Source organism: Streptomyces sp. NPDC054770 (genome assembly GCF_053611985.1).
Window position 1 is genome coordinate 1 of sequence record NZ_JBSHBL010000067.1, and the last position, 56,289, is coordinate 56,289.

The 56,289-nt window shown below is 69.0% G+C and carries 52 protein-coding genes, 1 tRNA gene and 6 pseudogenes; 25 read left to right on the forward strand and 34 right to left on the reverse strand.

All coding sequences use genetic code 11. From position 1 onward, the window contains the following. Positions 1-27: 27 nt before the first annotated feature. On the reverse strand, positions 28-1,959 hold the full coding sequence (locus ACWGKQ_RS39335; protein ID WP_453296900.1) for an AfsR/SARP family transcriptional regulator: 1,932 nt from the start codon (positions 1,957-1,959) through the stop codon (positions 28-30). Between the two features lie 696 nt (positions 1,960-2,655). After that, positions 2,656-3,768: a tyrosine-type recombinase/integrase gene (locus ACWGKQ_RS39340; RefSeq protein WP_453296855.1), complete on the reverse strand. Its 1,113-nt coding sequence runs from the start codon at positions 3,766-3,768 to the stop codon at positions 2,656-2,658. 430 nt (positions 3,769-4,198) lie between these two features. On the opposite strand from ACWGKQ_RS39340, the gene ACWGKQ_RS39345 reads away from it, so the two are divergent. From ACWGKQ_RS39345 to ACWGKQ_RS39355, 3 genes are all read left to right on the forward strand, one after another. Next, positions 4,199-4,462, forward strand: a complete 264-nt coding sequence (locus ACWGKQ_RS39345; RefSeq protein ID WP_453296856.1) for a CopG family transcriptional regulator — start codon at positions 4,199-4,201, stop codon at positions 4,460-4,462. After that, the gene (locus tag ACWGKQ_RS39350) at positions 4,459-4,875 is read left to right on the forward strand and encodes a PIN domain-containing protein (protein ID WP_365804309.1); all 417 of its coding nucleotides are present in this window, start codon (positions 4,459-4,461) and stop codon (positions 4,873-4,875) included. Before ACWGKQ_RS39345 ends, ACWGKQ_RS39350 begins: the two co-directional genes overlap by 4 nt. A 674-nt stretch (positions 4,876-5,549) precedes the next feature. Further along, entirely contained in the window at positions 5,550-6,209 is a 660-nt protein-coding gene (locus tag ACWGKQ_RS39355) for a hypothetical protein (RefSeq protein WP_453296857.1), read from the forward strand. 223 nt (positions 6,210-6,432) lie between these two features. Here the strand turns inward: ACWGKQ_RS39355 and ACWGKQ_RS39360 are convergent, their stop codons facing one another. After that, entirely contained in the window at positions 6,433-8,454 is a 2,022-nt protein-coding gene (locus ACWGKQ_RS39360; RefSeq protein WP_453296858.1) for a hypothetical protein, read from the reverse strand. A gap of 135 nt (positions 8,455-8,589) precedes the next feature. Here ACWGKQ_RS39360 and ACWGKQ_RS39365 point away from each other — a divergent pair, with 135 nt between their 5' ends. Together ACWGKQ_RS39365 and ACWGKQ_RS39370 are read left to right on the forward strand one after the other, a co-directional pair. Then, entirely contained in the window at positions 8,590-9,063 is a 474-nt protein-coding gene (locus tag ACWGKQ_RS39365; RefSeq protein WP_453296859.1) for a hypothetical protein, read from the forward strand. Between the two features lie 53 nt (positions 9,064-9,116). Beyond that, on the forward strand, positions 9,117-10,481 hold the full coding sequence (locus ACWGKQ_RS39370) for a hypothetical protein (protein WP_453296860.1): 1,365 nt from the start codon (positions 9,117-9,119) through the stop codon (positions 10,479-10,481). Here the strand turns inward: ACWGKQ_RS39370 and ACWGKQ_RS39375 are convergent, their stop codons facing one another. From ACWGKQ_RS39375 to ACWGKQ_RS39390, 4 genes are all read right to left on the reverse strand, one after another. Beyond that, positions 10,482-13,766: a hypothetical protein gene (locus ACWGKQ_RS39375; protein ID WP_453296861.1), complete on the reverse strand. Its 3,285-nt coding sequence runs from the start codon at positions 13,764-13,766 to the stop codon at positions 10,482-10,484. Positions 13,767-14,037: 271 nt separating this feature from the next. Further along, the gene (locus tag ACWGKQ_RS39380; protein WP_453296862.1) at positions 14,038-14,274 is read right to left on the reverse strand and encodes a hypothetical protein; all 237 of its coding nucleotides are present in this window, start codon (positions 14,272-14,274) and stop codon (positions 14,038-14,040) included. 77 nt (positions 14,275-14,351) lie between these two features. Further along, positions 14,352-15,311, reverse strand: a complete 960-nt coding sequence (locus tag ACWGKQ_RS39385; protein WP_453296863.1) for a hypothetical protein — start codon at positions 15,309-15,311, stop codon at positions 14,352-14,354. Between the two features lie 129 nt (positions 15,312-15,440). Further along, positions 15,441-16,238, reverse strand: coding sequence for a helix-turn-helix domain-containing protein (locus ACWGKQ_RS39390; RefSeq protein WP_453296864.1), 798 nt, complete (start codon positions 16,236-16,238; stop codon positions 15,441-15,443). Positions 16,239-16,285: 47 nt separating this feature from the next. Between ACWGKQ_RS39390 and ACWGKQ_RS39395 the strand changes: the two genes are divergently transcribed. Next, complete coding sequence (locus tag ACWGKQ_RS39395; protein WP_453296865.1) at positions 16,286-16,699, forward strand: hypothetical protein; 414 nt, start codon at positions 16,286-16,288, stop codon at positions 16,697-16,699. Positions 16,700-16,712: 13 nt separating this feature from the next. Here the strand turns inward: ACWGKQ_RS39395 and ACWGKQ_RS39400 are convergent, their stop codons facing one another. The 5 genes and pseudogenes from ACWGKQ_RS39400 to ACWGKQ_RS39420 all read right to left on the reverse strand — a co-directional run bounded on the left by ACWGKQ_RS39400 (position 16,713) and on the right by ACWGKQ_RS39420 (position 20,618). After that, complete coding sequence (locus ACWGKQ_RS39400) at positions 16,713-17,747, reverse strand: hypothetical protein (protein WP_453296866.1); 1,035 nt, start codon at positions 17,745-17,747, stop codon at positions 16,713-16,715. 690 nt (positions 17,748-18,437) lie between these two features. Continuing rightward, positions 18,438-18,851, reverse strand: a complete 414-nt coding sequence (locus ACWGKQ_RS39405) for a VOC family protein (RefSeq protein ID WP_453296867.1) — start codon at positions 18,849-18,851, stop codon at positions 18,438-18,440. Next, entirely contained in the window at positions 18,848-19,432 is a 585-nt protein-coding gene (locus tag ACWGKQ_RS39410; protein WP_453296901.1) for a dihydrofolate reductase family protein, read from the reverse strand. Before ACWGKQ_RS39410 ends, ACWGKQ_RS39405 begins: the two co-directional genes overlap by 4 nt. 176 nt (positions 19,433-19,608) lie before the next feature. Continuing rightward, positions 19,609-20,006 (reverse strand): annotated as a pseudogene (locus ACWGKQ_RS39415) (transposase); the annotation flags it as partial. 228 nt (positions 20,007-20,234) lie between these two features. Then, positions 20,235-20,618: a hypothetical protein gene (locus ACWGKQ_RS39420; RefSeq protein WP_453296868.1), complete on the reverse strand. Its 384-nt coding sequence runs from the start codon at positions 20,616-20,618 to the stop codon at positions 20,235-20,237. Between the two features lie 716 nt (positions 20,619-21,334). Between ACWGKQ_RS39420 and ACWGKQ_RS39425 the strand changes: the two genes are divergently transcribed. The 7 genes from ACWGKQ_RS39425 (at position 21,335) to ACWGKQ_RS39455 (ending at position 24,168) form a co-directional block, all read left to right on the forward strand. After that, the gene (locus ACWGKQ_RS39425) at positions 21,335-21,646 is read left to right on the forward strand and encodes a hypothetical protein (RefSeq protein ID WP_453296869.1); all 312 of its coding nucleotides are present in this window, start codon (positions 21,335-21,337) and stop codon (positions 21,644-21,646) included. Positions 21,647-21,756: 110 nt separating this feature from the next. Further along, positions 21,757-21,939, forward strand: a complete 183-nt coding sequence (locus ACWGKQ_RS39430; RefSeq protein WP_453296870.1) for a hypothetical protein — start codon at positions 21,757-21,759, stop codon at positions 21,937-21,939. A gap of 5 nt (positions 21,940-21,944) precedes the next feature. Then, positions 21,945-22,283: an ArsR/SmtB family transcription factor gene (locus ACWGKQ_RS39435; protein ID WP_453296871.1), complete on the forward strand. Its 339-nt coding sequence runs from the start codon at positions 21,945-21,947 to the stop codon at positions 22,281-22,283. Positions 22,284-22,342: 59 nt separating this feature from the next. Continuing rightward, a complete protein-coding gene (locus tag ACWGKQ_RS39440; protein WP_453296872.1) occupies positions 22,343-22,759 on the forward strand; it encodes an ATP-binding protein in 417 nt (138 codons plus the stop codon). A 32-nt stretch (positions 22,760-22,791) separates the two neighbouring features. Continuing rightward, positions 22,792-22,977 carry a DUF6126 family protein gene (locus ACWGKQ_RS39445; protein WP_453296873.1) on the forward strand — a complete coding sequence of 62 codons (186 nt, stop codon included), beginning with the start codon at positions 22,792-22,794 and terminating at the stop codon, positions 22,975-22,977. Between the two features lie 256 nt (positions 22,978-23,233). Beyond that, positions 23,234-23,737: a DUF834 domain-containing protein gene (locus tag ACWGKQ_RS39450; RefSeq protein WP_453296874.1), complete on the forward strand. Its 504-nt coding sequence runs from the start codon at positions 23,234-23,236 to the stop codon at positions 23,735-23,737. Beyond that, positions 23,734-24,168 (forward strand): pyridoxamine 5'-phosphate oxidase family protein, encoded by a 435-nt coding sequence (locus ACWGKQ_RS39455; protein WP_453296875.1) that lies wholly within the window; start codon positions 23,734-23,736, stop codon positions 24,166-24,168. Before ACWGKQ_RS39450 ends, ACWGKQ_RS39455 begins: the two co-directional genes overlap by 4 nt. Positions 24,169-24,172: 4 nt before the next feature. Here ACWGKQ_RS39455 and ACWGKQ_RS39460 read toward each other — a convergent pair whose 3' ends face one another. The 7 genes from ACWGKQ_RS39460 to ACWGKQ_RS39490 all read right to left on the reverse strand — a co-directional run bounded on the left by ACWGKQ_RS39460 (position 24,173) and on the right by ACWGKQ_RS39490 (position 31,955). Then, complete coding sequence (locus ACWGKQ_RS39460; RefSeq protein ID WP_453296876.1) at positions 24,173-25,654, reverse strand: hydrogenase large subunit; 1,482 nt, start codon at positions 25,652-25,654, stop codon at positions 24,173-24,175. 4 nt (positions 25,655-25,658) lie between these two features. Next, positions 25,659-27,254 carry a proton-conducting transporter transmembrane domain-containing protein gene (locus ACWGKQ_RS39465; protein ID WP_453296877.1) on the reverse strand — a complete coding sequence of 532 codons (1,596 nt, stop codon included), beginning with the start codon at positions 27,252-27,254 and terminating at the stop codon, positions 25,659-25,661. Continuing rightward, complete coding sequence (locus ACWGKQ_RS39470) at positions 27,254-27,946, reverse strand: hypothetical protein (RefSeq protein WP_453296878.1); 693 nt, start codon at positions 27,944-27,946, stop codon at positions 27,254-27,256. The genes ACWGKQ_RS39465 and ACWGKQ_RS39470 overlap by 1 nt, the downstream gene beginning before the upstream one ends. Next, complete coding sequence (locus ACWGKQ_RS39475; protein WP_453296879.1) at positions 27,943-28,899, reverse strand: respiratory chain complex I subunit 1 family protein; 957 nt, start codon at positions 28,897-28,899, stop codon at positions 27,943-27,945. Before ACWGKQ_RS39475 ends, ACWGKQ_RS39470 begins: the two co-directional genes overlap by 4 nt. Before the next feature lie 10 nt (positions 28,900-28,909). Further along, the gene (locus ACWGKQ_RS39480; RefSeq protein WP_453296880.1) at positions 28,910-30,943 is read right to left on the reverse strand and encodes a proton-conducting transporter transmembrane domain-containing protein; all 2,034 of its coding nucleotides are present in this window, start codon (positions 30,941-30,943) and stop codon (positions 28,910-28,912) included. Then, the gene (locus ACWGKQ_RS39485) at positions 30,940-31,422 is read right to left on the reverse strand and encodes an NADH-quinone oxidoreductase subunit B family protein (RefSeq protein ID WP_453296881.1); all 483 of its coding nucleotides are present in this window, start codon (positions 31,420-31,422) and stop codon (positions 30,940-30,942) included. The genes ACWGKQ_RS39480 and ACWGKQ_RS39485 overlap by 4 nt, the downstream gene beginning before the upstream one ends. Positions 31,423-31,604: 182 nt before the next feature. Then, complete coding sequence (locus tag ACWGKQ_RS39490) at positions 31,605-31,955, reverse strand: ArsR/SmtB family transcription factor (RefSeq protein WP_361305377.1); 351 nt, start codon at positions 31,953-31,955, stop codon at positions 31,605-31,607. A gap of 478 nt (positions 31,956-32,433) precedes the next feature. Between ACWGKQ_RS39490 and ACWGKQ_RS39495 the strand changes: the two genes are divergently transcribed. Further along, a complete protein-coding gene (locus ACWGKQ_RS39495; protein ID WP_453296882.1) occupies positions 32,434-33,171 on the forward strand; it encodes a 2-phosphosulfolactate phosphatase in 738 nt (245 codons plus the stop codon). A gap of 10 nt (positions 33,172-33,181) precedes the next feature. Here the strand turns inward: ACWGKQ_RS39495 and ACWGKQ_RS39500 are convergent, their stop codons facing one another. From ACWGKQ_RS39500 to ACWGKQ_RS39535, 8 genes and pseudogenes are all read right to left on the reverse strand, one after another. After that, complete coding sequence (locus ACWGKQ_RS39500; RefSeq protein WP_453296883.1) at positions 33,182-33,595, reverse strand: STAS domain-containing protein; 414 nt, start codon at positions 33,593-33,595, stop codon at positions 33,182-33,184. A gap of 48 nt (positions 33,596-33,643) precedes the next feature. After that, complete coding sequence (locus ACWGKQ_RS39505) at positions 33,644-34,069, reverse strand: ATP-binding protein (protein ID WP_453296902.1); 426 nt, start codon at positions 34,067-34,069, stop codon at positions 33,644-33,646. Next, positions 34,069-34,476, reverse strand: coding sequence for a pyridoxamine 5'-phosphate oxidase family protein (locus ACWGKQ_RS39510; protein WP_453296884.1), 408 nt, complete (start codon positions 34,474-34,476; stop codon positions 34,069-34,071). The genes ACWGKQ_RS39505 and ACWGKQ_RS39510 overlap by 1 nt, the downstream gene beginning before the upstream one ends. Beyond that, positions 34,473-36,197 (reverse strand): SulP family inorganic anion transporter, encoded by a 1,725-nt coding sequence (locus ACWGKQ_RS39515; RefSeq protein WP_453296885.1) that lies wholly within the window; start codon positions 36,195-36,197, stop codon positions 34,473-34,475. Before ACWGKQ_RS39515 ends, ACWGKQ_RS39510 begins: the two co-directional genes overlap by 4 nt. After that, complete coding sequence (locus tag ACWGKQ_RS39520; protein ID WP_453296886.1) at positions 36,194-36,535, reverse strand: ArsR/SmtB family transcription factor; 342 nt, start codon at positions 36,533-36,535, stop codon at positions 36,194-36,196. Before ACWGKQ_RS39520 ends, ACWGKQ_RS39515 begins: the two co-directional genes overlap by 4 nt. A 154-nt stretch (positions 36,536-36,689) precedes the next feature. Continuing rightward, positions 36,690-36,911, reverse strand: a pseudogene (locus ACWGKQ_RS39525) (PhnA domain-containing protein); the annotation flags it as partial. 499 nt (positions 36,912-37,410) lie between these two features. Continuing rightward, positions 37,411-37,737: pseudogene (locus ACWGKQ_RS39530) on the reverse strand (cupin domain-containing protein); the annotation flags it as partial. A gap of 151 nt (positions 37,738-37,888) precedes the next feature. Continuing rightward, the gene (locus ACWGKQ_RS39535; RefSeq protein WP_406203299.1) at positions 37,889-38,494 is read right to left on the reverse strand and encodes a helix-turn-helix domain-containing protein; all 606 of its coding nucleotides are present in this window, start codon (positions 38,492-38,494) and stop codon (positions 37,889-37,891) included. 144 nt (positions 38,495-38,638) lie between these two features. Between ACWGKQ_RS39535 and ACWGKQ_RS39540 the strand changes: the two genes are divergently transcribed. Then, complete coding sequence (locus tag ACWGKQ_RS39540; RefSeq protein WP_453296887.1) at positions 38,639-39,625, forward strand: alpha/beta fold hydrolase; 987 nt, start codon at positions 38,639-38,641, stop codon at positions 39,623-39,625. A gap of 614 nt (positions 39,626-40,239) precedes the next feature. On the opposite strand, the gene ACWGKQ_RS39545 is transcribed toward ACWGKQ_RS39540, so the two are convergent. From ACWGKQ_RS39545 to ACWGKQ_RS39565, 5 genes and pseudogenes are all read right to left on the reverse strand, one after another. After that, on the reverse strand, positions 40,240-40,578 hold the full coding sequence (locus ACWGKQ_RS39545) for a hypothetical protein (protein ID WP_453296888.1): 339 nt from the start codon (positions 40,576-40,578) through the stop codon (positions 40,240-40,242). Further along, positions 40,575-41,207, reverse strand: a complete 633-nt coding sequence (locus ACWGKQ_RS39550) for a SigE family RNA polymerase sigma factor (RefSeq protein ID WP_453296889.1) — start codon at positions 41,205-41,207, stop codon at positions 40,575-40,577. The genes ACWGKQ_RS39545 and ACWGKQ_RS39550 overlap by 4 nt, the downstream gene beginning before the upstream one ends. Positions 41,208-41,280: 73 nt before the next feature. After that, positions 41,281-41,724, reverse strand: coding sequence for a hypothetical protein (locus ACWGKQ_RS39555; RefSeq protein WP_453296890.1), 444 nt, complete (start codon positions 41,722-41,724; stop codon positions 41,281-41,283). Positions 41,725-42,363: 639 nt separating this feature from the next. After that, positions 42,364-42,816, reverse strand: a pseudogene (locus ACWGKQ_RS39560) (transposase); the annotation flags it as partial. Positions 42,817-43,016: 200 nt separating this feature from the next. Beyond that, the gene (locus ACWGKQ_RS39565; RefSeq protein WP_453296891.1) at positions 43,017-43,715 is read right to left on the reverse strand and encodes an SDR family NAD(P)-dependent oxidoreductase; all 699 of its coding nucleotides are present in this window, start codon (positions 43,713-43,715) and stop codon (positions 43,017-43,019) included. Between the two features lie 105 nt (positions 43,716-43,820). On the opposite strand from ACWGKQ_RS39565, the gene ACWGKQ_RS39570 reads away from it, so the two are divergent. Continuing rightward, a complete protein-coding gene (locus ACWGKQ_RS39570) occupies positions 43,821-44,699 on the forward strand; it encodes a helix-turn-helix transcriptional regulator (RefSeq protein WP_453296892.1) in 879 nt (292 codons plus the stop codon). 119 nt (positions 44,700-44,818) lie between these two features. After that, positions 44,819-45,232, forward strand: a complete 414-nt coding sequence (locus ACWGKQ_RS39575) for a PIN domain-containing protein (RefSeq protein WP_453296893.1) — start codon at positions 44,819-44,821, stop codon at positions 45,230-45,232. A gap of 28 nt (positions 45,233-45,260) precedes the next feature. Here the strand turns inward: ACWGKQ_RS39575 and ACWGKQ_RS39580 are convergent, their stop codons facing one another. After that, entirely contained in the window at positions 45,261-46,655 is a 1,395-nt protein-coding gene (locus tag ACWGKQ_RS39580) for a tyrosine-type recombinase/integrase (RefSeq protein ID WP_453296894.1), read from the reverse strand. A gap of 260 nt (positions 46,656-46,915) precedes the next feature. Between ACWGKQ_RS39580 and ACWGKQ_RS39585 the strand changes: the two genes are divergently transcribed. The 5 genes from ACWGKQ_RS39585 to ACWGKQ_RS39605 all read left to right on the forward strand — a co-directional run bounded on the left by ACWGKQ_RS39585 (position 46,916) and on the right by ACWGKQ_RS39605 (position 52,321). After that, positions 46,916-48,316 carry a hypothetical protein gene (locus tag ACWGKQ_RS39585; protein WP_453296895.1) on the forward strand — a complete coding sequence of 467 codons (1,401 nt, stop codon included), beginning with the start codon at positions 46,916-46,918 and terminating at the stop codon, positions 48,314-48,316. Positions 48,317-49,182: 866 nt separating this feature from the next. Then, positions 49,183-49,246, forward strand: a tRNA-Arg gene (locus ACWGKQ_RS39590). 255 nt (positions 49,247-49,501) lie between these two features. Further along, positions 49,502-49,690, forward strand: a complete 189-nt coding sequence (locus ACWGKQ_RS39595) for a hypothetical protein (protein ID WP_453296896.1) — start codon at positions 49,502-49,504, stop codon at positions 49,688-49,690. Positions 49,691-50,213: 523 nt separating this feature from the next. Beyond that, positions 50,214-50,687 carry a hypothetical protein gene (locus ACWGKQ_RS39600; RefSeq protein ID WP_453296897.1) on the forward strand — a complete coding sequence of 158 codons (474 nt, stop codon included), beginning with the start codon at positions 50,214-50,216 and terminating at the stop codon, positions 50,685-50,687. A gap of 332 nt (positions 50,688-51,019) precedes the next feature. Next, positions 51,020-52,321, forward strand: a complete 1,302-nt coding sequence (locus ACWGKQ_RS39605; RefSeq protein WP_453296898.1) for a cytochrome P450 — start codon at positions 51,020-51,022, stop codon at positions 52,319-52,321. A 45-nt stretch (positions 52,322-52,366) separates the two neighbouring features. Here the strand turns inward: ACWGKQ_RS39605 and ACWGKQ_RS39610 are convergent, their stop codons facing one another. After that, positions 52,367-52,924 (reverse strand): GNAT family N-acetyltransferase, encoded by a 558-nt coding sequence (locus ACWGKQ_RS39610; protein WP_453296899.1) that lies wholly within the window; start codon positions 52,922-52,924, stop codon positions 52,367-52,369. Between the two features lie 287 nt (positions 52,925-53,211). On the opposite strand from ACWGKQ_RS39610, the pseudogene ACWGKQ_RS39615 reads away from it, so the two are divergent. From ACWGKQ_RS39615 to ACWGKQ_RS39625, 3 genes and pseudogenes are all read left to right on the forward strand, one after another. Then, positions 53,212-54,582, forward strand: a pseudogene (locus ACWGKQ_RS39615) (NAD(P)/FAD-dependent oxidoreductase); the annotation flags it as partial. Positions 54,583-54,732: 150 nt separating this feature from the next. Continuing rightward, positions 54,733-55,854: a cytochrome P450 gene (locus ACWGKQ_RS39620; protein ID WP_453296903.1), complete on the forward strand. Its 1,122-nt coding sequence runs from the start codon at positions 54,733-54,735 to the stop codon at positions 55,852-55,854. Between the two features lie 277 nt (positions 55,855-56,131). Then, a pseudogene (locus tag ACWGKQ_RS39625) lies at positions 56,132-56,289 on the forward strand (DNA-directed RNA polymerase subunit alpha); the annotation flags it as partial.

Genomic DNA, 56,289 nt, shown 5'->3' on the forward strand with positions numbered 1-56,289 from the left:
CGGGCCTACTCGATACCAGTCAATCGATCACTCGGGAAGGTACGCCCCTCGGGCGTGCCCTCCCGAGCCGATCCACAGGTAATGAGCATTGCTCGTCGGAGCCACGACTTCGACGTCCCGTGGTTCGCCAATCGGCAGTCGGCGGCCAGGATCCAGCTTCCGGTCACAAACCCAGGCGTTGTGCAGCAGGAAGTGCAGCACTCGCTCCACCACCCGGGCTCGCTCGGCTTCGTCCTGCCGATCCGCCAGTTCGCCGGCATAGACACGGACCAGGTCGTGCAGAAAGTAGCGCTCAAAGGTCGGCTCAGTCACAAGGCTCATCCGCATCAGGTCATCCATGGCGTTACTGACGCCGACGGCGTCGTCCGATTCGAGCGCCCGCAGCGCCGCCCAACTGACCGTCGGCCCCGGGTGAACCGCCATCTGCCAAAGGAGCCTGACCGCCGGCGCCGACAGCAGCCTGTGCGACGCTTCCAGCGACAGGCGAACGCTCAGGTTCTCCGAGCCCATGTCAAGGGAACGCAGTCTGGTGCTCTCCTGTCGCAATTCGCGGACCACGCCTGCGAGCGCCGCAGCTGGGCGTTGCGCAATTCGGGCGGCCATGATCCCGAGCGCCAGCGGCACCCCGCCGCAGTGCTCGACCAGGTCGTCGACGAACGGGATGGCCATGCGCATCCGGTCTTCACCCAGCCGTGTCCTCAACAGTTCGGTCGCTTCCTGCCGATCCAGCGGAGGGAGGTCTACCAGGTCCGCTCCCTCCCGGATCGCCAGCCCATGTAAGTGACGACGACTGGTGACGATCGCCGCGCTCGCCCCGAGTCCGGGAAGCAGCAGGCGGACATGCTCCTCATCACGCGCGTTGTCCAGGATGAGCAGGACTGCGCGGTCCGCAAGGGCGGTCCTGTAAGCGGAGACCATGCCGTCCATCGTCGGGGTCGAGGGCCGCACTCCGAGATCGTTCAGGAGCCTGGCAAGGACGGGGCCATGCCGCTCCGGCTCTCTTGGCGAGAATCCACCGAGGTCGACGTAGAGGATCCCGTCCGGGAAGCTCTGCTCGACCCGGGCGGCCGCCCGCACAGCGAGGAAGGTCTTCCCGACACCGGGCATGCCGGTAAACACGACAACCTTGCTCCGCCCAGCCGTACGTCCCAGGAGAGTCTCCGTTAGTCGGCCGATCTGAGGCTGACGGCCGATCAGTTCGACCGGCTGCGACGGAAGCTGCCGGGGCTTCGGACGGGTCGACGCCGATGGGTTGCCAGCCGCTGCCGACCCTGCTTCTTCTGCCTCGCCAGCGAGCAGCAAGTGAACGGTGGGCCGACCAAACTGGCGCTCCCAGCGGGCGAGCAGCGACTCAATCTGGTCATGCCTGCCGAGCGTACGCAGGGCACGCACCTTGAGTTCAAGTAGTGTCTCGCTCTCCGGCCAGCGGGTCAGCGCGGAGCTGGCCCGGTCGAGCGCGGCAGGCGCCTGACCGCACTCCAATTCGGCGAGGACACATGCCACCGTCGCCTCCTTCAGCTCGGTGATGAGTTCGCCGCGTTTTCGTCCGAATCCTTCTTCCGGCATGTCTTCCAGGGGTGTTCCCCGCCACTCACCGAGAGCTGATCTGAGCGCCTTGAGACGCACAGACGTGCTCCCTGCGGTATCTGCAGCGCGGCAGAATTCATGGAAGCGAACGTAGTCGACACTCAACGGATCAGCCTGAATCTGGCAGTACCCTCGCTCGTTCTGCTGGGTGATATCTGGCAACGATTGCCGCAATTGATGAAAACACTGGCGAATTCGATTAGCGTTCGCCTCCTCACCCGGCCACAGGTGGCGCATAACGCTAACGTGCGAGGCACGATGACCGGGCGCCATGAGTAGAACAGCGAGGAGTTCGAGAGCCTTCGCCGACTTCATCCTGACCGGCAGCCCCGCCCGCAGCGCAACCACCGGTCCCAGTACTCGAAATTCCATGATCGCCAACCCTTGTTTCCCCACGACTCACGCCACCATCGGCCGCATCGGCCGACACGAGAAAGCATGCCACGGAGCATCGGACACACATTAACGTTCAGCTAACGCATACTGCTTGGCGATTACTCGGCCGATCTGCCACGCTGCAGTCATCCTCTCCAGCCATTCCGACGGATCGTCGGAATGCTTCGGGGTTTGTGCAGCAGGACACGATGACGCCCGAATCCCAAAGGCACCTTAAGGGCGCAAACCGACCCATTAGGTAACGGAATCCAAGGAGAAAGCCATGAAGTCCATGCACCGGCCGCACGTCCAGCGCGGCACCAGCCGCCCCCCATCAAGGCGACGGGTCAAAGCAACGGTGCCACCTCGCCGCCGTCGGAGGCCCCGCCCGACGCCACAGCCCGCTCCCGAGCCAACCTCGGCTGCAACGGGCGGTCGACTTTGGAAGCCGGTTCGTCCGACAGCTCAACGGGCCTACGAGGTCGAACTGTTCACCGAAATCGACTAGGTAAATAGCAGGTCAGGGGCCTGATTCACGACGGATGGTCAGGCTCCTGACTGGGGCATGGAACGCCCTGCAGGCTCCAATTCTGCGGCGTGCCGGATGCGTCGGCACCCCACGGTTCGAAGACACATAAGCACTTCGCTACCGCCGACGACATCCGAAATGCCACTCGAAGCAGGCTTGCAGGCTTATTCGTACTCGCACAACAGGTTTGCGATGCGCTGGTTGGCGATCGCCTGGCGTCCATACAGGCACTTGGCGTAGCTGTTCATAAGGACCTCGACGCTGTTGCCTGCGCGTTCGGCGACCTCGGTGGGATCGACGCCGGCGTTGAGCCAGGTGGACAAAGCCGAGTGCCGCAGGTCATAAGGACGGCCTGCGAGCAGTGAGCGCACCAGGTCGGGCGAGAGGGCAAGTTCACGGGCCTCGCGCCAGACGCGATCGTAGGCGCTGGACCCGACGATGCCGCCGCGCTCGTTGAAGAACAGCCGCCCGTCGTCCGCCGTGCCGAAGGTGTCGATGCTCTCCCGCCAGATCGACACCAGCTCGGGCGGCATCGGTACGGGCCGGGTATCGTCAGCCGGGCGGCCCTTGAGACCGCGCTCGTCGTGGGCTCTTCCAGTGTCAGTCCACCGCCTGCCCGCCTGCGGCAGTGTGCGATGCACGGTCACCTGCCCCCAGCCCTCCGCGGGCAGCACGCAGTTGAGCAAAGACACCCCGACCGCTTCGGCGGGGCGCAGCCCGGCGTAGTACATCCCGGCGAACAGTCCGACCAGCCGCCGTCCACGAGCCCGCCGGTAACTGCCGACGTAGGAGACCGCGCGCAGCAGGGAACGCGCCTGACCTGGGTTGGCGACCACCCGTGGGTCGACCTGGTGGACGGTCTCAGCCACGCTCCATTTGATGGGAGCAAGTGGGTCGGCGGGCAACTTGCGCTGCTCGACGGCGTACCGAACCGCATTGACCAGGACCTTGTGCTTGTGCCGCTGCGTCTCGGCCGCCGCCACCGCGCCATCCTGCTTGAGCCGCAGGGCTGTCAACACCGACCGCATCACAGCCGGATCCATCAGATCGGCCAACGGACGTGAGGCTCCCGCCACCCAGCGCAGGGCCAGCCGGACATCCGCCGGCATCTGGCACGGCTCCGGGCATGGGACGACGAACGCCCAGCCCCGCATCGCCCGCCGCAGCAGTTCATCGCTCGGACGGCCCCGCACGTCCCGGAGCATCGCCCGGGTGATCGCGCACAGCGCATCGTTGGTCTCATCCCGGGTCTTCGCCGCGATCAGTGGCCACCTCATCTCGATGTACTCCAGAGCAAAGGCGCACCAGCTGACCCCAGCCGCGCGACCCTGTGGCGAGCCACGGCTGATCCCCGCAGGGGACTCATCCGCAGCGCCTTGCTGAACGGAACGGAGGAGCGCCGCGCCGAGGTCATCGGCCAGCGCCCTGATATCCGTAGCACCCGCTGTGCGGCGAACGGCCACGGCCCTGCTTTCACGTCTCCTGCCGGGGACGCCGCGCGCGTGAGATTTCGAGTTCCTCATGACGTCCACCACCCTTCTGTTCAGGTGAACGTCCTGGATGCCCACATAAAGCCCCGGCAGCAACGACGCCGCTGCGCTCCCCTCTGCGCACCCCAGACAAGGATGGAGCCATCCGCAGCGAGCGACTCGACAGTTCGCTGCGCCACCCCCGCATGCAAGTAGGATCTACGGTAGGATGGGGAGCATGAGTGACCCTACCGGCAAGTACTCAATCACCATGCCCCGCGACATCGCCGAAGCCGCCAAGGCCCGCAGCGGCCCGTCGGGCCTGTCTGCCTATGTCGCCGCCGCCGTCGCGCGACAGATCGAGCGGGACAATCTCAACGAGCTCATCCAGGTCGCCGAGGCCGAGCACGGGCCCGTCACCGACGAAGAGATCCAGGCCCTGCGCGACCAACTCCAGCAGGCCCGCCACCAGCAGACGCGAGGCGGGGCGAACGCCGCGTGACCCGCCCCTCCCCCGCTACCCCCGGCGGCACTCTGGTCCTCGACAGCGAAGGGCTGGCCAAGGCCATCCTTCGCGACCGCACCGTCACCGGCTGGCTCGCCCTCGCTCGCGCCGACGACCTGCGGGTGATCACTTCCGCGGCCACCCTCGTGGAAGTGGTCCACCCCCGCATCAACCGCCCGGCCCTCGAGTGGACCCTCTCCCGCCTCGTCATCGAACCGGTCACCGAACCTATCGCCCGCCACGCCGCCGCCCTCCTCGCCGACGCCGGCCTGCACGGCCACAAATACGCCATCGACGCCATGCTCGGCGCCACCGCCCTCGCCGCCCCCGGTCCGACGACGATTCTCAGCTCAGACCCCGAGGATCTAACCGCCCTGTGCGGCTCTCGCATCACCGTCATCAAGGTCTAATAGGGCACCAACCAAGGAACGAAGGCTCGGCGGCGCGTCCCGAAGGCCGCACTAGCGGGACATTGAGAGCTATTGGGGCATTTCATTTTCGCGGGACATACACGGGACCGCGAGGCTGACTAACTGTCAGTGATGCGCGTGACCTGCATGAACGTCTGGGACCTCCGGAGCCGTGTGCGCAGGTTCGAATCCTGCCGGGGGCACTCCGGGAAAAGCTCCTGACCTGCAGAAATGCAGGTCGGGAGTTTTTGTGTGCATGGCAAAACGCACACGGTCTTTTGACCGTTGCTCCTTTTGGTCCACACGCCACCACACACCCTGTGGATAACCTCACCTGTTGACAGATTTTCGCAGGTCAGGGGCACATGCTTGAGCGTGCGGTGGCCTCGCTCGCCAATGAATGCCGAAACTGTGCGGCACCATGGGATTCCTGGCGCCTATACTCGCAAAACCGCGCGCGACCTGCGCTGATGTGGCCGAGAGCACACGGAAGCGCACACGGTCTGGTGGGTCGTTGCTGGTACCCGTCACGTATTCAGAGGGCGCGGTATTCACCCACACAGCCACAGCTCGGAGTGGGCTCGGCACGCGTATGGGAACGGATGTCCGGGGCAGGCGGATGCCGGATGGAGCGAGGCTCGGCCGGTGCCGCAGCGGGCTGGCACTATGTCGCCATGCCCATGGACCGCGCGGATTACTGGTGGTGTGGCGAGGGCCCCTACCGTCACCATCCGCCCAGCCGCGTCGTCTGCTGCCAGATCGACGGCCTGGAATTCGACCGTGACACGGAGCGTCAGGCTGTAGCCGTCCATGAAGCCGGACACGCTGCCGTCGCGTTCCAACTCGGCCTGCACGTACCGTCGGTATCCATTGCCGAACCGACCGGGACTAGGGCCTGCAGGCATCCGTCCCCGATCGTGGGTGCTGTCGACAACGTGCGGCTGGCGGGCTCCACCGTGCGACAGATGATGACGGTCCTTGCGGCTGGCGAGCGAGCCGAGGAGCGATGGCTGCACGAGACCGGTCAGTGGACGGAAATCCGGGCATTCTTTGTCGAGCGTGCGGGATTCGGCGATCGTGAGACAGCACGAGCCCGCCTAGCCGAGTTCGGTCAGGATCTGCGGTTCGGTACGAGTACCCCGGACGAGCCGGATCCGGCCGACTGGTGGCGGGCGCACGGCCTGGCTGACTCGGTGCTGGACGGTGTCTGGGACAAGGTCCTCGTACTGGCCGAGCGGATAGCTGACAGACAGGTACTTCCCGGTGACGAGGCGGCAGCTGTGTGCGGGGTGACCAACCCACCCACGCCGCCGTCGGCGGACGACGAGGATTGAACGGCCATGTAGCCGGCGGGCTCGGGTCCTTGGTTGTCTGCCATCAGGGCGGTCGTGACCGTAGAATAGGCAGCCGGACCGGAGCACGTCAGGTGCGGCGATTCGCCATCGCACCGGTTCACCTGGGAGAGATCGGGGTTCGAGCCCCCGGCCGTCCACGTGGGCGTGCTCGTTCAATTGGCAGGACGCTCCCAACCTGACCTCCATCACTTGGGGCGCTTGGTCAGGCCCGATCCCATCCCGTGGAGGTCGGACTTGTCAGCCGTGCCACGTTCAACCCCGCGCGCGTGCCGCGCTTGAGTTCCGCAATCACGGACTTCTGGCGCTCGGCAAGGTGCGCGATGACCTCGAACGCGGTCATTCCAGGCTGCGTTGGCGTGGGCGTAGCCGCGTGCCGGTACCAGTTGCCCAGGAACTCCAGTGTCAGGTCGATCAGGGAACGCCCGGTGTGGACGTCCAGCAGATCGGTAGTGGAAGTGAACCGACCGTCGTGCAGCGCGGTGTTGCGCAGCGCGTACAGCCAGTCGAGGCACTTCTCGAAGCGCTTGGCTGTCTCCTCGATCCACTGAGCGAGGGAGCAGGGGTCGGCCAGCAGCGCGCGCCATGCTCGCAGTCGGGTGGCCGTCTCTCCGCCGAGTCGGTCAGTGAGGGCAGCCAAGCCGTCGGCGGCTGCGCGCAGTAGCGGTTCGGCGTCGGCGGGCGGCGTGAACGTGTCGAGCCAACGGTCCGGATCGCGCAGCAGCCCTTCCTCTCCGACGCCGGTCCAGGCGTCTACTGCCGCGCCGTACATCTCTGCTTCCAAGGCCCGCTCCAGCACCGCATGCAGGTCGAGTGCGGCGGCGCGGGCCGTGGCTGCCTGCTCCGCCCGTATCGCCGCACGCTCGCTGTCCGCGGCCCCAGCCGAGGCGCCTTCCAGCATCTCGGCTTTGCGCTGCGCCGCAAGGTGGGCAGTGCGCGCGGCTGCGGCCTCAGCCGCCACCGCCGTACGCGTCCGCCGGTGCAGGTCAACGGTCTGCTGGCGGATGGCTTGGAGACTCAGTGCCCGCGCCAGCACGCCGACCCCTCCGGACTTGACATCCAGTGCCTCCAGCGCGGCCCAGCAGAGCCCGGCAGAGGTCGTGGGCGCCTCAGTGATCCGGGCGATGTGCGCGGTGCGCAGGCTTTCGCGCAGCGCGGGCGGCCATCCCGTGGTCAGCGGCCGTACCGGACCCGATCCCAGGACGGGCACCGCGAGCCGCAGCACTCGGTGCGACCCGGGGACGTGCGCGAGGGTCTCGGGCCGAAGCCGGATCTCCGCGAGGCGTTGGCCCGCCACGTACTGGTCGAGCGACTCCGAGGCGATCCGCCGACCCAGCAGCGCGGCACCGCCCAGATCGCACGCGCGGACGGTGAAGGTCAGCAGCACATGGCCGCCCGCCTGATCTCCCGACCATGCGCGGCGCGCGGCGGACACGGACGAGGCCAGCTCGGCCAGCGCCCGCAAGTCGGCCGTTCCGTGTCCCCAGTCGGCCACGGGCTCTCCAGGCGCGATTGCCACCGCTGCCGCCGCCGGGTCCATCAACCCGGCCAACGATTCCAGCCGGGAGGTGCCCTCGACGACCACGGCCACTCGGAAGTCCCGCTCCGCCGGCAATAGCACGTCCAGCAGGTGCGCACCGTCGAGCGGGCCCCGGCTCAGAGCGGCGCGCACGTCGTCCCTCAGATGCGGATGCCGGCGCCCCTCCAGCACGCACAGCGCTGCCATTTCCAGCGCGAGTCGCTCTCCAGTGTCCGCCGCGGGAATCCCGCGCCATGCTGCCACGAAGCCGTCGGTGATGGCGGCGCGCACGTCGGCCGCCCGGGCGGCCACACGTGTGGCCAACTTTTCGCAGTCCTGCCGATCGCTGAGCCCGGCGGTACCGGCTCCTTCGATGCTTCTCAGTTCGCGTACCGCATCGTCGAGCACGCCTGCCGTCAAGTGGGGTTTCATCGCATCCAGCGCCGCCAGTGCACTGGTGACCAGTTTGATCGTCGCCCGCTCGTACGGCTGTGGTTCATTCCGCCCCTTGCGTGCCCGCGACTCCAGCGCGGAGTGCGCCCGCGCGATCGCGGCTACCGCCGTCTGGGCACCGCTCACGTGCCGGGTCAAGACCGAATCAGGGTCGCACGCTGCCAGCGCGCCCTCCAGCAGCCCTCGTTGATGGTCATCTAGTCCGGCCGTTCTGCATCGTCGGATCCAGTCGGCTTCGGCGCGCACCAGTGACATGTTCCGACCCTAGCGGCACCGCTGTCACCCGATCATGCAGCAGTCCCCCTGCACGGCCACGCCCGCGTGGATAATTGCTTGAGCGGCCACACCACGTCGTGATGTGGCCGCTGGGCATGAAGGAGGGTACTGACCATGACAGGGCTGGAGATCGTCGTAGGTTTCCTGGTGACTTGGGCAGCCCGGAAGGTCCGTAGGGTTGGTACACGGGTTGACGCCGAGGTCGACCAGGCGCTGGACGTCGGTCTCGACCGTCTGCACGAGTTGGTCGAGGGAAAACTCGGTGAGGAGCCCGCCCTGGTCAAGCTGACCGCTGAAGTTGAGCAGTCCGGCGAGGCGTCCTCCCGCACGCAGGAGCGTGTACGGCTGGCGCTGGAGGATGCGGCGGAGACTGACTCCGGCTTCGCGTCCGACTTGGCCGCTGTGGCCCAGAAACTGCAGGACATGCAGCGCCAGGCCGGTGTCGCCTTCACTGGGCAGCAAGGAGTCGCCGTATCGGGCGATGTCCAGGCCGACCGCGGCGCGGTTGCGATCGGCGGTGTCTCTGGCGGCACTGTATCGATCGGAGTCCCGCCGGACCCTTCCGCGCCGGGCGGGAACAAGGGCTGACCACACCCGGCGAGCACACGCCCACCGCGTTCTTTGACACGACCAGCGCGCCGGTGCCCGGCATACAGGCACAGCACAACAGCACAGCCGTCGGCGCCGTCCACGGACCCTTGACAATCTTCTCCGGGGGTTACGCCGCCACCAACACGGCCGCGCGTCCAATCGAGGTCGGAGAAGGCGCTGATCCTCAGACACGGAGCGAATTCGAGCAGGCGTTTCACCGTGCAGGCGGCGAGGCTCGCTTGGGCAACCCGACTGCTCGCATCGCCGAGGACGGGCTGGGCTATGTCCAGCACTTCACCGGAGTCGACGGTGCCCGCGCGGTGATCTGCGCCTTGGGCGGCAAGAACGCCATTGCCGTCACTGGTCCTGTATGGGAGGACATCGCAAACTTGCCGGGACTGCCGCATCGGGGTGTTACGGCTGCCGGCTATCCGCTCGCGCAGACTGGAGCACCCGATTCAGCATTGATCAGCTACATCGCCGATGACACCACCATGGTCGAAGTGGACGGCGGATCGTGGGGCCGCGGTGTGCTGCTCCGTCCTTCGGACGGGAGCCGGGCGCAATGGCAGCCGCACCCAAGAATGACCCTGGAGGCAAGAGAGGCGCTCCGGATGCCAGCAGCCGGGGAGGCCGACCTCACGGTGCGCGCAATTGCGACACTGCCCTGGCAACTCGATGAGGATGCACTCGAAATCACGCGACAGACGCGCCAGCGGCTCGAAATGCTCCTGCCGCGTGCAGAGATCAGCAATGCGATCACGCTCCTGTCTCAATGGCGCGGGGCAACGGTCACATCACCGGCATGGGTGCGCGCGACGGGACCGGATGTACGCCAATCGGGAACGGCCGCCCGGTACGACAGTGTCCTGCGGACTCCCCGCGGCGGCCTCTCCGCACGGATCTCCGCTCGGTTGTTCTTGCCGATCAGCCAGCCAGAAACTGTAAAGGCTCTCATCGAGTTCCAGGCGAACCTCGCACCGTGGCGGTCAACCCTGCTGTCGACAGCTAACAGCACCGTGACTGGAGATTTCAGAGTCACCGCTAACGAGGTTGTGGAACTGTGGATGGCTGCATGGGATGCGGCGACCATGGTGGTGCCGCAGGCACTGGTCGACGATCCGCGGCTCGTGCCTCTGCTAGCTCCTCCCTCGGTAGAACTGCAGGTCAAGGCGAATGACCGCCCGGCCGGGGCACCCGCTGAACTTCAACGGCTGGTGGACGTTTTCGATCTGTCGGTGTTCGGCAAACCGGACAGCGACCCGAGGCCGGAGGGCGCGGCTACCGTGATCGCCCCACTGGGACTCGATCGCAACGGTCGGCGGCGATGGGCAGGCAAGACGTTGACCCGGTTGGCTCGCACCTGGACGTTCGTGGACGCGGACGAGACCGACCTCGACCGGGTCGTCCGGTAGTCACGGCTCATCGTGGTGATGGTGGAGGTCTCGCAAGTCCAGCCCCTGGCGGATAAGCAGGCTGACGATTGTCCGGGTCCGCTCGCGGGTTAGGTCGCTGCTGAGGTGGCGGCTGGCGAGTAGCACTGCCCGAATACTGTCTTCGGTGCGGGTGAGAACCCAAGGCGACGGGTCGGTCCGCGCCCAGGCTTCGAGAGCAGCCAGGCTGGCGGCTGGAAATTGCGGAGCAATCGATGCGAGGTGAGTCAGGACACGGTCGTCGCTCCCCCGCAGCACCGTGTGGATCAGGACGTCCCGCAGTCGTCGCACAGCCCAGTCATCGTCGAACACGCCGGAGGAGAACCACCACCCGAACCCTCGCAGCTCGGTCGCGTCTGCACCTTGCTGGACCGCGGCGAGACGTTGATCGAACAACTCGGCCAGCCGAGCTGCGATGTCCGTCGGCGTATCAAGCAAGCCGCGCCCGATGCGTTCGAGAAGGTCGGCTCGCACAGAAACAGGCGCGCGTTCGTAGTACCGGTGCAAGAGCGAAGCTCGGCTGGTGAGGCCGATGTCGCCGACGCAGTACCGGCGCACCAGATGCCGGCCCAGGCCAGCCGCGAGGTAGAGCGACTCGTCGTCGGCCGCGTCAGGATCGAGACGCTCGACCGCGACTTCATACTGGTCGCCCAACGCCGACCACACGTCAGGCTGAAGGGCTGCGCGGCCGAGGTAGCCGTTCCACGCAGCTCTCCAGAATTCGCGGCTGCCGGCATCGAGCGGGAACAGGCGGACGGCACAGCTGACTGCCCGCTCGCGATCAAGCTCGATCAAGTCCGCGAATCGGCTGCCCAAGACCCACCTGACCGATCTTGAAGGATCAGCCCAGACCTCCAGGTGCTCGTCGACCACCGTGAACACCCCGGACAGGTCCGCATGCGGGTCTTCGCGCTGTGTCCAGATGCCCCAGGTGGTCGCCGTGTTGATCGCCTCGGGGCGCACGGTGTTCATGGAGATTGATTCGGGGTGGCTACCGCCGCTGACCTGCTGTTCCTCGTCAGCTGGGGTGGGATCAGGGTCTGCAACAGCATGGTGGATGAGCGTCCACGCCGTGTCTTGTACGTCGCGGAGAGGATCAGCGGGCAAGGTCATGCCGAAGTGCACCAACCTCATCACCGATTTGCGAGCCTCTTTCCACTTCCGAGGCCCCGCGATCGGCTCGTCGAGTTCGGCAACGGCTTGCTCGTCGGCCCACACCAACAGCGGGACGATGCCCCGCCAATCCAAATCCATACGCTGGCGGGCCGCATTTTCCAGGCCGCCGAGAACTGCGGTCACGTAGTGAGCTGGAAGCCCTACAAATGCCTCGGCATCGGTGGAACGGCGACCGGCGTCCTGCTCGATCGCGGTCCGCAACGGCTCGTCCAGGGATTCGCCAGTCCATCTGAACGGGCCATCAGCCGGTGGCTGCCATGTCCGCACATATTCGACAAGATCGCTGGTCGGGCGGGCCGCGAGGTCGCCGGCCGTGACTGGGGCCGGCGGCGCAAAAGAAAACCTCCACACCCGGTCCTGCGGACGCGGGAGGGTGGGTTCGCCGAACTGGGCGACCAGTGTCTCGTAGCGTAGGGCCCATCGGACGGGCAGCACCTCACGCAGCTCCGCGAGACGGTCACGCTGCCAGCGTCCTCGCCAGCCATCACGGTCCGACTGGGACGGCGGTCCGCCCGTATTACGGGTGTGCGTGGCGATCTGCTTGTCGAGGTCCGGGCCTTCGTCGATCAGCATAAGTAGCCTGCGCAGCTCCGGCTCGGTCAGCAGGTCGGCTCGCCTCTGGGCGAGAGCGCTGTACTCGGCCTCGACCTCGCGGTTGCGCAGCAGGTCCGGATTGAGCAGTCGGGCAGCGACAAGATCGCGTGCCTGGTGCCCGCGCTCAGCCAACACGTGCAGGGCAATGCGCTGGAAGATCACGCTGTCGCCGGCATCCAGCGCGTCCAGCACCGCGCCGGAGTTGGCAGGGTCGTGGTCAACAAGGGCAACGGCGATGTCCCGGACGGCGTTCACCAAGGCGTCGGCCGGATCGTGATTCTCCTGCTCCGAGGTGCCGGCGATGCTGGGGCGCCACACCGTCGACCACCGCGTCCACCGCCCGATGGCGTCGTCATCCTCAGTGACGATCTGGCGGAGACGATCACGCAGGACACCCAGCAGTTCTGTACCGACCGTTGCCACCATCGTCGGGACGGGCCCGCGGAGGAGTTCCGCGTAGTACCAGGTCTGCATCGCAGCCGCACCGCCGCCTGACGGCACCTTCTCAAGCAGGGCGCCGAGCAGGTCCAACGCCTCTGGCGAGTAACCAGCGTCCGCCAACCGAGTCGCGAGTTTACCGACAGCCAAAGGGTCCGTCACACCGACGCCGGTCCGGATGTCGGCCACCACGCGGTCGACCAACTGCCGGCCGTACTCGGCAGGTACGGCCGACCCGACCGACACGATGTCGTCGTTCACGCGGGCGTTCGTCGCCTGCGGAATGTTCACCGCCGCGGTCACCGCTGCCTCCGGCTTGGCCGCCGCGATCCGTGCGAGGTAAGCGGACTCCGGCCACACGTCCAGCCTCATCAGGCCCTCGTCACCGTACGGCTGCGGCGGCAAGGGAGCCGAGAAGAACCCAGTCGAGACCAGCGGCTCCAGCCACTGCGGCCCAATGCCTCCGAAAAACCGGAACTGGGTGGCCGGGTCCTGGGGCAGGTTCTGCCGAACTTGGCGGGCGTGCACGACCGTTGGCTGTTCCAGCGCGATGAGCGCGTCCAGCTGTTGCACGACCTCGACGTACCGTGACTCGAATTCCTCCAGCACCCGGTCCAGCAGGAGCTCGAAGTCGTCGAAGAAGGAACGGAACTCATCGTCGAGTCCGCGCGGGGTACCCAGGCCGTCGCGGTGTGCCCTGCGCGCCAAGTTGAACCGGCTGTCGGCCCCGACCATGTCCAGCCATGTTGTGGCAACCGGTTCGTGGGGATCGATGTCCAGAACTTGCAGAACAGCCAGGATGCTTGCCTCATGCCCCGCCACGCCTGGCGCGTACAACGCACTGATCACGGCGCGAAGACCGCTCTCGACCTCCCGCAGCAAATGGCTGACCAGATGCGTCACGGTTACCCGTGTCGGCTGCTCGATCACCAACTCGCAGGCATCCCGGAAGAACAGGGCGGGGCCGGAGCCGAGTTGGGTCAGCCGCAGGGCTATACGCTCCTGCCGTTCAGAGAGGACCGTTCTGCGGCCCGACCTCGGATCCGGGGCGTTCGTCATGACCAATCCTTACACAAAATAGTGCAGAACATGCTATCTACCCAGATACCAATCCCCAGTATTGTGCTTCCCGTCGTAGCTGGAAACCCGATCTGGAGAAAGAAAAGGCCGGGTCGCGTCTAACCCTTCCAACCGAACCCGACCCGCTGCTCCCGGCCCTCCACAGCTCGAGCGAGGCAACCTCGAACTGCTCAGGTGGCTGGTCTTAGCTTCGCTTTTATCCCTGCGCCCTGTCCGTGGGCGGTTGGTTGGCTGAGGTGCGGGACATTCCCTATTGGATCAGCGTGTTGAAGTTGGTCTGACAGGGTGGCTCGATGGGTAAGTGGCGTGTGTTCTGGATGCCGAAGACGGCGATGACGGTGCCTTCAGGGCGACCAGGGTTGACTGGGCGGGCCGATCTCTCGGATACCAACTGCCCCTGGATGTGCACACCGTTAAGCGCGGTCAGGTACTTACACGGGCGGCGTGTGTGGAGCGGCGATTCGTCACGCAGGTCCGGTGTGGTCATGGCGAGAACGGAGCGGGCGGACCGCTCGTTGCCGTCTACCGCCAACGTAAGCCCGTACGTCGTGACGGGGGCGGGTGTCACCATCGGCTGGCCAGTTCCTCGTCCTCGATGCGGCGTCGACAGTCGCCGCATAGGGTCTGCGCAGTCCCGTCGTCGTCACCCTCATGGGGCCAAAGGCATCCACACCCCCCACAGTTTGCCAACTCTTCAAGGCTGTAGCGGGCTTGGCAGGTGAAGCAGTAGTGCATCTCCTCACCAGGGCCGTCCATGAATGCGAAGCAGGCCAGTGTCGAAGCGTGGCACTGGGGGCATTCGTTGGCCGGATGGCCAGGCTCGAACTCCTGGAAGGCCAAGGCCAAGTCCTCTGCGCTCATCGTGGTGACGCAGAAGTGGCAATGGGCGCCGTTCGGAATGACGGCGAGAGCCCACTGCCCGCACACGGAGCAGGGTAGAACCGAGTCGGTCGTGCCCTTGAGTTCGTTGCCCCGCAGTCGGTTCATGCGTTCGTTGACGAACGCCTCGATGGTGTTCAGGCCGCTGCGTACTCGCAACATGTCTTCTTCGATACTCTCGCGCTCCGGCGCGTCGAGCAGTGGCAGCAGTTCGGCGTCGAGGAAGCGGAGCAGGAAGTCGAGCACTGCACCGGCTCGTGACTCCACGGCCTCTGCGCTGTGGGTCAGCCCGTAGTGCTGTAGAGCGTTCCGGTCCTTGCCGAGGTCCTTGAGAGCCTCGGCGTCCTTCTTGTTGATGTCGAGGCCGCAGATGTTCCTCAGACGTTCCAAGGCGGCGTCCGTCCCGCAGCTGTTGAAGTCGGAGGCGCTGAACTTCTCTGAGGTGGCCCTGGCAGGGTCGCTGAACACCAAGCTCCAGTGTTCCCGCAGCAGGCGCGACTTCAGCAGGACCTCGGCTGCAGCCTGAAGGTGCAGGACGGCGTACTTGATTTCGCGGGGCCCGGTGTGAGCGTCGGCGTCCAGATGCTCCACGACGCTGACGAGGTAGTCGATGCCGTTGCGGACCGGCGGGAAGTCGACTTGCATGGGGCCGGTCCGGCGCCACCTCGGCCGGAACGGCTGGCGAGACGCTATAACGCTAGATTCTTCGGATACCACTCAAACCTACCCAGGTCATGCGGCGTTTGGCCTTACACCGACGATCATCCGAGCATGCTACAGGAATTTCGTAATTCCCCTCTGGGCGATAGTCATAGCGCTCGCGACTGCGTTCAAGTCCATGAACTCTTTGTCTTCTGCCAGCTGGATTTGGTCGAGATATCGTTCGTAGAGATGCGGCGCGTTCGGGTGCCGGTCGAGTTTGAGCCGCTCTTCTCGGAGTTGCTGCGTGCTGATGTCGCCACCTGCTGCTCGGTAGTTGCAGGTGTAACACAGCACGATCAGCTCCCAGGGATTGGCGGCGTGGCTGGCTGCTCGCAGGAGGCCGTTCTGGCCTCCCAGCCGATGTGCCACCTCCATTACGCACTTAAGACCCAGGATGTGGTGAATGTCGAGGGGCCGTGGTTCGCCACAGATCGCGCAGACGCTGGTGAGGGAGAACAGGAGTTGCCTCGCAGCAGTAGGAAGCCTTCCCCGCGGGTGAAACTGAGCTGGAGGACGCGCTCGGCCTCCAGCAGAACCGCCTCTGGGTTCCTCATGCTCCTCTGCCTTGGCTGCCATCCAGAGAAGTCGGAAGCGTTCGCTCAGCTCGTCCAGCAACTGTTCCTGGGTCGTGCTGGAGGCCGGCATTCGCATACCGAGCGCGAGAGCCACGTCAAGAACGGTTTCCCGCGGCTGGACCTTCGGGCCGGAGAACACGTTGGAGACGGTGCTCTTGCTCTTCCCTGTGTAGCGCGCGATGTCGGCCTGGCTGAAGCCTCCTGCCTCCCTCTGCAGCTCGATGAGAGCACGCTGAAGGTCTCTCCTGCGGCCTGGCGGAAGGTCGGCCCCCCTCGACTCGCCCTTGCGGCCCATCTCAGGCACCTCCTCCCTTCCGTCGCCACCGGGCCCAGGCCCGGCTCGTGATCCAGACGATGAAGGCGACGATAAGTCCGGCGATAACGTTCTTGGCGATTTCGTCCATGGAGATAAGCGTTGTGCACCGCCGGGGTCTCCTGGACAGTTGTGGACAGCTGGCTGTGGTCCACCTGCTGAGCCTTTACTCGAGATGGGGCCGTTCGCGACTGTCTTTGTCCGTTCCCGATGGCCTACCTGATGGAACAGCGATCGCGCACGCCGTAGAACGGTTGCGCGACCTCGTCCGCCGCAGCCTGCTCACCCGAATCTGCCTTGCAGCCAACGACACCCTGTTGTGGTCCCTGGATGCGGATACGGGTGTCGATATGGCCGTGATCGACGATCTCCGCCGGAAAGCATGGCAAGAAACAATGACCGGGATCGACGCCATCGTCAGCGCTGACCCTCGTCTCGCTTAGCCGGAGGGCCCGCCTACGGCGCTTCGTACTCGGTGGGCATGTGGATTTCTCGGATGGTGGCCGGGTCGCGTGGTACCGGAACGGCCTGGGTGCTGATGACCTGGGTGCCCGTGGTCTGGGCTGCGATTGCCAGATCTCGCAGGACGTCGTCGACCACGGTGGTTCCGATGCCCTGCTGGTACGGGTTGTCCAGGAGCAGCAGGCCGGGGAATGCGGCTTCTTCGTCGAGGTCGGATGCCAGGAAGAGCGTGGCGTAGCTGTAGGCCAGGAAGAAGAGCACCTTCGTCTCTGCTCCAAGGGCTTGGTCCCAGGGGCGGGTGCCGACGTAGAAGGTGAGGTCACTGTCGTTGATGGTGATGGCGCCCTTGACCCAGCCGCGTTCGCGGTAGCGGTGGAGAAATTCGTTCATACGCTCGGCGAACACGGCGCATCGTTCGACGGAGGTGAGCGTAGCTGTGGCGACGGCGGCAGGCTCTTGGTCGAGTGCGTCGACGGCTTGTTGTGCAGCGGTGACGGCCTGGCTCGCTACCGCGGGGCGCTGGAGGATCTCCTCGATGGCGGGAAAGGCTGTCATCTTCTGTTCGAGCTGGGCGATCTGGGCGGCCAGGTTTTCGAGGGTGGCCATGAAGGGAGCCAGCTGCGCGGCGCGTTGTTCGTTGATGCGGTGCGCGAGCCGTGTCTGTTCGTCTTGAAGGTCTGCTCGGCGGGTGCGGGCCGCCTGCAGGTCGGCGGCGGTGCGGGCGGCGACGTCGTCCAGGTCGGCGAGTTCCGACTTGAGCGACCGGATCTCCACGTGTGCCCGTCGGCGGCGCTGGTCGTCGTCGACCGGTTGGAAGCACAGGTAGCAGGCGTCTTCGTCGTGCTCTCGGTGTGGGTCGACCCGTTGCTCGCACGCCGGGCAGAGCCGTACGGGGAGGGCGTCGAAGATCTCCACGGAGGCGATGAGGCGTTCCATACGGGTCACTTCGGAGGTGACCGTCTGGGCGGAGTAGGCGTGTTCGCTGCCGAGTTGTTCGAGCGCGACAACCTCATCGACCGCGAGTTGCAACCGCCTGGATATGTCTTCGTAGACGCTCGTCAGGGACGCGTCGTATCCGGCTGCCGTCTCGGTGGTAGACGTTCCGTGCAAGAGGCTGTTGATCTCCCGCGTCAGTTCGTGACGTCGTTGGCGAACCCCGTCGAGTTGGGAAGTGACCTCTTCTCGGGCGGTCGCTACCTGGTCGAGGGCTACAACGGCCCTCGGGGGCGCGACCAGCGCAGGAGCCGCCGTCGGCGACGGATCCTCGGGTGCCTCAGCCCCTGCGAGCAACCTGCTAAGTGGCCTGATCCCTGTCAACCTCCAAGGTCTGACCGGTTCCTTGGGCCTCGGCTGTCTCCCAGCGCTCGGCAACGTCCCTTGCTCCGCGGGATAACAGGCAAACGGCCAGTTCACCCAGCCCGCCAAAGATCATTTACCGGACAGCGCTTACGAGGATCATCGCGGCTTCCGGGGCGGGTGCCCGTCTGGGGTACGGGGCCCGGCGATCTGCGGCTGCGCCGTGTGGGCGCGAGTAACCAAAAGCGCCACCCAGTTGGAGCGCATTCATCGAAGTGCGCGATCCACTCCACGGCAGGCTGAACTGTCCGCTCTCGCATGACGAGTAATCGTCAAGACCCGCGGACGGGGTGGGATGTCGCGTCGCGCTGCGCCACGGTCGCACCGAGGGGAAGCTTCGTCACTCCACAGGCCATGACCGCCTCAGGCGAAGTCTGCTGCGGTGATGCCGTCGAGATGCCCAGACGGCCACTCCACCAACTCGATCCGGTAACCATCCGGGTCCGTGAGCCACGACGTCTTCGGGCCGTGAGGGCCGCCCGGGTACTGGAGGGGTCCGGGCCTCAGACCGGCTTCGGTCAGCGTCTCCAGGGTGGTGGCGAGCCTTTCCACCTGGATCGCGAGGTGGTCGAAACCGCTGCCCACGTCGACCGGTCCGCTGCCGGGGCGGTGGACCAGTTCGAGCGAGGCCGCCGGTTCGTCGGGAAACTTGAGGATCATGAGGCGAGCCCCGTCGCCGCCCTCGACCCTGCCCAGTTCGACGTAGCCCAAGACGGTGTAGAAACCGAGCGAGCGGTCCAGGTCGGTGACGCGGTAGGAGACGAAAAGCGTCCTCACGCGGCCTCCTCGGGCCGACGCACCCGGTAGCGGAGGTGCGTGACGTCTCGATCCTCGAGCCGTCGGACCAGGTCGAGTTCAATGTGATCACCACCCAGGTGGTCGAACAGCCGTCGGCCGTCCCCGAGGAGGACCGGAACCAGGTGGATCTCCATCTCGTCCACCTGCCCGGCTCGGAGAAGTGCTCGGGCCGCCCCCGCCCCATGGACCATGACCGGCCGGTCCCCTGCGGCTGCACGAGCCTGACGGGCGCAGTCCTCGACATCGGTGACGAAACGCACGTGGCCAGGTGGCACGTCCCCGTCATCCACCTGGTGGGTGAGGACGAAGATCGGCACGCCGTCGTGGTGGTCGCCCTGCCAGCGCCCGGCGAGTTCGAAGGTCCGACGACCGGAGATCACCGCGCCGGTCGCCAGCGCTTCGCGGTAGACCTGGCCGCTCGGACCGTCGGACTCCCGGTCGTCGAGCCAGCTGAAGAGCCGCCCACCGTCACGTCCGAGCTCCTGCCCAGGCCGATCGTCCGGGCCGGCGATATAGCCGTCGAGCGAAATCGACATGTACAGCCGAATCGCATTGTTCATCCTGGCCTCCATCTCTCCCACATGACACCGGCATCCGGCGTTTCCTGACCGGCCGACCGGGGGGGGCTTGTCACAAGCAAGACGTCAGGCAACCGGTAAACTCATCGGCCCGACGCGCCGGCCTGCTGCCGGGCTGAGGGCGCAGGAGTCATGACCCGTGGAGCAAGTGCGGTCGTTCAGGCCGCGTGGCTCTCGGAGCGTTCGACGAGGTGGCCGCGCTTGAAGCGGGCTCCGGCACGGACCAGGGCGACGAGGTGGGGTGCGTTCACGGCCCGCCACCGCTGCTGGGCGGACTCGAGGAGCTTGAAGACCATGGCCAGGGCGGCGGCCGCGCTGCCAGGGCCCCGGGTGACCCTGGTCCGCAGCCAGACAGTGGCGAAAGTCGAGTCAATCGGGTTCGTGGTGCGCAAGTGGATTCAGTGCTCGGCGGGAAGTCGTAGAAGGCCAGCAGTTCGTCCACGTCGTCGGTGATCTTCTTGACGGCCTTGGGGAACTTCGCGCCGTAGGTCTTGGCGAACACGGCCACACTTTGTGCATGGTCGCAGTCCGGGGCGCTGTATATCTCCTGCAGGGCCCTGCGCCTGCGCCGCAAGCTGCCGGAGGCGGAGGAGCTTCCGTCGGCGGATGTTGTCCCGGTCGGAGTGCTGAACTCACCCGGCCGCACGGCTGGCGGTGCGTGGCGAACCTCTTCGGAGCGACGGTGGAGTTGCCTTTCGAGGGGGTGCTGATCGGCTGCGCGCCTCAGGAGGACGGGAGGCTGGAGCCGGGCGGGTCAGTCTGGCCGGCGTAGCCGGCTCCGGACTCACCGCGCCGATGCGCTCGCGTCGCCCGGGGCAGTGAGCACCACTGGTGGCTCGCCCGCCGCCGGTGGCGGCGGGGTCAGGTCCTGAGTCAGGAGTGTGGATGCCGCCGTCTCCTGGACGACAACCTGGCCCAAGTTGACCAGCCCGGTCTTCTCCACGACGGTCATGTGGTCCAGGAGCGTGTCGTTGGCCTGGTCTGCCAGCTGCCGGACCAGGGTGTTGCGGGTGGTGGTCAGGACCGCCGCGACCGTGCTGAAGAACTGGCCGTCCGCGACGCGCACGGTCTCGGCGATGATCCGCTCGGGTGCGCTGCTGACTTTCTGGACTCCGAGCATGGTGGGGTAGAAGAGCGATCCCAGGGTAAGGCTGAGCGCACTACCCACGAAGAGAGTTCCCGCCGCTGTCCGTGAAACGAGCACCGTGTCTCCTGCCCGGCTTGAGACCCGCACCTACAGGAGTACGGATGTGGGATTGCGTGGAACCTCTTGGGCTCGCAATGGGTTCGTAAAGCCAATCAATGTTCGGCGCCCCACCTGGGGGCCGAGCGGGCCTAGAGGCGGTCCACCAGCCCGAGGGAGTTCTCTCACGGGACCAGGCACAGGGATGGCTTCGGCCCCGCACCGATGGTCGCGCTCCGCCACTTGCTGGGTGACCAGGCCGGCCACGAGCCCCCTGCCAGCGCCAGGACGCCAGCGGTGAGCATGGTGAAGGCTTCAAAGACGTCGCTGCGGCGTCTGGGCGGGTTGCGTCTCCGCTGCCCCAGCCGCACCTTCGAGCGTCCCACTCTCGCCGCTGGCCGACAGCTCCTTGCTGGCAGCGGCGTCACCCACTCTCAGCTTGACAGTCGGGGATCTTGGAGTTGCCGAGGTCAGCTGCCCAGGGTTCACCAGGACTTCGGCTGGGGTATCTCGCGCTGGTCGAGGTAGTTCTGAAAGGCAGTCGGCCGGCGGGGCGTGGGTGCTTCGTCGGTCGGCGGCAGAGTCAAGCTCCGTGTCCTCGTGCAAGCGGCCCGCGGCTGCGGCGTGTGCGGGAGCACGCCGGGGACCTTCGGCGAAGTCTGGCCGCGGGGGATGCCGGAGCGGAGAATGGTGGTGTCGGCGTGCTGGCCGGTTGGGCGGTGGTCGGGTTGACGCAGCAGTATCTCGTCGGGGAGGCGTCCGTGCTCCTGGCGCAGTTGCAGGCAGCGGGTACCGATCCGGTGGCCACGAGGGAGCTCGCGCGCCTGCGCCGTGAGGCGGAGGCGGGTCCGGTCAGCCGGCTCGGCTGCGTGGCTCAGCGTGCTCTGGAGTTGACCGACGAGCTGTGTCGGGACTCGCTGCAGCGGGGCGATGCGCTCTCTTTCGTCCGCCAGTGCGCCTGCGGAGCCGAACTGCGCGAGTTCTGCCTCTGCGCACAGCTGGCAGACGTCTGAGCCCTCCCTCGCGGGACGGGCCCCGCCGTGGTTCGCTCGGCCTATAATTGAAGAGTTCTTCAATTGGTTAGTTGCTTCTGTTGACAGATGATCCAGGCGTGGAGGTCGGGGTGGACACAGTCGTTGAGGCGCTGCTGTCGCGGGTGCGGGCGGCCCGGGCTGCTCTGGCGGCCGCCCGGGCGGCCGAGGACCCCTACGCCGTCGCGGTGGCGCAGGACGAGCTGGACGACGCGGTGAGGTTCGCCCGCAGGCATGGGCTTGACGTCGGGGCGACAGAGCCGGGCGAGGGGTGATCGGGATGCCGGTTCCGTTGTACGAGGCGAAGGCGGAGTTCTTCCGGATGCTCGGGCATCCGGTGCGGATCAGGGTGCTGGAGCTGCTGCAGGACGGGCCGAAGCCGGTGCGCGACCTGCTGTCCGCGATCGAGGTCGAGCCGTCGAGCCTGTCGCAGCAGCTGGCGGTGTTGCGCCGTTCCGGGATCGTCACCGCTACCCGGACCGGCTCCACCGTGGTGTACGAGCTGGCGGGCGGGGATGTGGCCGACCTGCTGGCCGCGGCACGCCGGATTCTGTCCGTGCTGCTGGCGGGCCGGCAGGAGCTGCTGGAAGAGCTGCGTTCCACGGATGCAGCCCGGTGAAGGGCGGGCACCCGTTCCGGCCGTGGCGCAGACGTCAGCCCGCGGGGGTGATAGTGCATGTGGCGTCGCCCGTGCGGCGCCACGTCGTCTCGGTCCCGGTGGGGCCGGAGGCGGTACGGCTGGCTCGTGAGGCGGTGGCCGGTCGCTTCGGTGAGGTGGGCGTCGCGCCGGGCTCCGCGTCCGCCGACGCGGTGCTGCTGGTGGTCAGCGAGCTGGTCGTGAACGTGCTGCGTCACGCACCCCGGTCTCCGGTCGCGGACGTGGGGATGACGGTCGGGGCGGGGCATCTGGTCGTCGGCGTCGCTGATGCCGATCCGTGCCTGCCCGACCTCGAACCGGGCGCGATGGGGGCGGGGCTGCAGCTGGTGGCCGAGCTGGCCGGCGAGTACGACGGCGACGTCAGCGCGGAACCGGGCATCGACCATGACGGCAAGGTGGTCCTCGTCAGGTTCCGCATGCCGTCACAGGCCAGGTGAACGTGGAGATCGCAGGACAGGGAGATGACATCGTGAGTGATGGAGCCGAGGCGGCCGAGCAGCCGGCGAACACGACGCGCAAGGGGAAGGACAAGGACCGTGAGTGGCGGATCGAGCGCGGTGTAGCGATCCGGGCGGGCTTCTACATCTTCGGCACCCATCTGTTCGCCGGGTTCGTGTGGCTGCTCTTCTACCTCGGCGAGCACGCGCACAAGTAACCACGTCGCCAGGGTGTCCGGGCGCCTCCGAGAAACGAGTCATCGCCCCCCGGCCTGGGGCCGAACGGCCCTATGCAGCCGCTGGGGCATCGGTGACGCTGTGGATCGGCCCAGCTGATGGACGGCCGTTCCTCTCCCGCGGGCGGCTGTCCCATATGCCTCCCCGCCCCGGCGGACCGCCCTGGGCACGACTTGAAGATTTCTTCCATTGACGTTGCTGCGAACGGCGTGGATGACGGAGAAAGGACTGCCGAGGTTGATTGCTGTTGTGGGGCATGCGGATCTCGCGCCCTGGACCCTGGCCCTGCTGGAGGAAGAGCTGTGCGCGCGGCTGGCCCGGTGTGCCGAGGCCGGTCGGACGGGCCTGGTCCGGGTCGGGCAGGGTCTGCCGGTGGCGTTCGGACGAGCCGCGAAACAGGCCGGGCTGGCGCTGGTGACCGTGGTGCCCACGCTGAACCGGGTGCCCGCGCTGCTGCGGGAGCGGGACCGGCGGGCGGCCGGGGAATTGCTGCTGCTGTCCGAGCAGGTGCGGCTGCTGGAGTACGACCCGGCGGACCGAGACGCCTGCGTGCGCGCCGACGAGCGGCTGCTCCGGGCCTGCGCGCGGGTCCTGGCGATCTGGGACGGCACCGCGTCCAACGGTCGTGACACCACCGCTCACCTGGTGGCCTATGCGCGCAGCCACGGCATCGACGTCGAGGTGCTGTGGCCGGACGGTGCCGAGCGGGTACGGGACAAAGCGGGAGAGGAGCCGTCATGACGGCCGGTACTCCGCCGAGGGTTCGGATGGTCGAGCTGGGGCGGGACGAGGCGCTGAAACTGCTGGCCGCGGCGCCGCTGGGACGCGTGGTGTTCTCCCACCAGGCGCTGCCGGCGATCCGCCCGGTCAACCATCTCGTGGAGGCGAATGGCGACATCGTCATCCGCACGCACGCCGGCGGTGCATTGCTGGGGCGTGCGGCGCGGTCGGAGGTGGTGGCCTACGAGGCCGACGCTCTCGACCCGGCCACGCGCACCGGCTGGAGCGTGGTCGTCACCGGCGCCGCCAGCCCCGTCACCGATCCCGCAGAGTGTGCCCGCTACCTGACGCTGCTCACGCCCTGGGTCGACACGGAGATGGACCATGTGCTGCGGATCCAGGCCGACATCGTGACCGGATACCGGCTGGTGGGCGGCGACGCGGGTTCCTGACCGGTCACAGGTCGTTGCCAGCGTAGGACAGGTTGAAGCTCTTGTTGGTCAGCGGGAAGTCCGGGACGATCGTGTCGGCCAATGCCACCGGCAGGGCGGGCCAGTTGAAGAAGGACGGGTCGACGGGCTTGACCCGGGCCAGGCTGTGGTCGGGTGCGAGTTCGACGCGGGTGACGATGGTGCCGCGCCAGCCCTCGACCAGTCCCACGCCGGTGCCGGGGCCCGCGCCGGGCAGCGGGCGGGGCGCCGGCACGGCGGCGGGGGCGTCGAGTCCGTCGGTGAAGTGCTCGATCAGGGTGAGCGAGACCTCTATCTCCTGGGCGCGGACGAGGAAACGGGCCAGGACGTCGCCGGTGACGTGGACGGGGACGTCGAGTTGTGGACCGTATGCGGTGAAGGGGTGCGCCACGCGGGCGTCGTTGGCGATGCCGCTGGCGCGGGCGACGTAGCCGAGGCAGCCGATTTCCTGGGCCGCGGTGGTCCGCAGGACGGCCGTTCCCGTGAAGCGGTCACGGACCGTGGAGTGGCCGAGGGCGAGGTCGGCGATCTCCCCGATGTCCTCACGGATCGCCTTCAGCCGGACCGGATCGGGCAGGGCGCGCAGGGCTGCGCCGCCGGGGACGATGCCGCCGCGGAGCAGTCGGTGTCCGGTGATCTCTTTATTCAGGCGCAGGAGTTGCTCGCGGACGCGCTGGGCGTGGGTGTTGAGGATTCCGTGGCCGACGTCGTTGCAGAGCATGCCGAGGTCGGCGACGTGGTTGTGGATGCGCTCAAGTTCCAGCAGCAGGGCGCGGGCGCGTTGTGCCTCTGCGGGAACCTTGGTGCCGGTGGCCTCTTCGACGGCCAGGCAGTAGGCGAGCGCATGGCCGACGGCGGTGTCGCCGCTGATGCGCTCGGCCAGCGGCAGGCCGGCGGCGATGCTGCGGCCTTGGAACAGTTTCTCGATGCCTTTGTGGACGAACCAGAGGCGGGCCTTGAGTTTGAGGATGGTCTCGCCGACGACGGAGAAGCGGAAGTGGCCGGGTTCGATCAGCCCGGCGTGCACCGGGCCGACGGGGATCTCGTAGACGCCGTCGCCCTCGACTTCCAGGAAGGGGTAGGGGCCTTCCTGCTCGCCGAAGGCCGGCGGTGCTCCGGCGTCGGGGCGCATGGGATACCAGCCGCGCGGCCAGTGGAAGTGCCGGACGAGGCGGCGGGGCAGGGGGTGGCCCTGGGGGACGATGCCGAACAGGTCGCGCATCTCGCGTTCGAACCGGCCTGCGGGGAAGGAGAGAGGGGCGAGCGTGGGGACCTCGGGCCGGTCGGGGTCAAGGCGGACGTGGAGTTCGGTGCGCGTGTCGGGTGGGCCCGTCACGAACAGGTACACCACCCGCAGTCCGCCCTCGTCGTGGTGGGCGGCGACCAGGGCGAGCCGGTGGTCGGCGTCGAGCAGCTCTTTCGCGCGCTGCGGCAGGTCGGTGGCGTCGATCTCGTGGATGCTGCGCATCGCTTCAGCCTCCGATCGCCTGGGCGGCGGCGTGCAGCAGGTCGGTGAGCGGGCCGGTGGCCATGCCCAGGGCAGCGCAGGCAGCCAGACCCAGCGCCAGGGGCCACGCGGCGCCCGGGCTTTCCTTGGCCGGAGTTCCCGGTCCGAGCAGCATGCGGGCGGTGCGGACCGCGAGCGCGGCGAAAGCGGCCAGGACAAGCAGCAGGGCCACTGCGGTGACCCAGCTCAGGCCCGGACCGGCGGCGAACCCGGCCCGGGCGATGCCGAGTTCGGAGGCGAACAGGCTGAAGGGCGGGAAGGCCATCAGTGCCACCACTGCGAGTCCGAACGCTCCGGCCAGCGGCGGTGTTCGGGCGATGAGGCCGCGGACGCGTCCGATCCGTGCGGTGCCCGTCAGCTGGAGGATGTGGCCGGAGGCGCAGAAGGCGACGGACTTGGCGAGCCCGTGTCCGGCGATGTGCAGCAGCGCGGCGGACAGTGCGAGCGGGCTGCCGATCGCTGCGGCCAGGGCGATCAGGCTCATGTGCTCCATGCTGGAGTAGGCCAGCATCCGCTTGTAGTCGCGCTGGGCGAGCAGCAGGCCGGCCGCGAGGGCGAGGGTGAGCAGCGCGATGGCGGCGAGCAGGACGCGGGTGAAGTCGGTGCCGAGGGCGGCATCCGCGATGACGCGGTAGCGCAGGATCGCGGTGAAAGCGACCGAGAGCAGGACCCCGGACATGAGTGCGGAGACCGGCGCAGGGGCCTGGCTGTGGGCGTCGGGCAGCCAGGCGTGCAGGGGGATGAGGCCGGCCTTGGCGCCGAAGCCGAGGACGATGAGGGTGATGCCGAGGCGGGTGACCGCCGGGTCGAGCCGGTCGGCGCGGGCGACGAGGGTGGGCCAGTCAAGGGCCCATGCCTCCGTGATACCGGCCTGCCGGGCCGCGTAGTAGATCAGTACGGTGCCGAGGAAGGCGAGCGCGATACCGGCCGAGCAGATCACCACGTACTTCCAGGCGGCCTCCACCGAGGTGCGGGTGCGGCGGTGGCCGACGAGGAAGGCGGTAACGATGGTGGTGCCCTCGATGGCGACCCACAGCACGCCGAGGTTCGCGGTCACCACGGCCAGGCACATGGCCGCCAGGAACGCCTGGACCAGGACGTGGTAGCGCCGCACGGCCCGCTCGCTCGCCCTCCCGGCGTCGCGTTCGCCGCGCAGATAGGCGGGGGCGCTGCCGCAGGCGATGACTGCGACGGTACCGATGACCAGGAGCATCCAGGCAGTGAGCGCGTCCGCGCGCAGCAACCCGGAGTACGCGGTGCGCGGGCCGTCGGCCACCACATCGACCGCGAGCAGGCTCCCGCAGGTGAGGATCACGGCTGGTGAGACAAGAGCGACCCAGTCCAGCGGATACCGCTTGCGCCTCGCCGCAGTGGGCAGGACTGCCTGTTGCACCAGGACGGAACCTTGTGCGGATGCCCGCTTGCGGGCCTGGGTGAGCGCTGCGGCGAATGCTGCGGCAGGCGGCCGGGCGCGGGCTCTGCTCAGCGGGTACGCCCCGGCGACCAGCAGTGGCGCGGCGGCGGGTGCGGTGAGCAGCAGGGCGGATGCGGTGGGGCTCATCAGTCGTGCAGCTCCCGCAGGTCGTCGATGTCGGTGGTGCCGAACGCCTCACGCATCCGGGTGGTGAGGATCTGCAGCACCAAAACGGCCAGCAGTACGTCGAAAGAGACGCCGAGTTCGACGATCAGCGGCACCCCGGAGGTGGCGAGGAACGCGGTGGCGGTAATGCCGTTGTCCAGCAGCAGGAAGCCGACCACCTGAGCGAGGGCCCGTCTGCGGGTCACCAGGACGAAGAAGCCGATCAGGACGACGGCGAGGCCAACGGGAAGGGCCCGGGTGGCGGGCGTCGGGTTCAGCTCGGTCAGCGGGCGGGCCACCGCGTAGGCCAGCAATGTCAGCAGGGCCGCCGTCAGCAGCGAGGCGGCGACGTTGACCAGGGGCTGCGTCTCCCGGGTTTCCGCCACTGCGGTGCCGTACCGCTGCCGGTCGGCGGTGAGCGCGGCCAGTGCCCGGCGCATCAGATAGGGCAGGACACCGGCTCTGAGCAGGCCGATGCCGATGCCCACGCCGATGAGGTCCCAGCGTTGTTCGTGGGCGCCGAGGAGCATGGCGAGGGCGGCGAGCGCGATGCCCTGGAGGGCGAAGATCCGGACGATGACGGCCAGTTCGCGCACCCACAGCACGAGCACGGCCGCCAGCAGGAAGGCGCCGCAGGCCAGGTCGAGGAGCTGGGTGTAGAGGCCGCCGTTCATGAGGCTCCGGTCAGGAAGTACGAGGCGGTCACCGCGAGGAGCGCCAGAAGGAAGGATCCGGCGAGGAGTTCGGGCACGCGGAACAGCCGGACCTTGGCCCAGAACACCTCGGCCGCCGCCAGCACCGCGCCCAGCAGGACGAGTTTCGCCGCGAGCAGCACCAGGGCCACGGCCAGGGCGGCCCAGGAGGCGGTGGTGGCGATGCCCCAGGGCACGAACAGGGAGGAGAGCAGGCCGAGGAGCAGGGTGAGCCGCATCTGGGCGCCGAGTTCGACCAGTGCCAGGTCGGGGCCTGCGTATTCCAGCACCATCGCCTCGTGGATCATGGTCAGTTCGAGGTGGGTGGAGGGGTTGTCCACCGGGATCCGACCGGTCTCCGCGAGTACCGCCACCGCGAGCGCGGCCACGGCCAGGAGTCCGGCCGGGGAGGCGAGACGGACCGGTTCGTCGACGGCGCCGGTGACGATGGCGGGGATGTTGGTGGTGCCGGCCGGTATCGACAGGGCGAACACCGACAGCAGGATGGTCGGCTCCACCAGGGCTGCGACCGTCATCTCGCGGGAGGCGCCCATGCCGCCGAACGCGGTGCCGGTGTCCAGGCCGGCCAGGGCCAGGGCCAGCGTGCCGAGCGCGATCAGCGACACCACCACGATGAGATCCGCATGCCCGCTGACGGGGGTGTCGGTGGACAGCAGCGGCACGAGTGCGGCAGTGACCACGGCGGTGGCGACCAGCAGCGCGGGGGCGGCCCGGAAGGCGGGTCCGGTGCCGACCGGGGTGATCGGTTCCTTGCGCAGCAGTTTGCGGGCGTCCCGCCAGGGCTGGAGCGCCCCGGCCCCGGCCCTTCCCTCCAGGCGGGCCCGTACCTGGCGCATCCACCCGGTCAGCAGTGGCGCCCCGGCTGTGACCGCCACGATCTGGCCGGCCACGGCCGTGTATCCGACAGCACTCATGGGTTCGCTCTCACCAGCCCACCGCCAGGATCAACAGAAGGACGACCAGTCCGGCGAAGCCGTAGCCGAGATAGAGGTGAACGCTGCCGCCCGCCAGCCGCCGGGCCGCCTGCCCGGCACCGGCCAGGGCACGCAGCACGGGCTCGTACAGCCGGTGCTCGATCCGGTCGGGCACCCGGTGCTGGAAACGCACCCGCTCCACCAGGTACGCCGACTCCCGGACCGGGGTGACATCCACGTCCTGCTCCGGTGCGAGGACATCGTCGAAGACCCGCTGCAGCGGCTCGGCGAACGAGGTCGCGGTGTAGGCCATCCGCGGGGTCGGCGCCCCGCCCCCGCAGTCCCACAACCGTGCGTTCACCCGGCGCCGACGGCGCCCGTACAGCCGGGGCAGACCCAGGGCCAGCAAAATCGCGACGGTCAGGGCGGCCACCACCCACAGCGGCGACAGCGTCGCGGAGACATCGGCGAGCCGCACCGTGAGCCCACCACCCGACACCGCACCGCTGCCGGGAAGACCGACCGCGCCCACGGCCCTGTCAAGGCCGTCACCCAGCAGTCCCGGCACCAGCGCCAGGGCCGCACACCCCGCCCCGAGCAGCGCCATCCCGACCAGCATCAGCAGCGGTGCCTCCTTCGCAGCCGCCGCCTGCGGACTGCGCGGCCGGGCGAAGAAGCCCACCCCGAGCGCCTTGACGAACACAGCCGCGGCGATCCCGGCCGACAGCGCGATCAGCGCCACCGACAGGGGCAGGACGACCGCCACCGCGACGCCCGGGACAGCCAGCCCGTGGATCAGGGACTGCAGCAGCAGCCACTCACTGATGAACCCGTTGCCCGGCGGCAGCGCCACCGCACCCAGCGCGCCCAGCGCGAACAGCCCCGCCGTGACGGGCATCGGCGCGCGCAGCCCGCCCAGCCGGTCCAGGTCCCGCAAGCCGGTGGCCCGCACTACCGACCCGGCCGCGCAGAACAACAGGGCCTTGAACATGGCGTGGTTGACCACGTGCAGCAGCGCCGCGGCCAGCGCCAGCGCGGCCAGCGGCCGGTTTCCGTAGGCGGCGAACAGGCCCGAGGCGCCGACCCCGACGAGGACCAGGCCCATGTTCTCCGAGGTCGAGTACGCCAGCAGCCGCTTGAGGTCGGAGGCCATCGCGGCCTGCAGGATCCCGTACACGGCACTGGCGCCACCCACCGCCGTCAGCCCCAGCCACCACCACGCCGGCCCGCCGCCGAGCAGGTCGAGGCCGGTGCGGACGAGGCCGTAGACGCCGAGGTTGACCATGGCGGCGCTCATCAACGCCGAGACGGGGCTGGGCGCTTCGGGATGCGCGCGCGGCAGCCAGGCGTGCAGCGGCACCGCACCCGCCTTCGACGCGAACGCCGCCGCGACCAGGACGAACACCAGCCCGCGGACCGTGGGCGACACGGTGTGCGCGCCTGCCCGCAGCGCGGCAAAGGTCTCCCCGCCCGCCTGAGCGGCGAACAGCGCGAACCCGGCGAGCAGCAGCACCAGGCCGAGGTGGGTCATCACCGCGTACCAGATGCCCGCCTGCCGCACCGAGGCCCGCTCCCGGTGCTCGGCCAGCACCAGCAGCAGCGACGCAAGCGCCATCACCTCCCACAGGGCCAGGAACGTGGACACGGATGCCGCGACGGGCACCAGCACGAGGGTGAGCGCGAACAGCGGCAGCACCGCCTGCGCGGTACGTGAGCCGAGCCCGTGCGCGCCGTGCCCGGACGCGTACCCGGTCCCGTACACCGCGACCGCGGCCACGACGGCCCCCGCGACCGCCATGAAGAGACCCGCCAGCGCATCCACCGCCACATGCGCCCCAGCCAGCGGAATCAACCCGGGGAGACCCGCACTCCAGCGGCTGCCTTCCAGTGCGGCCACACCTGCCGTACCGCCGGCGACCCCCACACCCGTCGTCAGCACGCCGACGACCGGAACGCGCAGCCGGTAGGGAAGCGCGCACCCGGTCAGCGCTCCCGCGCCGGCCAGTGCGGTGGCCGGCGCGAGGGCGGCCGGGATCACGCTCACCGTCCCGTCACTCTCCGGAGCGCGGCGATGATCTCCGCCGGCTCCGGCGGGCACCCCGGGACCTGGAGATCCACCGGTACGACGTCGGACACGGCGCCCTCGACGCCGTATCCGCCCGCGAACTCCCCGCAGTTGATCGCGCAGTCCCCGACCGCCACCACGAGCCGCGGCTCGCCCATCGCCGCGACGGTACGCCGCAGCGGCTCGGCCATGTTCCGGGTCACCGGCCCGGTCACCAGCGCCACATCCGCGTGCCGGGGCGAGGCCACCAGCCGCGCCCCGTAGCGCTCGGCGTCATACATCGGGTTGAAGGCCGCCGCGATCTCGATCTCGCAGCCGTTGCAGGACCCGGCGTCCACGCACCGCACCTGCACCGATCCGCCCAGCTCCCGCGCCTTCTCGGGCACGTCGCCCGGCGGGCGCGGCGGAGCGGGTTCGGCCACCTTCCCGGTGGTGCGGATCCTGCGCAACAGACTCATGAACCCTCCCTGAGACGGTGAGGACTTCTCCGCAGGGGACCAACCGGCCATCCCGCGAGCAGAGTTACGGCACTTTTCCGACGCTTTGCCCCAATGGGGAATCTTTGCGAAGGCGGCCGCCTCCCGGCACCACAGAGCGCTGTCAACTCTCCGAGGAGACGGCCGCCGTCCTGGGGCCGCCGCTACGACGGCGGCTTCGCCTCCCCCTGCGCGGCCTGCAGGTCGGCGAGCAGCTCGGCCTGCCCGGCCAGCACGCCGGACAGGATCCCCCGTGCCACCCGCAGCAACTCCGCGAGGTCCGGGCTGGCCAGCGAGTAGTACACGTTGGAGCCCTCTTTCCGGGTCCGCACAAGGTTTGCGCGCCGCAGTACCGCGAGCTGCTGGGACAGGTGCGCTGCCTCGATGCCCACCTCGGGCAGCATCTCCGCGACCGCGTGCTCGCGCTCGCTCAACAGCTCCAGGACACGGATGCGGGCCGGGTGGCCGAGCGTTTTGAAGAACTCGGCCTTCAGCTGGTAGAGCGGCGTACTCACCTGACCGTCTCCTCCCCCGTACAGCAGCACGGCACCACCGACCGGTGCTCGGCGCATCGCATCCACCCACTCGTCAAGAACATGCGGCCCATCCTCGCCTGCGGAACCGGCCAGGCCGAAACCGCACCGGAGGAGAGGACCGCCGAATCCACCAGTGATGACCTCAGGAATTGCTAACATTAGCAATTCCTGAGGTCTTGTGAGGAGGGTTGCGTGCGGATCACCCCGCTGCACGGCAGTGGCGTCGCCTGGTTCAAGTGCCCCGGCTGCCGCCTGAAGTGCCGGCCCACCGCCCTTGCTCCGGACGGCAGCTGTCCGCGCTGCGGCGAGTCACGCCTGCTGAAGTTGGCCTTCGGAGGCCGCGGCGATCAGCCGGCCCCGTATCCCCGCCAGGGATGAACCCTGCACGGCAAGCGGAGCTGGAGAGGGATGCGATGGGCGACTGGGATCTCCAGCCCGGCAGTGGAGTCTGCTTCGAGTGGGGCCCACCGGCGCGCGACGCCTCGCGCTGGAGGCGGCCTGTCTGGTCATCGTCGACGTGCTGTCCTTCACCACGTCGGTGAACGTCGCCGTCGAGAAGGGCATCCGCGTCCTGCCGTTGGGGTGGCCGGACGGCTCCGGGGCGGATGCCGAGAAGGCTGCCGCCGCGTATGCACGCCAGCCAGTGGGGGGCGGGCTGGCCGCCCACCGTCTCACCGTCACCCCCGCGACCCCGTGGTCCCCGTCCCCCGCGCACCTGCGCGCCGCGCCCGCCGTGGCCCGCCTGGTACTGCCGTCACCGGGCGGCGCGTCCATCGCCGCCGCCGCACGACCCGGGATACGGGTGATCGCCGCCTGTCTGAGCAACGTCACCGCGGTACGCAGCTGGCTCGTCTCCCGCGGCTACGGCAGCCCCGAACATCCCGTCGCGGTGATCGCCGCCGGCGAGCGGTGGCCCGACAGGAGCCTGCGTCCCGCGCTGGAAGACCTGCTGGGCGCCGGCGCCCTCATCTCCGAGCTTGGCTCCCAGGGCGCGGGTCCGCTGTCCACGGAGGCCGCGGCCGCGAAGGCGGGTTACGAGGGCACCGCCGGCCTCGCCCACGCGATCAGCGCCGGCGCCTCCGGGCGCGAGCTGACCGTGATGGGATTCGCCGAGGACGTGGCGATCGCCACCGAGAAAGACTCCTCCACGCTCGTGCCCGTCCGGGACGGCGACAACGCCTTCGCGCCCGGCTGAGCGCGGCAGGTCACCCGGCGCTCGGGTCACCGGCGGGCCAGCCGGTGGTCTGCCACGACTGACGTGCCGCGGCCGGTTCCCCCGGCTGGATGCCGTGCCCGGCGAGCGCGGCGGGCAGGTCGGCGTGGACCGGAATCAGCGGGCCGTCACTGGTGGGGACGAGGGAGCCGTCGGCGGGGATCGCGGCCAGCTCCAGGCTGCTGCCCGCCCGCGCAAGCAGGCGGGCAGCCTCGGTGATCGCCAGCTGTCCCTCGGCCGACCAGCCGCTCAGTTCGGTCAGGTCGACGACGACCAGACCGGTGCCGCGGGCCAGCGCCCAGCCGACGGCTCCGGTGAAGCGACGCGCGGCGTCCGGGCCCAGGTAGCCGGCAACCGAGAGGATGCCCAGATCGCCCTCGACGGTGTAGCGCCACTCGATGGTCATGGTGATGCACTTCCTTGCGCAGGTGGCCGGCCGGAGTCTGCGTCCGGTTCACAGGGGGAGGGTGATCCAGATGCTCTTGCCGCCACCGTCGGCATCCGCCCGGACCACCGCGGTGCCGCCCAGGGCGAGCGTGAGTTCCATGACCGTGGCCAGGCCGCTCGTCCCGGTACCGGTGACCGCTCCGTACAGCGGCGGCTGGTAGGGGTGGCGGTCGTGAACGGCGAAGGCCAGGCAGTCCGGACCCGCCGCGTAGATCACGGTCACCGTCGGGGAGACGATGGCGGCGTGCCGGACGCTGTTGGTGACGAGTTCGGCGAGGATCAGCAGCGCCGGATCCACCGTGGGGTGACGCAGCCCGATGCCCCACTCGACCAGGGCCTGCTCGGCGGTTTCGCGGGCTGACCGTACGGCGGACGGCTCGCTGGGCAGGGTGAGCACATGACGGTAGGGCAGCGCTTCCAGCTGAGTGAACATCATGCCTCCGCGCGGGCAAGGCGGAAACCAATGACGGCCTTGGGGTGCAGGCGCAGCAGGGTGTCGTGCGGGCCGTGGCTCCAGCCCGCGAGGGTGCGCCGGCAGTGGCCGGCCTCGTCGAGGTCGGTGATCACCTCAGCGGAGCCGGACACGGTGACCGTCCACCCGGTGCCGGAAACGGTACGGATGTCATCGACGTGGTACGTCGCCGTCGCAGGCACCACCGGGGCCGGCACGGGTGTGCGGACGACGAGCCGGCCGTACTCCCACACGTGGTGGGCGGGCCGGATCACGGCCAGGTCCCGCTGCGCGTATACCAGCCGGCCCAGCGTGCTGCCTTCCAGCAGCCACAGAGCCTCCGCGCCGGAGACCTCGACCAGACGAAGGGGGGCGGGGGGAGAGCTCATCGCAGGGCTTCCTCGCTGGAGGTTCGAGGCTTCTGGGCGGGAAGGGCCGACAGGACTCCGGCCGTTTCCAGGTGATCGCGGGCGGCCCGGATGGCCTCGGGGGTGGTGGCGTACTCCCGGCCCTCGTGGCGCAGCAGGTCCAGCGCGCCGACGGAGTCCAGGACCTGGCGCTGGCCGGGGCGTATGCCGGAGGTCATGACGGCGATGCCGCGCCGGTTGAGTTTCTCGACCGCGTCCTTGAGGACGAGGGCGCCCGTGGCGTCGATGGTGGTCACGCGGGACATGCGCAGGATGACGACGCGGACGTCGGCGACCTCGGCCAGTTCCAGGAGGAAGCGGTGGGCGGCGGCGAAGAACAGCGGTCCGTCGAGGCGGTAGGCGGCGATGTGCTCGGCGAGCAGCGCGTGTTCTTCGGCGCTGTGGTCGCCGCGGTCGAGCGGGACCTGGTCCAGGCGGGCCTGCTTGGCGACGGCGCGCAGGGCGAGGGCGCCCGCGACGACCAGGCCGATGATCACTGCGTACACGAGGTCCAGTGCCAGGGTCGCGACAGCGGTGAGGACGAGGATCAGGGCGTCGGAGCGGGTGGCCTTCGCCATCGCCCTGAGCGAGCCGACCTCGACCATGCGGATCGCGGTGACCAGCAGCACGCCCGCGAGCGCGGCCAGCGGGATCCTGGAGACGAGGGGCGCGGCCGCGAAGACGATCACCGCGAGAACCGCGGCGTGGATGAGGGCGGCCAGTCGGGAACTCGCGCCGGTGCGGACGTTGACCGCGGTGCGGGCGATCGCTCCGGTCGCGGGGACACCACCGAACAGCGGGGCGGCGATGTTGGCCAGGCCCTGACCGAACAGCTCCCGGTCCGGGTCGTGCTTCTGCCCGACCGTCATGCCGTCGGCCACCGACGCCGACAGCAGCGACTCCAGCGCGGCCAGCGCCGCGACCGCGACGGCGGGAGCGAGCAGGGAGCCGAGAGCGCCTGAGTCCAGGAAGGCGAGGGACGGCGCGGGCAGTCCGGACGGCAGGTCACCGATCGGCTTCGCCGCGTCCAGGCCGGCCACCTGCGCCACGGCGGTAGCCGCGATCACCGCGAGAATGGAGAAGGGGATCGTGGGCCGCCAGCGGGCCCCGGCCAGCATGACGGCGGCAACGGCCAGGGCGAAGGCGACGGCGGTCCAGTTCGGATCCTTCGCGAACTCCTCCAGGGCTCGCCAGGTCACCACGAGGACGCGGTCGCCCGCAGGCTTGGGCACCCCGAGCGCGTTCGGGACCTGCTGCAGACCGATCACGCAGGCAATGCCGAAGGTGAACCCCTCGACCACGGGCGCGGGCACGTACTGCATGTACTTGCCGGCCTTGAGCAGGGCGAGCCCGACGAGCATCACGCCGGCCATCAGCCCCACCGTGAGCACCCCGGTCGGCCCGTGTGCGGCGACGATCGGCACGAGTACCACGGTCATCGCGCCCGTCGGCCCGGACACCTGCAGATTCGAGCCGCCGAACACGGCGGCGAGCGCACCGGCGACGACCGCGGTCGCCAGTCCCGCCTCGGCGCCGAGCCCGGAGGAGACGCCGAAGCCGAGCGCGAGCGGCAGCGCGACGATCGCCACGGTCAGGCCGGCCAGCAGGTCCCGGCGCGGGTCGCGGCGTATCTGAGCCAGATCGCTCCGGCCCGGCAGCAGCGCGGCGATCCGGCCCCGGATCCGGGTGAGGGCGGACGTCATCGCGCGGCGACCTCGCCTTCGCGCAGCTCGGCCAGCAGCTCGTTCTGCCCGGCCAGCATCTCGGTGAGGATCCGTCGCGCGGCCTTCATCAGGTTGGCGACGTCCCCGCCGGCCAGCGCGTAGACGACCGTCGAGCCCTCCCGCGTCGAGGTGACGATGCCTGAGCGGCGCAGCACCGCCAGCTGCTGCGACAGACTGGACGGTTCCACCTCGATCGCGGCCAGCAGGCTGCGTACCGGCATGGGTCCGTCCTGCAGCAGCTCCAGCACCCGTATCCGTACCGGATGCCCCAGCATCCGGAAGAACTCGGCCTTGGCCTGGTACAGCGGAATGGACACGACCCCTCGACTTCCCCGACAGCGCCCCACCCGGGGCCAAGCGACGGCTGTACCCACGACTACCTGCGAGCAGAGCAAACACAGCATCTAACCAATTGCGAAATTTTGCAATTCAGCATCCGGTGGGTGCGCTGAGGAGTTCCCGGGGACGGGGTCAGCCCTTCTTGACCACGCTCGACTTCAGCTGCATCGCCCCAAATCCATCGATCTTGCAGTCGATGTCGTAACCGTCGACCCCGTCGACCAGCCGGATGTTGCGCACCTTGGTGCCGGCCTTGATGCCCGAGGGGCTGCCCTTGACCTTGAGCGCCTTGACGACGACCACGCAGTCGCCGTCCTGCAGGACGTTGCCGACGGCGTCCCTGACGACCTTCTCGGCAGGGGCGCCCGAGTCCACGGCACGCAAGGCGGACGGGTCGGAAGCCCGGGCAGGAACCCACCCCGTACACGGGAACCCTGTCCGAGGACGGAACCTCGCTCGCGGGGCCGGGAGGCTCTCTCTGCAGGCCACGGCCCGGCACCGTCATGCTGCTGCCCCGCTACCGCTACCCCAGCGACCTCGAATGGGCCCTGCTCGCACCCCCTCCCGACGCCCGCATGCCAGACCCCGAGAGGCGGCGCTTTCGAGAAGTGCGCTCGGCGCCGGGTGGTCGACTCGATCCGCTACATCCTCGGCAACGGGGCGAAATGGCTTGCACTGCCCGCCGACTTCGGCATCCACTGGCAGCGCTCCGCGAGCAGTGCTCGTCACGTGCGGAACGAGCCGTCACCGGGTGCGAGTTGTTGAGGTGCCAGGGACTGACGGGCCGCACCGGCCCGGCCGCCGTCGGGCATTCCCGGGCATGTGACGCGGGGACCGCAGCACTCAGTGCAGCCTAGTCGTCGAGCATGCCCGTGTTGTATTGGTCGTGCCTGACCCGGAAGGCTTTCAACTCTTCGCGGCTGCGCTGCGAGTACTCCGCCACCTTCTCGAAGTACTCCTCCCTGGGAGCTCCCGGCGTGAAGAGCAGCAGCAGCGACACCGGGTCGTCACTGTCGTTCTGGAAGGCGTGGAGCCCGCCGGCCGGTACGTAGAGGAAGTCTCCCTCGCCTGCTGTGACCCAGCGTTAGCCGTTGTAGAGCCGGACCTCGCCGGACAGGACGTAGAAGGACTCGGAGATCGTACGGTGAAAGTGTTCCGTCGCGCCCATGGCCTTCGGCCCCTTCCTGGGCCGCTACCTGTTCAACATCAAGGCCAGCGGCCCCGGCCAGGGCCTGCGCCCCTTCCGCGACCCCGACGCCGCTGAGGACGACGAGGAAGAGACCTGACATCCCGGGCGTATCCGGGACGTCAGGCCGTTCGTTCGCTGCTTGCTACCGGGCCCTGGGGCCGGGGGCGGGCGGGGTGCGCGGTCGCAGGCGCTCTCCCTGCGGCCCGAACATGATCAGGTACTCGACCGGGCCGCCGGGACCGGCGTTCGCGACCCCATGGGGATTGCGGGTGTCGAACTCGGCGACGTCCCCGGCACTCAGGACGAGGTCCTGGTCGCCGAGTGCGAGCCACAGCCGCCCGTACAGGACGCACAGCCATTCCCAGCCGTCGTGGGAGACCTGCCGGGGCCGCGCGGGCGGCTCCTGGACGGCGGGCAGGACGTGTTTGTGGGCGTGCAGGCCCCCGACGTACCGGGTCAGCGGCAGCACCGCCTTGTCGTCGCCGAAACGCTGGAGCGCGGAGGTGCGGGGCTCGGCGGCGGGAGCGGTGCCGGCCAGCTCGTCCAGGGAGACGCCGTACTCCTTCGCCAACTGCAGCACCACTTCCAGGGTGGGCTTGCGTCGGCTGGTCTCGATCCGCGACAGCGTGCTCGGGGAGATGCCGGTCGCGCAGCTGACGCCGGTGAGCGTGGAGCCGCGGTGTTCGCGCGCGGCCCGCAGCCGGGGGCCCATCGCCGCCAGCGTGTCGGCCACGTCGTCGCCTGTCACCCGCTCTGCCCCCTTCCGGACGTGCCGCCCCACCACCCTGCCCTGCAAGTTTGCCAGAGTGGCAAGGGTAATCGCGGTGGACGGTCGCTGCGCCGCATGATCGATGCGTACCTGCATCCACCCGCGAACCGAGGAGAAGCCCCCATGCAGCCCGAGCCGTCCGCCGCACTCCGCCACCGCACCGTCGAGGCCCCGGCCGGGCGCCTTCACCTGGTCGAGCAGGGCACCGGCCCGCTGGTCCTGCTCGTGCACGGCTTCCCCGAGTCCTGGTACTCCTGGCGCCACCAGCTCCCGGCCCTCGCCGCGGCCGGCTACCGGGCGGTGGCGATCGACGTGCGCGGCTACGGCCGCTCCTCCAAGCCTGCGGAGACCGACGCCTACCGGATGCTGGACCTGGTGGAGGACAACGTCGCCCTCGTGCACGCCCTCGGCGAGGAGAACGCGGTGGTCGTCGGCCACGACTGGGGCTCCAACATCGCCGCCACCTCCGCCCTGCTCCACCCCGAGGTCTTCCGGGCCGTCGCCCTGCTGAGCGTCCCGTACGCGCCACCCGGCGGCCCCCGCCCCACCGACATCTTCGGCCAGATCGGCGGCCCCGAGCAGGAGTTCTACGTCTCCTACTTCCAGGAGCCCGGCCGCGCCGAGACGGAGATCGAGCCTGACGTGCGGGGCTGGCTCGCGGGCTTCTACGCCGCCCTGTCCGCCGACACCATGCCCACCCAGGGCGAGCCCGACCCGCACTTCGTCGCCCACGGCGGCCAGCTGCGTGACCGTTTCCCCGCAGGCATCCTCCCGGCCTGGCTGGCCGAGGACGACCTCGACGTTTACGCCGGAGAGTTCGAGCGCACGGGTCTGACCGGCGCCCTCAACCGCTACCGCAACATGGACCGCGACTGGGAAGACCTCGCCCCCCACCGCGGAGCCCCGATCAAGCAGCCGTCCCTGTTCATCGGCGGCGCCCTGGACGCCTCCACCACCTGGATGTCCGACGCTATCGACGCCTTCCCCACCACCCTCCCCGGCCTGACCGCCTCCCACCTCGTAGAGGGCTGCGGCCACTGGATCCAGCAGGAACGCCCCGAGGAGATCAACCGTCTGCTGACCGGCTGGCTCAACACCCTCACGCGTTGAACCGCCAGGCACGGCCGGGGCTTGGGTGAGCAATAGTCCCCGATTTCCGCGTTCGTCCCCCAGGTCCCGGCACCACTGACAGTGCCAGGACCTGGGCCTGGTACCTCGTCCGGGTGACCGCAGGCCGTCGGACGTTCCAGGCAGCAGGAAGTCCTCGACTTGGCGGACATGCACAAAACTCTGCACCAGCAGCGATCGCCAACCCGCGTCGCTCCAACTGCAGTAGCCACGTTGTACGTACTGATCTTCATCGATGTCGGCATACGGTGCCAGATCGAACGCGAGGGACGCGAACACGTGAATTCCTCTTGGTGTCGGCGGAGGACGCTCGCTGACGTCGACAGCGCGGTGTCGCCGTAGAACAGTCGGCGGTCCCGAAGGAGCATCGTGATCTGCCCCGGGGACACGATCAGAACTGTCGTTCACCTGGGGCCTGTCTTTCGGAGCAGGCCGGCCCGGGCCGATGGCACCTCACGGCCGGCCTTGGTGATCGCGGCAGCAGGACGCGGTCGACACGCACGGCCCGTCCGCCACCTCGCGAGTGGCGGACGGGCTGTCGCCGGTAGGGACTGAGTGCGTCGGCGCAGCAAGGTCGGTACGGCCGTTCTGCGCCTTTAGGGCCCGGACGCGACGGCGGAGGGCACCGGGTCCGGGGCGGTGGAGGGCACTGGATGCGGGACGGTGGAGGGAGGGGCGACGGTAGGGGTGGAATGTTGTGCGGGTGGTGCCGGGCGGGGGTGGTCCGGGGTGTTGGAGGACAGCAGGAGGACGGCGGCGGCTGCGGCCGCGGCGGTGGCGGCGACGGCAATGGACAGCACCCGCCGGATCCGGCGGGTGCCCCAGGTACTTCCGGTGGGCGGGCGGGCCGGTGACAGGTCGTGGGCGCTGATGAGCCGCCCGCGCGCTTCGAGCGCGGCACGCAGCCGTTCCTCGAGCGGCGCCCGATTACTCATCGGTCCACCTCCAAAAGTTTTTCCAGTGTGGCGAGCGCGCGGCTCGCGGTCGACTTGACGGTGCCACGGGACACGCCGAGGGTCTCGGCGATCTGCGCCTCACTCAGGTCGGACCAGTAACGCAGGACGAGTACCTCGCGCTGGCGTTCGGTGAGCTGTGCCAGCGCGTCGAAGACCTGCCGGTGCTCCTCGGCGAGCAGCAGCAGTTCGTCGACCGGTGCTCCCGGGCCCTGGTACGGCGGGGTGTACGCGCGCGCGGTGCGCCGCCGGCGCAGCACCGAGCGGGCGGCGTTGACCACCGCGGTGTGGAGGTAGGCATGCGCGTCCTGGAGGTCGTCCAGCCGTTCGCCGTGCCGGCGGCAGACGGTGGCGAAGGCATCCTGGACGACGTCCTCGGCGGTGTGCAGGTCGTCCACCAGGAAGGCCGCCAGCCGGACCATGTCGAGCCGCCGGGTCCGGTACAGATCGGCGAGGGTGGGGGAGTCTTCCTCGCCGTCCCGGTCGGCCACCGAGCGCAGGTGCCGGAATCGTCGGCCGGGGTGCGGCGCGCCCGACGCCGGAGTGGAGGAGGTGGTCCGGGCGCGGCGCAGTAGCCGGGCCCACCAGGGCAGGGCAAGGGTGAGCTGCATCGTCCTCGTTCACATCAGGGATACGGCGGGGCCGGCTCCGGTCCGGCCCCGCCCCACGCCTAGGGTCGGCGGCTCAGCGGCCGGTGTTGCCCGGGTAGGGCTTGCCGTTCGCGTCACCCGGGACCGGAATCGGATCGGTGTCGGCGGAAGTCCGCTTCCCCGAGGTGGAAGGCACGGCAGACGGGTAGGGCTTGCCGTTCGCGTCACCCGGGACCGGAGTCGGATCGGTGTCGGCGGAGGTCCGCTTCCCCGAGGTGGAAGGCACGGCAGACGGGTAGGGCTTGCCGTTCGCGTCACCCGGGACCGGAGTCGGGTCGGTGTCGGTGGAGGTCTGCTTGCCCGGGGTGGAGGGCACGGGCTTCGGGTCGGCCGTGGCCGACGTGCCCGGGTGCGCGTGGCCGGAGCTGGCCGCCTGAGCGGCGATGCCGCCGCCCACCACCAGGGCGAGACCGGCAGCCGACCCCAGCACCCAGGTGCGCAGGGAACGGTTCGACTTCTTGGCGCGGATGTGCCGCATAGGAAACGACTCCAAAGAGTAGAGACAACGCTGAAGGTCGGGCAGCGCCGGGACTGCAAATCCCGTCCCGGAAACCGCCTTTCACCCCACCAGACGTGCGGCCCCACCCGGGGTTGTCGCGATCCGCGAAAAAATCTGCAGCCTTCGTGGGTCCAGCCGGTGAACGTCCACGCGTGGACGGCGGTGATGCCCTGGGCGGGGCCGCCCGCGCTCCGCGCAACCACTTCACCGACACCTGCGGCGCCCTCGCCCCGCTCGGATACCCAGCCCTCCACCGCCTCGCCGGTCCGCTGCGCAAGGCCGCCACCGACGCCGGCGACACCGGTCTGATGCATCTGTGGCCGCGCACCGGCTACCGCCCGGCCCGAGGACATGGTCATGGTCATGGTGACGATCTTCAGCCTCACCCGCAGCGCCGAACTGGCCCCAGTCGGACACAGCTATCGCGAACAGGCCGCGCCCTGGATGACCACCACTCCTGCCGGCATGCCGCCGTGATGTGGTTCGAGCCCGGCGCCGGCCCCGATGACGGCCGCCGCTTCTATGCCTGCGATGGTCACGCGGGGCAGTTCGCCCGGAGCGTGGTCATGGCGTCGGCCGCAGGCGGAAAGGTCGTCTGAGAGAGGCTCTCCCTGCTCCCTCCAGCCAGCACAGTTCGCGCGCTGCCGACAGCACATGCGTGGAGTCCGTCCGGGCCCGGCCCGCGCTCTTGAGCAGCCGCTTGTCACGGGCCGCGACCAGGACGCCGTCCAGCACCCGCCGCCCGGCGTCCGCCCCAGCCAGCCGGTCACGGAACTCCGACAGCACCGAGAAGTCGAAGCCCGGATCGTCCAGTTCCAGCCCGAGCGCGTACTTGAAGTCGATCCTGGCCCGCACTGCTTCAGCGGCCTGCCGGTCGGTCAGCCCCTCCACGAACTGCAACACCGACACCAGCGCCAGCCCGCCCGGTGACCAGGCCGGCCTGCCCCGCGCCGGGAACAGGTCCGCGAACTCCTCGTCTTTGAACAACGAGCCCAAATCGTCCCGCACCCGGATCGCCAGGCTCCCCTTCGGGAACGCGGCCCGAGTCACCCGCACCGTCTCCGCCGGGATCTCCCCAGACCCCTTGAGCCTCCGCCAACTTGAAGACGCAGGTCAAAGGGCTGGCGTGACGGTCGCCCCAGGTTCTCACGCTGGTCGGAGGCGGCAGTCTCCGGAGTAGATCGTCTGTCAGCGGTTGGCTCCCGCCCAGAACCGGTCTCGATGTTCTGACCGTTCTGTTCTTCAGGGCCGGTGACCCGGCACCGCCGGTGTCAGGACCAGGTGATCTCGCCATGGCGGTCGATGAAGCGTCCGGTGCCGGCACCGGGCCCCTCGGTGGCGAGGGCGACGATCGCGTCCGTGCCCTCGGTGACGGTCTGGGAGCCGCTGTAACCGTTTATTTCGGTCGCGGTGTAGCCGGGGTCGGCGGCGTTGACGCGAATACCCTTGAGCCCTTTGGCGTACTGCGTGGTCAACATCGTCAGCGCCGCCTTCGAGGCGGCGTACAGCGGCACGGCGACGAGCGACTCGGACCGGCCGGGGTCGTGGGTGAAGGCGAGGGAGCCCATGCCGCTGCTGACGTTGATGATCACGGGGTCGTCCGAGCGGCGCAGCAGCGGCAGGAACGCGGTGGTGGTGCGGACGACGCCGATGACGTTGACGTCGAGGACGGCGTGGGCGTCTGCGGCGGTGAGGTCGCCGGGATCACCGAAGGGTCCCTGTACCCCCGCGTTGTTGATCAGGACGTCGATCCTGCCCTCGTGCTCGGCGACGTCCGCGGCGGCGGCGGCCACGGACGCGTCGTCGGTCACGTCGATGGGGACGAAGCGTGCGCCCAGCGCGGCGGCTGCCTCCTCACCCCGCTCACGGTCGCGGGCTCCCAGGAGAACGGTGTGACCGCAGGCGATGAGGCGGCGGGCGGTCTCGCGGCCGATGCCCTTGTTGGCTCCGGTGATGAAAGTGATCGTCATGCCTTCGATGGTTGCCTTGACGAGGGAGCTGGACCAGGGACGCTTCGACGGTGGGAAGACCAGTACCACCCTTGCGCCCCCGCCTGTGATCGGGGATGCAGGAGGATGAAGAGCATGACGACGACACCCCCCGGGGCCGGACTGGGCGCGGCGATCCGCACGTGGCGGAACCGGCTGCCCCCGTCGGCCGCCGGGCTGCCGGTCGTCCGCAAGCGCCGGGCTGTCGGGCTGCGGCGCGAGGAACTGGCCGACCTGGCCGGAGTGTCGGTCGACTACGTCGTGCGTCTGGAGCAGGGGCGGGCCACGACACCCTCGGCGTCGGTGGTGGCGTCCCTGGCGCGCGCTCTCCAGCTGTCCACTGCCGAGCGGGACCACCTCTACCGGCTGGCCCAGATCGTGCCGCCGGCGGACGGCACGATCTGCGGCCATCTCCCGCCCGGTATGCAACGAATGCTCGTCCGCCTCGGAGACGTACCGGTGGCCGTGTTCGCGGCGGACTGGCAACTGGTGTGGTGGAACCACGGGTGGGCCGCCCTGCTGGGAGACCCCTTGGCCTCGCCGCCGCGGATGCGCAACTTCGCCCGCGACAGGTTCCCGGTGGGCGCCGATCACACCCCCCTCGTGCTGTGGCCGGTCACCGAGACGGACCCCGACACCGCCGACGCCGCCCTCGTCTCCGATCTGCGCCGCGCCACCGGCCGCTTCCCCCGGGACAGTCGCCTGGCCGCGCTGGTCCGCGACCTGAACGCAGGCAACGAGAGGTTCGCCGAGCTGTGGGCGACGGGAGAGGTGACCGCGAACCGCGAGGTGCGCAAGAGGGTCGATCACCCGTCGGTGGGCCTGGTCACGGTGGACTGCGATGTCCTGACCGACGGCGACACCGAACTCAAGATCGTCATCATGACCGCCGCGCCGGGCAGTGAGGACGAGACCAAGCTCCAGCTCACCACCGTCGTCGGCCCACCGGCCGGCACGCGCAACTGATCCGCCCCGCGCGTCGGCCGACCGACGCCTCACAGTCCCCTGTTAAAATCCTCGACGACCTCCGCCGGGACGAGATCCGCTAGGTGCTCGACGAGCACAGGGCGTCACGACGGTTCAGCGTGACCCGCTCCCCCGCCCTGCCCGGCGGCACCCTGGTCCTGGACAGCGAGGGACTGGCCAAGGCCGTGCTGCGCGACCGGTCCGTCACAGGATGGCTCGCCCTGGCCCGCGCCGACGACCTGCGCGTGATCACGTCCGCAGCCACCCTGGTCGAGGTCGTCCACCCCCGGATCAACCGCCCCGCCCTGGAGTGGACCCTGTCCCGCCTCGTCGTCGAGCCGGTCACCGAGCCGATCGCCCGCCACGCTGCCGCTCTCCTCGCCGACGCCGGCCTGCACGGCCACAAGTACGCCATCGACGCGATGCTCACTGCCACGGCCCTCGCCTCCCCCGGCCCCGTCACGATCCTCACTTCCGATCCCGAGGACCTGACGGAACTCTGCGGCGGACGGGCCACCGTGATCAAGATCTGATCCCGGCCGGCGTCGGCGAGGGCTCCTTTCAGTTCTGCGTCTGCTCGTCATCAGGCTCGGGCGGCTGGTCGTAGGCGCTCAGGAGTCCTTCGATGCGCTGGTTGTTGATGGACTGCCGGTCGTACACGCATTTCGCGTACCGGCTCAGCAGGACCTCGACACTGTTGCCCGCCCTCTGGGCGACCTCTGCCGGGTCCGCACCCGCGCACAGCCACGTGGACAGAGCCGAGTGCCGCAAGTCGTACGGCCGCTTCGCGAGCGGGGTGCCGGTGAGCGCGGGAGACAGGCCGAAGTCGCGGGTCTCGTGCCAGACCCGGTGGTAGGTGGAGTAGCTGACGACCCGGCCCTGCTCGGTGAAGAAGAGCCGACCGTCGTCGGCCGTGCCGAACGTGGCGACATGCTCCCTCCACATCGCCACCAGATGCGGGGGCAGCGGCACCACGCGCGTGTCTCCCGGCGGGCGGTTCTTCAGCCCGCGCTCGTCGTGGAACTCGCCGGTGTCGGTCCACCGTTTGCCCGCCTGCGGCCGCGTGCGGTGCAGGATCAGCCGCCCCCACCCGGTACGGGGCAGGCGGCAGTCCGGCAGCGCCACCGCGACCGCCTCCTCCGGACGCAGGCCCGCGTAGTACATGCCGGCGAAGAACCCGACCAGCCGACGGCCCCGAGCCCTCCGGTAGCCGCCCACGTAGGAGACGGCGTCCAGCAGATCCCGAGCCTGGTACGGGTTGGCCACCACCCGCGGGTCCACCGACACAGCCGGTTTGGGCACCCGCCAGCGAACTTTGTTCAGCGGGTGGCTGCCCAGCTCGCCCCGTTCCACGGCGTAGTGGAGCGCGTGCACCAGTACCTTGCGCTTGCGGCGCATCGTCTCCACCGCCGCCTCACCCCCGTCCAGCTTGCGGCGCAGCGACTCCAGCACATCGCGCGCCAGAACCGGATCATGCAGATCCACCAGGGGACGGGACGCCTTCGCCACCCACTGCAGCACCAGCCGGTCCTGCGCCGGCATCTCCCCCTGTCCCGGCCGGAGCGTGACGAACGCCCAGTGCCGCAGGGCACGGCGCAGCAGCTGCCCGTTCGGCCGGCCCGGAAGGTCCCCCAGCATCGCCATCGTGACGGTCGTCAGCGCGTCGCTGACCTCGTCCCGGGTCTTCGCCGCCCTGCCTGGCCAGTGGGCCCGGGCGTACTCGGTCGCGAAGGCGTACCAGCTCATTTGCGATGGTCCCCGTGCCCCGTGGCCGGAGCTGCTCACCTCGGCCAGGCCCACGCGGATGGCCCGCACCAGCTCCGCACCGAACTCTCCCGCCAAGCCCGCGACCGCGCTGCCGCCGTCCGGACGTCCACTGCCGTGCGGCTGCGCCGGGGATCCGTGCGCAGGCTGCTCAAGCTGAGGTGCGGCGCCGTGGTGTTCGTTCAGGTCCATACCCGCCTCCTTCTGATCGGCGGGAGCATGGCTGCCCGGCGCATCCACTCCAAGATCCCCCTGTAAGAGGGCACTCGGGCGGCGCCTGGTTGACGAGCGCGGAATGTCGGACTTTCCACCCGGCTTCCGTCACCGCTGGTCATACCTGGTCACGCTGTGGCCGGTTGTGGTCCTTCGCACGCTATGCGCACTTGCACGCGCCCCGATATTCCGAACTACCGTTCCCGGCCGGCCAGAGCACGGACACCGTGGGGGGATACATGGCGAGAACCGCGCGACAGATCCTGAACGCTCTCAGCCGCTCGACGAGCGTTCACATCCACTCGACGACAGAACTGGCCGCGCACGTGGACTCCGCGGCGGCAGCCATCGACAAGCGGCGTCGACAGAAGGGCCAGGAAGTCGCTCACAGGAAGCCCGACCTGCGGCCGGTCGCACTGGCCGAGCACGGCCGGTCCATCGACCTGACGCCGTGGCAGGTGCTGCACGCCCTGGCCCGCGGCTACGTGCTGGCCGGCCAGGGAATGGGACGAGGGCTGGCCGAACACTGGCTCAGCCTGAAGTTCTGCGAGGCACTGGACGGCAATCGCGCCGGCGCCATGGACCTCACCGACAAGGGCCGCTCTTCCGAGAGCTGGTACAAGGGCATGCAGGCCCGGGAACTGGCCGTCGGCTTCGGGCTCGCCGTGGCCGAACACCTCGTGCAGCAGCGCTACCCCGACCACATCGTGTCGGTCGTGGACACGAACACGGTGCTGCGAGCCGGCTGGCCCCTGAGCGTCTCGCAACGGAACAAGGGCTCACGGCCCCGGCCCGACTACGTCATCGAGGCGTGGAAGCCCGGCGAGCCGTCGAAAGTCACGTTCGTGGCCTGCCGGGGAAACCACCAGAAACCGAGCAAGCGGACCGGCCGAACCCGCAGCACCACCATCCAGCAACTGGTCAAAGGTGCCGAACTGACCGAGGGTATGCAGATCGGCCCGTGGAACACCACGCCGTGCCTGATGCTGTCCACCGAACTCATGGGCCAGGGCGGGATCGTGGTCAACGTCCTGCAGTCCCCCGGCGAAACGCTGCTCCCCCTCCGTGTACCTGGCGCTCCGGGAAACGCCGACGAGGAGATCAAGGACAGATCTGGAATCCCCTACCCCAACGCCATTCGCATACCGGCCCAAGATGGCAGACGGGCGCGGAAGGCCGACGGCTTCCAGGTGGGCGAGGACGAACTCGCCTGGTTCGGCCAGCTCCTGGCCCGTACCGCAGCCGCTGGCCTGACCGCTTTCTCGGGCGGAGGAAAACATGCCGTCCGGTATCTCACCGACCGCCAAGGACGAGAACACTACGACGTGCATACTTTCGCCGCGACATCGAGCATCGACGACGCGGACATCGAGGTCGCCGACACGAAATTCGTGGGCACGGACAACGTCTTCCGCATGGGGGCCGCACGCATCGAGGCATTCCCCGGAACGGACCCGGGACTGTACAAGATGATCAAAGAAGGGCGCGTCGAAGAGTACCGGCAAGCGGCCTACGAACTCCGCTCCAAACGACGCGACCCCCTTGAAGCCAGGAAATGGAACGACCCGATCTCGTTCCAGGGCGACGGCACCGTCATGGCCCTGAGCATCCTGCCCATCCGCAAACGACGCACGCTCTGAACCAACAAGCGCACAAGATCATTCTCCAGCGCTCGCCGCTTCGGGCCGCGCAACGTAGCCCAGGATCGCCGGTTGGCCAAACCGGCGATCCCCCGCATCATTGACAGTCCACCGCCACCCCCTGCCCGCACGTCGAAAGGCCGCAACCCAAACTCAACCTCACAACTCCATACGACGGCCGCCTGCATTCACGAGCAGGCGGGCAGGTCTGCCGCACCCACGTCCAGGACCCGATCGGCTCAGTCCGTGGTCCACCTCCCAGGGATTTCGCAAGAGGACCGCAGCCTCCACGCCGAGCACGTCCACGGACTCCGGGAGACCGGCGCCGTTTTGGCCCCGGTGTGTGCTCGCCGGCCTTCACCCGGCGGTCCACGACCGTCACCCCCCCAGCACCCTTGCTTACCTGTCCGCTGTCGAGGCTCGTGAGATGCCGGCCTTCCAGCCAACTCCGATCACCGCGGAGGCCGGCGCGCGGTCGCCACTACGCCACCGCCTCAGCGACGGACCTCCCGCCTCGGCCCGGAAGCTCAGCACGGACGCATGCCCTCAGGGCATCCGGGCAAGAGGCGGCGAGACACGCCCGCCAGCCACCATCGCCCCCGACACCACGCGGGAGCACCCCCCTGCCCCCGGCGTACAACCGGCTCGCCTGGCCTGCCCGCGCACTCCGGACAGCCTCTCTGTTCGATTGAGGGGCGCACCGTATACCCCTACGCTTGTCCGAGGAAGCCGTGATCTCCGTCATGGTGCATGGATCGGCCGCGCCAGGGAATGATCCGGACAAGACGAGCGAATGGGTTATTTCATTCTCGCGGGACATACGCGGGACCGCGGGCCTGACAACCTGTCAGATAAGCCGCTGACCTGCGAAAACACGCGGGAATCGGACGGCCTCCGGAGCCGTGTGCGCAGGTTCGAATCCTGCCGGGGGCACTTCGCCTCAACCAGCACGATGATGCGGTTGATCGGCGCAGATGCCAAGCATGAAGAGCGGGAACCAGTCTCACTGGGTCCCGCTCTTTGTCGTTGCTGCGCACTGATCGCGATAGACCTGGGGCCTGTCGTCACCGACCCCGCACCCGACAGCAATGTCACCCGAACGGCCCAACACGACATGTCGCCCACATGGATGAACATCAAGCTGAGTACTGTCCCAACCGAGGCAATCCGTGAAAGGCGAACCACATGCGCATTCGACGATTCCTCGCCGCCGTCATCGCCACGGCAGCCCTCGCCGGACTCGGCCTCACAGGCGCTGTCACCGCCACCGCCGCCAGCCTCACCCCGGGTGAGTGCGAGCAGGGCGGCGGGACGGTCAATTGGGCGAACAACACCTGCAAGGGCGGTATGTACGACGGGCAGATGGTCGACTGAACCCCACTAGGCGCCCCGCAGCCACGCGCTGCGGGGCGCTCCCGCGCGAGCGTAACCGGGAGAGTCGCAGGGGCCGTGCCGACCCGTCGGGCACGCCGGGTCCGAGTCGGCCCGGAAGCACCACCGCACCGGCCGATCCGACGAATAGCCGGTCCACGTCCAGATCAGCACTGGCCGCCGTGCATCTGCTGGAGCCGGCCAAGGCAGAGGCCCCGGACTTCACAGCACCAGGTCGGCCCACCGCAGGACTCAGCAGGGCATGTGTGCGGCCCCGGGAGCGGCGACGGGTGAATCGTGACCCTCTGCGGTGGAACACGCCCTTCCTGGTCGGTTCGAGTGGCCCACTCGACTCCCCGCCTCGGCATGTCGTCGGCACTGGCGCGCACAAGCGCCGCTCCCCGCTGGGGGGGGCAGCTTCGGAAGGGGGACCGCTACCGCGAGAGCACGCCGAGCTCCGGCAGACACCGCATTCGACCTGTTGTCACTTTCCGCATTCGATAATCACTCTGTGTATGGTCTTCTCGTGGCCGCTCCCAGTACTGTCCGCCGCCTCCTGCTCGCCACCGGCTTTCTGGTGCTTGTGCAGGCGGGAGTCGGCTTGGTCGTCAATCTCTACGGCCTCTTCCCGGTTCACCATCGGGGCTCCGCGGCGGGAGCCCATCGCATCGGGGCCTACGAGAGCCTCACCTCGGCGCTCGGGCACAACACCCTCGCCCTGACCGTGCACGTCGCGCTCGGCCTTACGCTCGTCGTGCTGTCGATCGTCGCGGCAGCGCGCGCCGTGCTGCTCCGTCAGCGCGCGGTCACTTTCTGGACCGTGCTCGGGACGCTCCTGGTCATCGCTGCCGCAGTATTCGGCGGGAACTTTCTCGCCAACGGCAAGACCCTCAACTCGCTGCTGATGGCCCTGTTCGCACTGAGCGCCGAGGCGTGCTTCCACCTCGCCATCGACCTTCTGCCTTCCGGACGGCACGAAGCCGTGGCCACGGTCCGCTGAGGCGCGCCGCATGATCGGCAACGCCGGCCGCGAGTGTGACCTACGGTCGAAATGTTCCACATGTCGCGGATATGCCGTATGTGGCAACATGGGACGTGTGGCTTCTTGGTGCTGAAGGCAGGCGAGAGGAGTACATCATGATCGCCAAGCTGCTGGGCAAGCTGTCCTTCACCCGCCACTACGGTGCGTACGGGGCCCATGAATGGGATGCGTACGCCGGCGAAGACTAGGACTGACCGCACTGCCGGCGGGCGCCCGAGGGCGCCCGCCGGTTCCCGGCCACGCTGCCGACGACATCGGCCTGGACAGGCACGAGAGCCAGGGACGATCTCATGGGCCGAAGCAATGAGCCGCCGCGGTTGCCCGAAGGCAGCTTCGCGGCCTGGAGCCGCGACCGGCTGGCACTGGCGCGCCGTGGCGCTGAAGAGTGCGGGGACGTCTGGCAGTTGGAGCTGGGTGTCTACGTAGCCGCAGCGGCCGGGCCGTGTGAAGCGGTCCTGCGCCGCGCGCAGGACTTCCCCAAGGCATCCTCGCCTCTCTTCCCGCCGTTGAAGCGGCCGAGCGGGGCACCGACACCCGAGGAGCGCGCGCACGCGCACGCCGCCCGCATGCGCGGACTACGTGCCCAGGCGGTCGCGGCCCGGATCGGTGAGATCGCGCCCCAGACCGCTCGATTTGCCGACCAGTGGCCCACGGGCCAGGACGTCGAGATTCTGCCCCCGGTCCGGCACGCCCTGGCAGAGGTCGGCCTGCGCTACCTCTTCTCCGAAGACGCTCCCGCCCTGCTGCCCTATGCCGCACAGCTCTTCCTGGCCCGGGAGGTGCTCGTACGCCCCTCGCGTTGGGTATGGCCGCGCTGGATCCCCACACCGGCACGGCGGTTCCGCACCCGGCAGCAAGTCGCCTTCACCGACGCCTTGCGGCCCATCGTCCACCGGCGTCGTTCGTCGGGCCGGCTCGGTGACGACATGCTGGGACAGATGCTCCGGCCCTCCCCCCACTACGGCCTGCTGCCGGAAGAGGCCGTCCTCGACACACTCCCCGGAATCACCGTCGCCACCTTCGAGACCCCCACCCGGGCAGCCGGATGGATCCTGCTCCACCTGGCCCGGCACCCCCGGGCGGCGGGCCGCGTCGCGGCCGAAGCCGCCTCGCTGCCCACGGACCCGGCCGCGACGACCAGTACCCATCTCGGCAGCCTGCAGTACACCCGGGCACTGGTGAGTGAGGTGCTCCGGCTGTACCCCCCGAGCTGGCTGCTCACCCGGCGCGCCCCGCGACAGACCCAGCTCGCCGACTACACCATCGACGCCGGGTCCACCCTCCTCGTCTGCCCTTACACCGCCCACCGCGACGAACGGGAATACGCCGACCCGGACCAGTTCCAGCCCGAGCGCTGGCTCGATGATCCGGGCTCGCCGGCGAAACCCGGGGCCTTCCTCGCTTTCGGTACCGGACCGCATGGCTGCGAGGGAGCCTCTCTCGCCATGGCGATGCTGACGCTCCTGACCGCGCAGACCGCCCGCCGCTACCACCTGAGCGAGCCGCCCGGACCCGAACCCAGCTACCAGGTCACCACCCTCGAAGGTCTCGCGACTGTCGGCCTGCGGCTGCGCGCCACCTTGCGCGACTGAGGGAAGTCCCGCTTTCGACGCCTGGATGACCGGCTCATGGTTCGCTCATCGTTCGCTCATCATGTGTCGCTGGTCGAACTCGTCGGCGAGCACGCCCATCATGACGAGGTCGTGGTGGCGGCCGGCGAAGAAGACGTGTTCCCGCAAGCGCCCCTCCTCGGTGAAGCCGAGCCGACGGAAGAGTGCCAGCGATGCCTCGTTGTGGGCGAAGATCGCGGCCAGGCATTTGTGATAGCGCCGCTCCGCGAACATGAAGCGCAGCAGCAGCACCAGGGCTTCTGCCGCGTAGCCCTTGCGCCGGTGGTCGGCGCCGATCGTGACATCACACTCGAACCAGCCTGAACGACAGCCGGTGCGATGCGAGCCGACGGTGCCGACCAGCTCTCCCGTGGCCGTCGCTTCGACTGCCAGCAGGAAGCGGTCGTCATCGCACTTGGCGACGGCCTGCTCCTTCGCCCAGGCACGGTAGCTCTCGGCGGACCGCGGCAGCTCCAGCCGGCCCCCGCGCCGCCCGGCATCGTCGGCGAAGCGCATGAACGATGTCCAGTCGTCGGGCTCGACAGCGCGCAGGCGTACCCGATCACCGGTCCAGGACGATGCCATGCCCTATTTGATCACTCTGCTGTGCGCGCGAGGCTGAGAGGCACACCGAGAGACAATGAGAGAGACGAGTGCTCCGGCAGCCGGAGAAGTCATAGCGACCGGATCCTCCCGCGTTGCGCGCCGGAGTGGCACCGGCTTGAAGGGCTGCAGCTCCCGCTCCCTGTGGAGGTCGGGGTGAAAGTTGTCGTTGGTCTTTCCCGATGTGAGGGACATGCGCGCTGCACGTTCCTGGCGGTCCTGGTGGACCGGGTGGAGCGGCGGACCGCACCGGTAGAGGCGTCGTCGTCATGACGAGCGCCGACAACCTGCAAGCGTTCAAACGCGACGGCCGCATCGTGATCGTCGGTGCGTCGCTCGCGGGACTGCGGGCGGCGGAAGCTCTGCGCGATGAGGGGTTCACCGGGTCGTTGACCATGATCGGTGACGAGCTGGGCGAGCCCTATGACCGGCCTCCCCTGTCCAAGCAGGTCCTGACCGGGTGGGTGCCGGCCGGGAACACCATGCTGCCCCGGCGCCGTGACATCAACGCGGAGTGGCTGCTCGGCGTGCCCGCCACCGGGCTGGACCTGGCGACGAACCAGGTGCGGCTCGCCGACGGACGCGAGGTTCCCTTCGACCGGGTGCTCATCTCCACCGGCGTACGGGCCCGGCCCTGGTTCGTCGAGTCCGAGGCGGCCCTGGACGGTGTGTTCGTCATGCGGACCCGTGAGCATGCCGAGGGCCTGCAGCGGGCGCTGGCCGCCGGGCCCTCCCGGGTGCTGGTGATCGGTGCCGGCTTCACCGGCTCCGAGATCGCCTCCGTCTGCCGCGAGCGGAACATCCCGGTGACCGTCGCCGAACTCGCGCCGGCCCCGCTGGTCGGGGCGCTCGGCGCCATGATCGGCGAGGTCGCGGCCGACATGCAGCGCGCCCACGGCGTCGACCTGCGCTGCCGTGTCGGGGTGACCCGGCTGGAGGGCGACGCGCAAGGGCGCCTGCGCCGCGCGCACTTCGACGACGGCAGCACGGTCGACGCCGACGTGGCGGTGGTGGCGCTCGGGAGCATCCGCAACACCGAGTGGCTGCGGGAGTCGGGACTGGCGGCGGGCGTGTGGGGAGTCACCTGTGACACGGGATGTCGCGCCCTCGACATCAATGGCCGCGTCACCGACGACGTCTTCGCCGCGGGAGACGTGGCGCGTTGCCCGAACCCGGTCTACCAGTACCGGCTCATCTCGCTGGAGCACTGGGCGAACGCCGTGGAGCAGGCCGAGATCGCGGCGCACAACATGGTCAGCGCCCAGGCGGACCGCCGGCCCCACCTGTCCGTCCCGCTGTTCTGGTCGATCCAGTTCGGCGTCAACATCAAGTCCGTCGGCGTACCGACCTTCGCCGACGAGGTGGCCGTCACCCAGGGGTCGGTGTCCGACCACCGTTTCGTCACCGCATATGGCTATCAGGGCCGCGTCACCGCCGCGGTGAGCTTCAACAACGCGAAGTGGCTGGACCACTACCGGCGGTTGATCGAGACGGCCGCACCGTTCCCGCCGCCCTGCCCCACGCGGGACCAGCCGGCCGACATGAAACCGGTGCCGGTCGACTTCCCCGGTCCCGCCCTGCTCGCGCAGGGTGCCACCGTGGTCGTCACAGGCCGTGATCCGGGTGAGCATCGCGTCACGGCCGTGCACCGGCATCTGCATCGGCATCGGCATCAGCGGGAAGAAGGCCGGACGACCACGACCGGGACGCCCGGCACCCTGCAACGGATCTTCGACTACTCCTCCCGGGCCGACCCGTACCCGCTCTACGCCGAGCTGCGCAGGACACCGGTGGCCCGGCAGGAGGACGGCAGTTACGTCGTCAGCACCTATCGCGAGATCACGGACATACTCAATGACCCGCACCTGAGTTCCGACGTGCGCAATCTGTCGCAGCCGATGCCCGCGGCCGAGGGCGGGGGCACGTCGTCGTTCATCCACATGGACTCGCCCGAGCACGATCGCCTGCGGCGGATGGCGATGCGGCATTTCGGCCCCCCGCACTCCCCTGGGCTGGTGACCGGGCTCGAAGGCTTCCTGACCGGCACCGTCGGCAGCCTGATCGACGATGTGGCGGGCAAGGAGCGGATCGACGTCGTCGACGATTTCGCCTTTCCGTTCCCCGTCACCGTGACCTGTCACCTGCTCGGCGTGCCGCGCGAGGACGAGCCGAGGTTCCACCTGTGGGTGAACGACATCATGAACTCGATCGACTACGACCCCAGGACCGACCCGAAGGAGAAACTGGACAGGGGCGTGCAGGCCCGCAAGGACCTGCGCCAGTGCCTCGGCGAGCTGGTGGAACAGCGCCACGGCCGGCCGGGAGGCGATCTGCTGTCACGACTGGCCAACGACGACGGGCCCGACGGCCGGATGGCCGACGCCGAAATCGTCGCCACCGCCAAAGTGCTCCTCATCGCCGGCCACGAGACCATCGTCAACCTGATCACCAACGGCATGCTGACGCTGCTGCGCCACCCGCAGGTGCTGCGGCGGCTGCGCGACGACCCGGGCCTGGTCGTGCCGCTGGTCGAGGAACTGCTGCGCTACGAGCCCCCGGTGCAGATCATTCCCTGGCGGGCGGCGTACAGCGACATCTCCGTCGCCGGCACCGTCATCCCCAAGGGCTCGCAGATCATGCTGATGCTGGCCTCGGGCAGTCGCGATCCGAAGCGCTTCCGGGATCCGGACCGCTTCGACCCGGATCGGCGTGACAACCAGCACCTGGGGTTCGGCAGCGGCATCCATCTGTGCTTCGGCGGCCCGCTGGCCCGGCGGGAGGCCCAGATCGCGCTGACCGAGCTGGTACGCCGGCTCGACCGGCCCAGGCTGGTCGCCGACCCGCCGCCGTACCGGCCCAGCCCCGTGCTTCGGGGTCCGATCCACCTGCACGTCGAGCAGGGTGACGGTTGACGTCCGACAGCTCAGCGGGCCAGGCAGCGGCATTTCCAGGGCAGTTGGGTGCCGGGAAAGGGCGCCGGCGGACGCGCTCCACGGTGGGGCGCGACCAGGGCAGTCGCATGGAAGGGCATGCTGTTTCGGGGGGATCCACCCGGGCGGGGCCATGGTGACGTCCTGCGGCCGCACGTTCCGCAGGACGGGGTTCCGAGCCGACAGGCCGTGTCACCCGTACCCTTCATGTGTCTACGGCGTCACATAGCGGGCGCCAAACCACTGGAGGCAACCCCACGTGCTGATCGCTCAGCGTCCGTCCCTGACCGAAGAGGTCGTCGACGAGTTCCGTTCCCGGTTCGTGATCGAGCCGCTGGAGCCGGGCTTCGGCTACACCCTCGGCAACTCCCTGCGCCGTACCCTCCTGTCCTCGATCCCCGGCGCGGCTGTCACGTC

Coding starts and splice junctions, on each gene's coding strand:
- ACWGKQ_RS39595 (WP_453296896.1), top strand. CDS start 49,502: ATGCGCATTCGACGATTCCTCGCCGCCGTCATCGCCACGGCAGCCCTC.
- ACWGKQ_RS39500 (WP_453296883.1), bottom strand. CDS start 33,595: ATGACCATCGAGTGGCGCTACACCGTCGAGGGCGATCTGGGCATCCTC.
- ACWGKQ_RS39485 (WP_453296881.1), bottom strand. CDS start 31,422: ATGAGTCTGTTGCGCAGGATCCGCACCACCGGGAAGGTGGCCGAACCC.
- ACWGKQ_RS39360 (WP_453296858.1), bottom strand. CDS start 8,454: ATGTCACTGGTGCGCGCCGAAGCCGACTGGATCCGACGATGCAGAACG.
- ACWGKQ_RS39435 (WP_453296871.1), top strand. CDS start 21,945: ATGCCGGTTCCGTTGTACGAGGCGAAGGCGGAGTTCTTCCGGATGCTC.
- ACWGKQ_RS39385 (WP_453296863.1), bottom strand. CDS start 15,311: ATGCAAGTCGACTTCCCGCCGGTCCGCAACGGCATCGACTACCTCGTC.
- ACWGKQ_RS39410 (WP_453296901.1), bottom strand. CDS start 19,432: ATGAACAATGCGATTCGGCTGTACATGTCGATTTCGCTCGACGGCTAT.
- ACWGKQ_RS39345 (WP_453296856.1), top strand. CDS start 4,199: ATGAGTGACCCTACCGGCAAGTACTCAATCACCATGCCCCGCGACATC.
- ACWGKQ_RS39335 (WP_453296900.1), bottom strand. CDS start 1,959: ATGGAATTTCGAGTACTGGGACCGGTGGTTGCGCTGCGGGCGGGGCTG.
- ACWGKQ_RS39515 (WP_453296885.1), bottom strand. CDS start 36,197: ATGACGTCCGCCCTCACCCGGATCCGGGGCCGGATCGCCGCGCTGCTG.
- ACWGKQ_RS39365 (WP_453296859.1), top strand. CDS start 8,590: ATGACAGGGCTGGAGATCGTCGTAGGTTTCCTGGTGACTTGGGCAGCC.
- ACWGKQ_RS39505 (WP_453296902.1), bottom strand. CDS start 34,069: ATGTTCACTCAGCTGGAAGCGCTGCCCTACCGTCATGTGCTCACCCTG.
- ACWGKQ_RS39555 (WP_453296890.1), bottom strand. CDS start 41,724: ATGCGGCACATCCGCGCCAAGAAGTCGAACCGTTCCCTGCGCACCTGG.
- ACWGKQ_RS39610 (WP_453296899.1), bottom strand. CDS start 52,924: ATGGCATCGTCCTGGACCGGTGATCGGGTACGCCTGCGCGCTGTCGAG.
- ACWGKQ_RS39580 (WP_453296894.1), bottom strand. CDS start 46,655: ATGGACCTGAACGAACACCACGGCGCCGCACCTCAGCTTGAGCAGCCT.
- ACWGKQ_RS39375 (WP_453296861.1), bottom strand. CDS start 13,766: ATGACGAACGCCCCGGATCCGAGGTCGGGCCGCAGAACGGTCCTCTCT.
- ACWGKQ_RS39465 (WP_453296877.1), bottom strand. CDS start 27,254: ATGAGCCCCACCGCATCCGCCCTGCTGCTCACCGCACCCGCCGCCGCG.
- ACWGKQ_RS39460 (WP_453296876.1), bottom strand. CDS start 25,654: ATGCGCAGCATCCACGAGATCGACGCCACCGACCTGCCGCAGCGCGCG.
- ACWGKQ_RS39380 (WP_453296862.1), bottom strand. CDS start 14,274: ATGACCACACCGGACCTGCGTGACGAATCGCCGCTCCACACACGCCGC.
- ACWGKQ_RS39355 (WP_453296857.1), top strand. CDS start 5,550: ATGCCCATGGACCGCGCGGATTACTGGTGGTGTGGCGAGGGCCCCTAC.
- ACWGKQ_RS39605 (WP_453296898.1), top strand. CDS start 51,020: ATGGGCCGAAGCAATGAGCCGCCGCGGTTGCCCGAAGGCAGCTTCGCG.
- ACWGKQ_RS39570 (WP_453296892.1), top strand. CDS start 43,821: ATGAAGAGCATGACGACGACACCCCCCGGGGCCGGACTGGGCGCGGCG.
- ACWGKQ_RS39540 (WP_453296887.1), top strand. CDS start 38,639: ATGCAGCCCGAGCCGTCCGCCGCACTCCGCCACCGCACCGTCGAGGCC.
- ACWGKQ_RS39475 (WP_453296879.1), bottom strand. CDS start 28,899: ATGAGTGCTGTCGGATACACGGCCGTGGCCGGCCAGATCGTGGCGGTC.
- ACWGKQ_RS39565 (WP_453296891.1), bottom strand. CDS start 43,715: ATGACGATCACTTTCATCACCGGAGCCAACAAGGGCATCGGCCGCGAG.
- ACWGKQ_RS39455 (WP_453296875.1), top strand. CDS start 23,734: ATGACGGCCGGTACTCCGCCGAGGGTTCGGATGGTCGAGCTGGGGCGG.
- ACWGKQ_RS39340 (WP_453296855.1), bottom strand. CDS start 3,768: ATGAGGTGGCCACTGATCGCGGCGAAGACCCGGGATGAGACCAACGAT.
- ACWGKQ_RS39510 (WP_453296884.1), bottom strand. CDS start 34,476: ATGAGCTCTCCCCCCGCCCCCCTTCGTCTGGTCGAGGTCTCCGGCGCG.
- ACWGKQ_RS39550 (WP_453296889.1), bottom strand. CDS start 41,207: ATGCAGCTCACCCTTGCCCTGCCCTGGTGGGCCCGGCTACTGCGCCGC.
- ACWGKQ_RS39390 (WP_453296864.1), bottom strand. CDS start 16,238: ATGGGCCGCAAGGGCGAGTCGAGGGGGGCCGACCTTCCGCCAGGCCGC.
- ACWGKQ_RS39470 (WP_453296878.1), bottom strand. CDS start 27,946: ATGAACGGCGGCCTCTACACCCAGCTCCTCGACCTGGCCTGCGGCGCC.
- ACWGKQ_RS39545 (WP_453296888.1), bottom strand. CDS start 40,578: ATGAGTAATCGGGCGCCGCTCGAGGAACGGCTGCGTGCCGCGCTCGAA.
- ACWGKQ_RS39585 (WP_453296895.1), top strand. CDS start 46,916: ATGGCGAGAACCGCGCGACAGATCCTGAACGCTCTCAGCCGCTCGACG.